This window comes from Pigmentiphaga litoralis (genome assembly GCF_014651835.1).
GTDB lineage: Bacteria > Pseudomonadota > Gammaproteobacteria > Burkholderiales > Burkholderiaceae_B > Pigmentiphaga > Pigmentiphaga litoralis.
Genome location: NZ_BMXQ01000001.1, coordinates 1,144,427 through 1,200,136, shown reverse-complemented (window position 1 = coordinate 1,200,136; position 55,710 = coordinate 1,144,427). Strand labels below are relative to the sequence as shown.

Genomic DNA, 55,710 nt, shown 5'->3' with positions numbered 1-55,710 from the left:
CCACGTCTTCAACCAGCGCCATATTCCGCTGCCGATCGACAAGGTGCGCCATGTGGGCGAGGCCGTCGTGATGGTGGTGGCCGAAACGCAGCGCGAAGCGCGCGATGCCGCCGAAATGGTTGACGTTGACTACGATCCCTTGCCTGCAGTGGTGGATGCCGACAAGGGCATGCTTCCCGATGCGCCGCAGTTGTGGGACGACCTGCCATCGAACCTGTGCTTCCAGGTGCAGATCGGCGATCCGGAAGCCATCGCCCGCATCTTTGCCGGTGCGCATCATGTGGTGCGGCGCGAATTTCGCAACAGCCGCATCGTTAATTGCCAGATGGAACCGCGCTCGGCCCTGGGCAGCTACGACCCCGACACCGGCTATCTGCTGATCTCGGGCAGCCAGGGCGTGACGCGCCAGCAGCTGTGCATTGCGGATGCGCTCAAGGTGCCACGCACGCAGGTGCGGGTGATCAGCCCCGATGTGGGCGGCGGCTTCGGGCCGCGCAGCATGGTCAATCCGGAACAGCTGGCGGTGCTGTGGGCCGCCAGGCGGGTAGGGCGGCCAGTCAAGTGGACCAGCGATCGCAACGAGGCCTTCCTGTCCGACTACCAGGGCCGCGACCAGGTGGCGCGTGCGGCCATGGCGCTGTCGGCCGACGGCCGCATCCTGGCGGTGGACCACGAACTGATCGGCAACGTGGGGGCGCATACGGTGTCGTACGTGCCCCTGTCGAACGGCTCGCGCGTGATGACGACGGTCTATCACGTGCCTGCCGCCGCTGCAAAATTGAGCGCAGTCATGACCAACAGTGCGCCGACCGGCCCGTATCGCGGCGCCGGCCGGCCCGAGTCCACGCATGTGATGGAACGCATGCTGGACATTGCCGCGCGCGAACTCGGGATCGATCGGATCGAGATCCGCCGCCGCAACCTGATCCAGCCGGACCAGATGCCGTACCGCAGTCCGATGGGCCTGAACTACGACAGCGGGGCGTTTGCCGCCAACATGGAACGCGCGTTGACCGTAGCCGAATGGGAAGCCGTCGACGCTCGCCGCGCGGCGGCGCGCGAACGCGGGCGGTGGCTGGGCATCGGCGTGGCGAACTATGTCGAGTCGCCAGTGGGCGCGCCCAAAGAGCGCATCGAACTGATGGTCGAACCCGATGGCACCGTGGATCTGGTGGCCGGCACGCAAACCACCGGGCAGGGCCATGCGACCACGTTCGCGCAGGTACTGGCCGACAAGCTGGGTGTGCCGTTTGACGCCATCAAGCTGCGCACCGGTGACTCCGCCTTTGTAAGCGTGGGCGGCGGTACGCATTCAGACCGGTCCATGCGGCTGGTGGGCACACTGATCGTGCAGGCCGTGTCATCGCTGGTCGATCTGGGCAAGCCCGTGGCCGCGGCGCTGCTGGACACCACCGAAGGACAGGTCAGCTTCATCGATGGCGAGTTTGTCGATGCGACCTCGCAGCGCAAGGTGGGCCTCGCGGACGTGGCCCGGCAGATTGCGGAGTCCGGTCTGCCGGATGCGGATGCCGGCCAGGCCGATACCCACCGCTTCCGGGTCGTTGCGGAATTCAACGGTCGTATCCCGGCCCATCCGACCGGCGCCGCCGTGTGTGAACTGGAGGTCGATCCGGATACCGGCGAGGTGGAACTCACGCGCTACACGTCCATCGACGATGTCGGCACGCCCATCAATCCGCTGATCGTCGAAGGCCAGGTGCACGGCGGACTGGCCCAAGGCATTGGCCAGGCCCTGTACGAAGGCTTCCAGGTCGATCCGGAAAGCGGCCAGGTGCTCAGCGGGTCGTACATGGACTATGGCGTTGCGCGCGCCGGGGCCTTGCCGCCCCTGCGCATCGAACTGACGGAAGACCCGACCAGCGGCAACCCGCTGGGCGTCAAGGGCGGGGGCGAAAGCGGCATTACGCCGGCCACCGCTGCGATCTTCAATGCCCTGGCCGACGCACTGCGCGAGGTCACCACCGACGAGTTGCCGATGCCCGCCACGGCGGCGTCGATCTGGGAAGCCATCCATCAAGGGGACAGAGTGTGAACACCGACAAGGTCACCGTCACGCGCAGCGGCGCGTTGCTCGACATCGCGCTGAATACGCCGGCCAACGGCAACCTGCTCGACGCCGAAATGGGTCGCGCGATCGTTGCTGCCGTCAACCAACTGGATGACGACATCAAGTTGATTCGCCTGTCCGGCAACGGCGCGGATTTCTGCGCGGGGCGTGTGTCGCCCATGCCAGCCAAGGGCGCTGCGCCGTCGGCGGAGCATCTGCGCCGCACAGTGGCCATGCCCGCGCTGGAACTGTATGACGCCCTGAAGGCCACGGCGGTGCCGGTGCTGGGCGTGGTCCGCGGCCGCGCGATCGGCGTGGGCTGCGCGCTGGCCGGGGTGTGCGACGTCACCCTCGCGGCAGACAGCGCCACCTTCCAGATCCCCGAAATGGAACGCGACATCCCGCCCACGCTGGTCATGTCCGCCCTGATCGGCCGCGTGCCCGTCAAGACGGTGGCGCGCATGGTGCTGACACGCGACACCGTGTCGGCGGCCGAAGCCTTGCAGGCCGGGCTGGTCAGCCAGGTCGTCAGCGACGATCAGCTGGACGCGGAAGTCGAACGCATCACCGCGATCATGCTGGGATGCGGCGCGGTCACGATACGCGCGGTCAAGCAGTTCCTGGAACTGGCGCCGGGGCTTCCGCGCGGCACGTCCAGCGGACTGGCAGGGCATCTGGCCGGCACGGCGCTGTCGGCCAAGTTCTAGTGCGCCCCACAGCTTCCGGCACTTCCCCTACCCATACCGGCGCGGCCATGCATCGCGCCATGCTCTGTCCAGGAGACAGCATGACTTCCTTTCTTCCCAAACGGCGGGCGTTCAGCGCCGCGGCCTTGACGGCGACCAGCCTGGCGATATTCGGTACAGCGGCATTGGGCCTGGCCGGTAACGCGCAGGCGCAGGGCTATCCCACCAAACCGATCCGCATGGTGCTGGGGTACCCCGCCGGCAGCGGCATCGATGCCGTAGCGCGCCAGGTGGCCGCGCGGCTCGAGAAGGAGGCCGGACAGCCGGTTGTCGTCGATAACCGGGCCGGCGCACTTGGCAATATCGCCGCCGACATGGTCGCCAAGTCGCCCGCTGACGGCTACACGATTCTGTTCACGCCGAACTCGACGCATGCCGCCAACATCCATCTGTTCAAGAAGCTGCCGTTCGATCCGGTCAAGGATTTCCAGCCGGTGGGCACGGTAGCCTCGCTCGGCTTCGTGCTGCTGACCAATTCCGAGGCGCGGCCCTACAAGACAGTTTCCGAACTGACCGCCACCCTCAAACGGGAGCCGGGCAAGTATTCCTGGGGCAGCGGCAACGCTACCGGGCAGGTGGCCGGTGAACTGTACAAGACCCTGGCCGGCGTAGATGCGGTCAACGTGCCCTACAAGGGCGTGCCGCAGGCCATGACCGACCTGATCGGAGGGCGGATCGACTTTCTGTTTGCCGATGCGACCCTGGCGATTCCGCAACTGAAGGGCGGCCGGGTTCGCGCGCTGGCCGTGACCGGGAAGACCCGTCCAACCTCGCTGCCCGACGTGCCGACCATGGCCGAAGCCGGCGTTGCCGGTTACGACCTGAGCGGCTGGTTCGGCATCTTCCTGCCGGCCAACGCCCCCGCGCCCGTGCTGGCCAGCCTGACAGGGTGGCTCAACGCGGTGACGCGCGACCCGGCCATTGCCGAGTTCATGCGCAGCATTGGCGCCGAGCCCTTGCCCGGCGGCCCGGCCGACCTGGCCACGCTGGTGCGCACCGATACCGAGAAGTGGGGCAAGATCATCCGCGCCGCCGGCATCACTGCCGAATGAGGTCGCGAATGATTGCCAACGTCAACTATCTGGAGCATCCATGAGCGATGATGTGCTGGACCTGAAAATGTTCATCGATGGCGAGTGGCTCGATACCACCGGCCGTCGTTCCGAGCCGGTCATCAACCCGGCCACCGGCGCAAGCCTGGGTGATTTGCCGCATGCCACCACCGACGATCTGCAACGCGCGATCGACACGTCCCAGGCCGCGTTCCAGCGCTGGCGCATCATGTCGCCAATGGCGCGCGGAGAGATCCTGCGCAAGGCGGGGCAACTGTTTCGCGAGCGCAGCGACCGTATCGCCCGCATCATGTCGCTGGAGCAGGGCAAGACGCTGACCGAGTCGCGCATTGAAGTCATGGTGACGGCCGAGATGCTGGACTGGGCGGCCGAAGAAGGCCGCCGCACCTATGGCCGCGTGATCCCGCCGCGCGAGAACGGCTGGCGGCAGATCGTCGTGCAGGAGCCCATCGGGGTGACGGCAGCGTTCACGCCGTGGAATTTCCCGGCCATGATCCCGGCGCGCAAGATCGCGAGTTCCCTTGCGGCCGGCTGCACCTGCATCATCAAACCGTCCGAAGAAACGCCTGCCTGCGCCATTGAAATCGCGCGTGCATTGCAGGACGCCGGGCTGCCCAAGGGCGTGCTGAACGTGGTGTTTGGCGTGCCGGCCGAGGTGTCCGAATTCCTGATCGCATCCCCCGTCGTGCGCAAGGTGTCCTTTACCGGCAGCGTCGCGGTCGGCAAACATATTGCCGGCCTGGCGGCGCGCGGCGTCAAGCCGGTCACGCTGGAACTGGGGGGCCATGCGCCCGTGCTGGTGTTCGACGACGTCAATGTCGAGGCCGTCGCCCGCATGGCGGCGGCGGGCAAGTACCGCAATGCAGGCCAGGTCTGCATTTCGCCCACGCGCTTCTTCGTGCATCGCAAGGTGCATGATGCCTTTGTCGATCTGTTCGGCCGCGCAGCCGGCGCATTGCGTGTCGGCCCCGGCGTGGAAGCTTCGTCGCAGATGGGCGCACTGGCCAACCCGCGCCGCCTGACCGCCATGGACACGCTGGTGGACGACGCCCGGTCGCGGGGCGCTTCGGTGGTGACGGGCGGCGAACGCATGTCGGGCGATGGCTTCTTTTTCCGGCCTACCGTACTGGCAAGCCTGCATGCCGAATCGCGCGTCCTATCCGAAGAACCGTTCGGCCCGCTCGCCATGGTGGTTCCGTTCGACGATGACGAAGAGGCGCTGCACCAGGCCAATCGACTGCCCTTTGGTCTGGCGGCCTATGCGTTCACGTCAAATGCGGATCGGGTCATCAAGGTGTCGTCGGGGATCGAAAGCGGCATGGTCGGCATGAACACCTTTGCGATCGCCTCGGCCGAATCACCGTTCGGTGGCGTAAAGGATAGCGGCTATGGATCCGAAGGCGGCATCGAAGGCGTTGCCGCCTACCTGACGCCCAAGTTCATTTCGCAGTCCCCGTCGCCATGAACGACCTGAAGGGCAAGACGGCCATTGTCACGGGCGCCAGCTCGGGCATCGGCCGTGCGGTCGCGGTGGCGTTGGCGGCCGCGGGCGCCAGCGTGATGGTTGCGGCTCGCAACGAACAGGGCCTGTCCGAGACGGCGTCGCTGATCACGCAGGCCGGCGGCACGGCGTCGGTCTGCGTGACCGACGTGACCGACGAGGCGCAGGTACAGCAACTGTTCGGCAGCACGGTGGCTGCCTTTGGCGGTGTCGACCTGGTGGTGAACAATGCCGGCGTGACGACCAGCCAGCCCATCGAAGACCTGACGCTGGCCGCCTGGCGCCAGGTGCTGGACGTCAATTTGACCGGTGCCTTCCTGTGCAGTCGCGAGGCCTTCCGTGTCATGAAGCCGCGCGGTGGCGGGCGCATCATCAACATGGGCAGTGTAGCGGCGTTGGTGCCTCGTCCGAACTCGGTGCCTTACACGACGACCAAACACGGCCTGGACGGCATGACGCACGCGCTGGCGCTGGACGGGCGCGAACATGGCATTGCCGTCAGCGTGCTGCATCCCGGAGTGACCGAGTCGGCCCTGGCCGAAAAGTCCGGGCGCAAGTTTGCACCCGGGGAACTCATGAAGGCGTCGGACGTGGCCAGGGTGGTGCTGCTGATGGCGTCCTTGCCGCCCGAGGTCAATCTGTACGAAAGCGTGATCTTTCCGTTGTCGATGCCGCTGCTCGGGCGGGGCTGACGGCCCCCGGGCCGATCATTTCGCGCGCGGCTTCTTGCCCGACGGAATGGTCGGCACTTCGGCGCCGGTGGGGCCCAGGCCCTGTATTGCCAGCGCCAGCAGCGCGCGCAAGCGGGCCAGGCCTACGGCGGGCTTGGGCGTGCCTTGCGCCAGCCAGCGGCGGACTTCGGTCAGGTAGATCGTCATGATCAGGCCGGCGATCAGTTCGGGCGGCGCGGTGTTGGCGATCTTGCCAGCTTCCTGCTTTTGGCGCGCCAAGTCCGTCAGCATCGACGAAATGTTGGAACGGCGCGCATAGAAGCGGCTGGTTTCCTTGCCCTTGTCGGTTGTCTCGGCCAGGAAGTCGGCGGTCTCTTGCACGGCGGCGCGCGACAGGGGCGGCTCTTTCGCCCAGTAGGTGTAGCGCAGCGTGAAGAACTTCATCAGCTGTTCGAGCAGGGGCAAATCGGACTGCAGGGCCTTTTCACCCTTTTCGTTGACCGCATCCAGATCGTTGTTGATGATCAGCATCAACAGGTCGCGTTTGTCGGCCGCGTAGACAAACACGGTGCCGATGGCGACATCGGCGCGTTGGGCGATCTCGCGCGTGGTCGCGTCGTCGAAGCCCTTTTCAAGGAATACCTCACGCGCCGCCTGCTTGATGCGTCGGAGCTTGTCCTGCTTGCTGCGTTCACGCAGACCGAGCGCAGGGGCGGATGCGGATTTTCCAGTGAGGGTGTCTTTCATGAATTTCTTGTTGTCGGCCCGCGCGAGCGTAGCCAGGGTAGGAGCGGATGCGTCAAACGGTGCCTATTCTAAAAGAAAAGGCCCTTGCGCAGGATGCCGCAACGCGTTGACAAAGTAAGATAGGTTTATATAAAGTTAACTTATTATCAAGGAGACCGCCGTGGCCAACGCTGCCGAATTCGCTGTCAAGGGCGCTGCCCAGGCGCCCGCCGGGCCCCTTGCCGACGCGGTCAGCGCGGTCGGCGGCGACCTGCCGGCCGAGGCGGCGAAGTGGGAAGCCCGGGCGCGCCGCGTGTCGACGCCTCAGGGCGCCAACGTGGTCACGTGGCGCATCTGGGGCAGCGGAACGCCCGTCGTGCTGCTGCACGGGAACAGCGGCTCGTGGACCCACTGGATCCGGAACCTGGAAGCCCTCAGCGCCCACCACACGCTTTACGTGCCGGACCTGCCTGGCCACGGCGACGCCGACCCCTACACCGACACGCCGAGCATGGCCGGCTTCGCCTCCTTGCTGTGGCGCGGGCTGGATGAGTTGCTGCCTGCGTTCGGCATGGCGGTGGATATCCTGGGCTTCTCGCTGGGTTCGGTACTGGCCGAAACCATGGCGGTGGAACGGCCTGCGCAGGTGCGCAAGCTGGTGCTGTTGCGCGGCAGTTTTTCCGATGGTCCGCTGGCCTTGCCCGAGGGCATCCGGCGCTGGCGCGGCGTGACTGATCCTGCCGAGATGGCCGCCATCCAGAAGCACAACCTGGGCGTGCTGATGATCCACGACACGGCGCGCATCGACGCGCTGGCGGTGGCGCTGCAGACACGCAACGTGTTGCGTACGACGCTCGACATGCGGCCCCTGCTGGCCAGCCGGGCGCCAGAAAACTTTCATCGCCTGAATGGCGAGATCCATGGTGTGTCGGGCGAGTTCGATGTGTATGGTGGTGACGTGGCGGCGCAGGGTGGCGTGCTGGTCCAGGTGCACCCCCAGGCGCAATTCCACCTGATCCCTGGCGCCGGACACTGGGCCATCTACGAGGCGGCCGAGGCCATCAACCCTTTGCTGTCAGGCATTTTGAGCAGTACGACCGCCAGGCATCCGGCATCGGGATGAAGGGTTGATCCGTATGCGCCCGGCAGCGCAAGTAAATGACCATGCTCAAATATGAGCGTATTATATTTTTCCTGATATCGGCGTTCAGACCGGTAGGGAATGACAGCCGCGCGACGCAGTGCGCGCGGCCCAACAGGAGACCGCAGTGAAGACATGGACCCTTGCGCTGGTGGCCAGCTGCACGCTGGCTGCTTTGCCGGGCGCGTACGCCCAGGCGCCCGCCGCCTATCCCACCAAGCCGATCCGCATGATCGTGGCGTTCCCGCCAGGCGGCAGCACCGACCTGATCGCGCGGGTGATCGCACCGGTCATGTCCGAGCGTCTGGGCCAGCAGGTGGTGGTCGAAAACCGCGGCGGCGCGGGCGGCAACATTGCGATGGAAGCGGTGGCGCGTTCGGCGCCCGATGGGTATGTGATCGGCTTCAGCGGCGCGGGCGCCCTGGGCATCAATGGCGTGCTGTACCGGAACATGACCTTCGACCCGATCAAGGATCTGACACCGGTGGGCCGCGTTGCGTATTCGCCATTCGTGCTCGTGGGCCCACCGGACGCCAAGGCCAAGACCATTGCCGACGTGCTGGCCGAAGCCAAGGCCATGCCCGACAAGCTGTCGCTGGGGCACGGCGGGCAGGGTACCGTCATGCAACTGGCAAGCGAACTCTTCAATCAGACTGCAGGGGTCAAGACAGTGCTGGTGCCGTACAAGGGCACCGGCCCCGCCACGGTGGACGCCATGAGCGGCCAGATACCCCTGGCCATGAGCGATACGCCCAGCGCGGTCAACTTCATCCAGGCCGGCAAGCTCAAGGCCTACGCCGTGACCACCGCGGAGCGCAGCCCGGCCTTGCCCGACGTGCCCACGCTGGCTGAAGCCGGACTCAAGGGCTATGAAGCCACCGGCTGGTTCGCGATCGCCGCGCCAACCGGCACGCCGCCCGCCATCATCGAACGGCTGAACCGGGCGCTCAATGCCGCGTTGAACAACCCCGAAGTCAAGACGCGCATCGTCGCGGCGGGCGCAACCCCGGGCCCGACCACGCCGGACGAACTGCGGCAACTGATCGCCGTCGATACCGACAAGTGGGGCAAGATCATCAAGCGCCTGAACCTGCGACTGGACTGATCGGCGGCGCATGAATATTTCCCTGCGTCAGCTCAAGGCCTTCCTGGGCGTGGCCGAGTCGGCCAACTTTACGAAGACGGCTCAGCATCTGCACCTGAGCCAGGCGGGTCTGAGCGCCACCATCCGCGAGCTGGAATCGCAGCTCAATACCCGGTTGTTCGAACGGACCACGCGTGCGGTGGTGCTGACCGAAGCTGGCCGGGTGTTCCTGCCCACCGCGGCGCTGATCGCGCGGGAATTGAGCGAGGCCGCGCTGCGGCTGCGTGACATGGAACGGCAGGACATCGCCACGCTGCGGGTGGGCTTCACTCCGTTGATGGCGTCAACCATCGTGCCCGACACGCTGCTGCGCTTTGCAGCCACGCATCCGCAGGTGGACGTGGAAGTGGTGGACGGCAGCCCGGTCGAAATCCAGCAGGCCGTGGAAAACGGCGGGCTGGACGCGGCCTTTGGCGCCTTCTTTGCCAAGGTATCGGGGTTGCGGCGCGAGGCCATCATTCCGTCGCATCTGGCGGCGGTGTATGCCTCGGACCGGCGCATGGGCAAGACGGGGACCCCCTCCAAAGCGGCCCCCGCCGGGGACACCGGCAGTGGCGACATGCCCTGGCAGGCCCTGAACGATCAGGCACTGATCTGCCTGACGCCGGAAAGTCCGGTGCAAAGCCTGACCGAAGAAGCCTTGTTCCGTCATAAGCTGAACATTGCGCGGCGGACCACGGTGCAGCATCTGGAAACGGCGATTGCGATGGCCGAGAAGGGTTTCGGCATCGCCATCATTCCGTCATTCGCACAAAGCGCCTGCCTGCGCTACGCCGTGCACTGCCGGCCGCTGGTCCCCGCCGTCAGCTTCGATTTCTATGCGATCACGCGGGCGGGCGCCGTGCCTTCCCCGACATTGACCGCGTTCGTTTCGACCTTCGAGCAGGTCGTGGCCGAGCTGCCACGACCGTCCGCGGGCTAGCGGCCTAACGGCGCAGCGACCGCGCCGCCCGCTGGCCTTTTATCGCGCCGGTGCAATGCGGCCGCGACACTCCCCAAACCCGATGCTGCGAAAGCCTGCTTTCTCGGCCTTGCCGCGCAGCACGATCTCGTCGCCATCCATCAGCCATTTTCGCGATTCGCCGTTCGCCAGGGTGATGGCTTCGGCGCCCGCACTGGTCATTTCGGTCATGCACGCCATCGAACTGCGCGCTTCGCCCGACACCGTGCCGCTGCCGATCAGGTCACCGGGCAGCAGGTTGCACCCGTTGCTGGTGTGGTGCGCAACCATCTGGCCAAAGGTCCAGTACAGCGTCTTGGCATTGGTCTGGCTGATACGCGCCGGGCCGTCGCCGGTACGGCGCATGGTGTCGCTGGACAGCCAGGCTTCGAGCTGGATGTCGAACGCGCCGGCACGCTGGTCGGCGTCGCTGGATAAATGCGGCAGCGGCGCCGGATCGCCGTCGGGGCGCGCATAGGCGGCGGTACGGAAAGGCGCCAGGGCCTCGGCCGTCACGACCCACGGCGACACGGACGTATGGAAGTTCTTGCCCAGGAACGGGCCCAGCACCTGTTCCCACCACTGGATGCTCTTGGCCGACCAGTCATTGAGCAGGCAGAAGCCGAACAGGTAATCGGCCACGTCGTTGATCCGAATCGGCGACGCCTGCGGATTGCCCTGGCCCACGAACAGGCCCAGTTCCAGTTCAAAGTCCATGGCTTCGATCGCGCCGAACTGCACGCTGCCATCGGCGGCCTTCCATTGCCCGTGCGGACGCACCACGTCCGGACCGCTCACGCGGATCGATGACGTGCGGCCGTGGTAGGCCACGGGCAGATACTTGAAGGCCGGCGGCAGCGGGTCTTTCAGGCCCTTGAGCTTGCCGTGGCGTTCGGTGTGATGGATCGATGTCAGAAAGTCGGTGTAGCCTTCGATCCGGCAGGGCAGGTGCAGGGTCGCGCCAGCGGCCGGGACCAGCACCTTGGCGGCATCCGCGCGCGCCTGGTCGGCATTGGCGCCGTCGGAGCGCAGCATGTCGAACAGCGCGGCTCGCAGCGCATGCGTGTCGGCAGGCGGCAGGGCCATGAAGGCGTTCAGCGTCGGTGCGCTGGCGGCTTCAGCGGCACGGCGCGCGGCGCCTTCGAACCAGCCGGCGTCCAGGGCTGCGCCAAGATCCAGCACCTGGTCGCCAATGGCCACCGCGCCCCCGCGTCGTCCATCGCGCTCCAGAATGCCGTAGGGCAGGTTCTGGATGGGAAAGTCCGTGTCGTCGGTATTGGCGCTGTCGACCCAGCTGCGGACGGACGCGTCATGGGTGGCGTTCAATGACGTGGCATTGAACTGGGTGGCGCTCGATTCGGCCATCGGTCAGTTTCCTTGGGCAGTGGCGGTGGTGGCGGTAGTGGCGGACGCGCGCAGTTGCGCCTTGTCGGTCACCCACTTGGCCAGGTCGGCATGGGCGATACGGGCGTGCGACTTCATGTCTTCATCGGACACGGTCCGCACCGTCAATTCGACGCGAAAGCCGTTCGGATCAAAGAAATAAATGGACTTGACGATGTGATGATCCGTCACGCCCAGCACGTCCACCCCTGCGTCTTCCAGCCGAGCTTTCAGGGCCATGAGCCGGTCCAGGCTGTCGACCTGCAAGGCAATGTGATTGACCCACGCCGGCGTGTTGGGCGAGGGCAGGGCGGACACGTCGTCACCCAGATCGAAAAACGCAATGTACGAGCCATCGCCCATCTCGAAAAAGATGTGGACATACGGGCAGTACTCGCCCGTGCTGGGCACGTGATCGAGCCGGATCACATGGACCAGCGGCAGGCCGATCAGGTCCTCGTAGAAATGGCGCGTTTCTTCGGCATCGCGGCATCGCCATGCGAAGTGGTGCAGCCCTTGCACGGTGGGCGCGGACAGCTCGTTGGATACAGAGGTTGGGGTGTTCATGGTGCTTCCTTTCAGCGGCAGGTTCACGACAGGGTCAGGGCGCGGGCCTTACAGCGGCGCCGTCTCGACGTCGTACGTGAACAGCCATTCGTAGCGTTCCTTCACACGGTCTTCCTGCCATTCGCGATTCACATAGGCGGCAGCCCCTTCGGGGTGTGCCAGTTCCTTGTTGTGGAAACGCTTGGCATTGGCGTTGGATCCTTCCACGACGCGCGCCGTGCGGTCCTTGCGGGCCTCTTCATAGTGCGACAGCGCAACCACGGGATCGTCCCGGTATTCGTCCAGCGCACGTGCCAGCATATAGCCGTCTTCGATCGCCATGGCGGCGCCCTGGGCCAGGAAGGGCAGCGTCGGATGGCAGGCGTCGCCCAGCAAGGTAATGTTGCCATGGCTCCACTTTGCCATCGGGTCGCGGACCATCAGCGCCCACTTGTACGGCACGTCGATCGCGCGGATCAGGGAGTGCACGTCTTCGTTCCAGCCGGCCAGATCGGCCAGGCATTCTTCGGTCGACCCCCGTTCGGTCCAGGACTCGACCTGCCAGTCCGTCCGCTCGACCGCCGCCACGAAGTTGACCAGCTTGTTGGCCCGCAGCGGATAGTGAATGACGTGCGCACCGGGGCCGACCCAGTTCACGCCCAAGGGACGTTGCAGCTGCGTCGGCAAGGTGGCGGCCTCGATCACGCCGCGCCACGCCACGATGCCTGAAAATCTTGGCTTGTCGGCGCCGAACAGGGTTTCGCGTACCAGCGAATGCACGCCGTCGGCGCCCACCAGCACGTCGCCCTGGAAGCTGCGGCCGTCCTCGGTCCGTACCGTCACACCGTCAGCATGCTGATCGAACGCGATCATCTTTGCGCCCAGCACGATGGCGTCCGGATCTTCGCGGCGCACGGCGTTGGCCAGGGTCTGGTGCAGGTCGGCCCGGTGCGCCGTCAGGTAGGGATAGCCATACAGCTTGCGCGACACGCTGCCCAGGTCGAACAGGTTCCAGGTCTGCCCCGTGTTCCAGAGCCGCACGATCTTGCCCTGCGGTTCGGACGCCAGCTTCATGAACTCGGGTTCGAGACCCAGCTTGAACAGCACGTGATTGCAATTCGGGCTCAGCTGGATGCCGGCGCCGACTTCCTTGAGCTGCGCGGCCTGTTCCAGGATCCGGACATTGAAGCCCTTCTTGAGCAAGGCCAGTCCGGCAGTGAGGCCGCCCAGGCCACCCCCTGCGATAAGTATGCGCATGATCAGTCCACGACAGGTTTGGTTTTGGCGACCAGCGCAGTCCACTTCTTGGACTCGCCGGCAAGGAAGGTGCGGAATTCGTCAGGCGTCGTCTGGATCACTTCCAGGCCGCCGGTTTCCATCTGCTTGCGCAGTTCGGGATCGTTCTGCGCGCCGCGCAGCGCATCGTTCAGCTTCTGCAAGACGGCAGGCGGTGTCTTGGCCGGGGCGACCAGCGCCAGCCAGGAATACACCTCGAAGTCATTGCCGTAGATTTCCTGCACCGTCGGCACGTCCGGCATGGCGGGCGAGCGTTTCGCACTGGTGGTGGCCAGGACCTTGATGCGGCCATTGGCCATGTACGGCTGGGCCAGCGTGATGGTCTCCAGCGACATGTCCACCTGGCCGCTGACCATGTCCGCAAAGGCTGGCGCGCCGCCCTTGTAGGGCACGTGCAACATGTCGAACTTGGCGACTTCCTTGAGCCATTCGCCGGTCAGGTGATTGATCGATCCGTTGCCGGCCGATCCGTAGGACGACTTGTGCGTCTTGGCGTAGGCCACGAACTCTTGCAGCGTCTTGGGCGGCAGCGCGCTGCGCGTCACCAGCAGGATGGGCGTGCGGCCCACCATGCCGATCGGCGCAAACGACGTCATGGGTGCATAGCCAGGGTTCGGATAGAGCGAGGGCGCCACGCCCAGGCTGCTGGTGCTGCCCCACAGCAGGGTATAGCCATCGGCCGGTGCACGGGCCACGAAGGCCGAGCCCACCGTGCCGCCTGCGCCCGGGCGATTCTCGACGATAACCGGCTTGCCGAGCAGCGTGCCCAGCGACTTGCCGACCAGCCGTGCGCTGACGTCAGTTGGGCCACCCGGCGGGAAGGGCACGATCAGCGTGATGGGGCCCGTGGGGTAGTCCTGGGCGGCTGCCTGGCCCAGCGGCGCCAGCGTGGCCGCTGCGCCCAAGGCAAGCGCGGCAAAGGTGGTAAGCGCGCTGAAAACGAAAACGCGCCGCGTAGGGGCGGCGCGCAAGGTGGTATCGGTCATCGGTGTCCCCTGGTCGATGCAGGCTGCGCGATCCGTGTCGCAAGGCGCGGCCGGTCGCTGTCTGGGTGTGGGCTTGCGCCACGTACCAGGGGAAATATAAGTGAAGCCTCAAGCGAAATGAATCACATAAAAATTATGGAGTCACAAAGGAATTCGATGGGCCCAAGGGTGAGCCCTCAGCGAGGCGCTCCGCGCCACCCCAACGGGCGGGGGAAGTAAGCCCCCCTAGGCGCTGCGCGCCACCCCCAGGGGCGGCACTGGTGGACTGGCGAAGCCAGATCCACTGTGCCCCGTGGTGGTGGCGTGCCAGCTTGCAGGGTGGTGCTTGATGGTGCCAGGGGCTGCATTGCTGCGGGCCGCCTCACGCTCCCTGGTTTTCTTCGCTCTGCGAGCCTCTTAGTTCGCCGACCAGGGTGCGCAGGTTGGCGCGCATGGTCTTGAGGTCGCGCGGGTCGAGGCAGGAGAAGGCGTCGGTTTCGACGGCTTCGATGTCTTTGGCGCCGGCGTCGACCAGTTTGCGGCCTTCGGGGGTCAGGCTGACGCGCAGGATGCGGCGGTTGGCGGCGTCTTCGCGGCGCACGAGCAGGCCGCGTTCTTCCAGGGTGCTGAGCAACTGGCCCATGGATTGAGGCGTGACGTAGAAACGGCGGGACAGATCAGCGGACGACAGACCGTCTCGATGCCCGAGCACGGACAGGACCGTGTACTGGATGCCGGTGACGGCGTATTTCTTGAGGGCGGCTTCGGTGCGGTTGCGCAGCGCGAAGTGGACTTGCGACACGAGATACGTGGTGCTTGCGCCAAGGCTGGGCTCGGCGGTAGCGGGTGCGGTCTTCGGCAAAAAAGGCTCCCCGGGGGTGTCGTTTTTTCTTGCCAGTTTAACGCGGACCGACCGGAAGGGGCCGACTAGCGAGGCACGCCAGGCGTGCACTCGCTGGCGAGCAGCGCGGTTTGCACCGGCCGCTCAGGCACGTGGCGCTTACTTGGCGTCCACGGCATCCTTCAGCACCTTGGCGGCGCTGAATGCGGGCGCTTTGCGCGCGGCGATCTGGATGGCTTCACCCGTGCGTGGGTTGCGGCCAGTCTTGGCAGCCTTGGCCTTGACAGAGAACTTGCCGACACCTGGCAGCACGACTTCATCACCGCCCGCCAGCGAGGCGCGCAGTGCGTCGCCCAGGGCGTCGATGAACGCTTCCGACACGTTCTTCGGTTGCTGGGTCCGTTCGGCGAGGGCGTCGATCAGTTCTTTCTTGGTGCGCATGCGTACTCCTTAAAAAAGTTGGCAGGTCGCCGACAGTGGCGGGTCGCCAACAGCACTAGGGCGGCATTCAAACAATCTTGGCGCATAAATGCAAGTCGGTTTTGGCTTCGCGCCCGACGCTTGCGCTGCCCGCGCGCCCTGTAGCGACGCCATATTCTGCCCATCCGATACAAAAAAAATCGGGGCAGGTCGGTGTTTCATGACGACGGCGATAACTGAACGTTAAGGGTCATGTCGCGCAACTTCGCGAAAATCACTGCAAAATCGGACAACTCTCACCGATACTGCGGCGATCGAGCGTTTGCACCGCATGCGTCGATTGCCTACCATGCGAGCTGGCCGCGCGGCGCTGTCCTGCACTCAAACGCGGCCCAGGAGTCCCCATGCACGCAGATATGCACACCACAAAAGTTTCGCCTGTCGTTACAACTCGTCGTAATTCGGCCGCCTGGACGGTCGCGGGAATCGTCGAATTGTTCGAGCTGCCGTTTTCGGATCTGATCTTCCGTGCGCAGCAGACGCACCGCGAACACTTCGATCCCAACGCCGTCCAGCTCTCGACGCTGCTGTCGATCAAGACCGGCGGATGCCCCGAAGACTGTTCCTACTGCCCGCAGTCGTCGCGCTACGACACCGGCCTGGAAGCCGAAAAGCTGCTGCCGCTGGCCGAGGTGCTGGATGCCGCGCAGGCCGCCAAGGCCAACGGCGCCACGCGCTTCTGCATGGGCGCGGCATGGCGCAGTCCCAAGCCGCATCAGGTCGATGCCGTCGCCGAGATGGTGTCGGCGGTCAAGGACCTGGGTCTCGAAACCTGCGTGACGCTGGGCATGTTGCGAGACGGTCAGGCGCAGCAGCTGCGGGACGCGGGCCTTGACTACTACAACCACAACCTGGATACGTCTCCCGAGTTCTACGGTCAGGTGATCACGACCCGCACCTACCAGGATCGTCTCGACACCATCGCCCGCGTGCGCGATGCGGGCGTGAAGGTCTGCTGCGGCGGGATCGTGGGCCTGGGGGAATCGCGGCGTGAACGCGCGGGCCTGATCGCGCAACTGGCCAATATGGATCCGTATCCGGAGTCGGTGCCGATCAACAATCTGGTCCGGGTCGAAGGCACGCCATTGGCCGAGAACGACGCGGTCGATCCGTTCGAATTCGTGCGCACGATCGCAGTGGCGCGCATCACCATGCCGCAAGCCATGGTGCGCCTGTCGGCCGGGCGCGAGACGATGGACGACGCCTTGCAGGCCCTGTGTTTCCTGGCCGGCGCGAACTCGATGTTCTATGGCGACCGCCTGCTCACGACCGACAACCCGCAATCGGTGGCCGACCGCGCGTTGATGGGCCGCCTTGGCCTGCACGCATCGTCAGGGCACTGATCATCGGTATGCTGCATATCTATGGCGATGCCTGGCTGAACGAGGACGACGTCGAGTTCACCATGATCCGCGCGCAGGGATCCGGTGGGCAGAACGTCAACAAGGTGTCGAGCGCGATCCACTTGCGTTTCGACATTCCACGCTCGTCGCTGCCCGACGAACTGAAGGCCGCGCTGCTGGCGGCGAACGATCAGCGCATCACCAAAGAAGGCGTGGTGGTGATCAAGGCGCAGGCCTATCGCAGCCAGGAAAAGAATCGCGACGATGCGCTGCAGCGGCTGGTGGCGCTGATCGCGTCGCACGCCGTGCCAACCAAACCGCGCAAGCCGACCAAGCCCACACGCGGGTCGCAGCAGCGGCGCCTGCAGCGCAAGGTATTGCGCGGCGAGATCAAGCGCAATCGCGGCAGGGTGACGGACTAGGCCTCAGGCATCACCCGTCATCTGTCTTCAAGCGCCGGACCTAGGTCCGATAGGCGCCGTGCAGCTTCAACGCGGCCCAGCCTTCCTGCCCGATCTTGCGCAGCATCTCAATGTTTTTTTCGTAGATGGCATCGGCTTCCGGGAAGCTTTCCACCGCCTTGTCGACGCTGTCTTCGCGCAGCAGATGCAGCGTGGGGTAGGGCGCGCGGTTGCTGTAGTTGTCGATGTCGTCGGGCCCCGTGTCCGCGAACTGGTAGTCCGGGTGAAAGCTCGCTACCTGGATGATGCCGCCCAGGTCGAGCTCCTCGACGGCCGCATCGGCGATGTCCAGAAAGTCGTTGTAATCCGCAAACTCATTCAGCACCCACGGGTGGATCAACAGCGTCGTGTCGATCGTTTCCGGGGATGCCTGCGCGATCTCTTCCAGCGCCATGGCCAGGTCGGCCAGCAGGGCTTCTTCGTTGCGCGCATCGCTGACGATGTAGCGGATCTGGTCCTTCACATGCACAGCCTTGGCGAACGGACAGAGGTTCAGGCCGATGACGGCCTTTTCGATCCATGCGCGGGTGTCTGCAATCGCAATGTCGTGGGACGGACCGTTGCCGGTTTCAGGGAGAGAGGACATGAAGGATTCCATTCGATAATTTGAGTGAAGCGATGCGATGCATCGGGCATCAAGGCATCAAGGCGTCAGGCCACGTTAACCGCGCCATGCGACACCGCGTGCTGTTCGGGCTCGATGTGAATCGTCACGGAACTGTCAACGACCGCGTGACTGAGCGCGTCTTCAAGCCGGTCGCAAATGTCATGGGCGTCGGCCACCGTCATGTCGCCCGGGGTGACCAGGTTGAATTCAATGAAGGTGATGTTGCCCGAGCGCCGCGTGCGCACGGCATTGGCCTGGATGGCGCCAGTGGCGTGGGTGGCGATGACCGATGCAATGGTGGCCTGCACGTCAGGCGCGACGGCCTCGTCCATCAGCCCGCCCACCGACTCGCGCATCAGCCTCCATCCTGACCACAAAATGTTGACGGCCACCAGTGCCGCGATGACGGCATCGAGCACCGCCCAGCCGGTCCACGCGACCAGCGCCACGCCGATCACCACACCGATCGACGACACGACGTCGGTCCACAGATGGTGGGCATCCGCCACCAGGGCGGGCGACCGCCACCGGCGGCCAAAGCGGAACAGCACGAAGCTCCAGATGCCGTTGAGGACGCCCGCGCCTGCGTTGATGGCCAGGCCCAGCGCGGGCGCTTCAAGTGGCTTGGGCGCCAGAAAACCGTGCCACGCTTCGCGCAGGATCAGCATCGCGGCCACCAGGATCAGGGCGGCTTCAAGCACGGCCGACAGGTACTCGGCCTTCTGGTGCCCGTAAGGATGGTTGGCGTCGGCGGGCATCGCGCTGACCGACACGGCGGCCAGGGTGGCGACGGCGGTGGCCACATTGATGATGCTTTCCAGGGCATCGGAATACAGCGCGACGCTGCCGGTCAGCACGTAGGCCAGGTACTTGAGGCCCAGCACGGCCACACCGACAACGATCGTGCCTGCCGCCAGGCGCGAGGCGGGCGTCATGACCGCAGGTCCATCGATGAGCCCGGCAGGGGGCGGCGCACGGTCAACGCGCGTGACGCCGAAGGACAGGAGGTGGGCATAAAAGGTTACAGGGCGGCCGGAATAACCGCGATTCTAGCCCGTAGAATCGGCGGACCGCCCGCGACGGGCGTCCTTTGTGGATGATGCATGAGCCCCTCCCGTCAGGACCTGACGACCGGTCCGATCGGCAGTACGCTGCTGAAATTCTCGCTGCCCGTGCTGGGCGGCAACGTGTTGCAGTCACTGAACGCATCCGTCAATGCCGTGTGGGTCGGCCACTATCTGGGCGAAGCGGCGCTGACCGCCACGTCCAACGCCAACATCATTCTGTTTTTCCTGCTGGGCGTGGTGTTTGGCGTCGGCATGGCCACGACCATCCTGGTCGGACAGGCGGTCGGCCGCAAGGACATTGCCCAGGCGCGCTGCGTCGTGGGCACTGGGTCTGTCTTCTTCATCGTGCTGTCGGTGATCGCTGCCGTGCTTGGCTATGTATTCACCCCTGCCATCTTCGTGGCCATGGGCACGCCGATCGAAGCGCAGCCACTGGCCATCAGCTACCTGCGCGTCATCTTCATTGCGCTGCCCTTCATGTTCTTCTTCAGCTTCGTGATGATGGCGCTGCGCGGCGCGGGGGACTCGCGCACGCCGTTCTATTTCATGGCGCTGTCGGTGCTGCTGGATATCGTGCTCAACCCGGTCTTCATCTTTGGCGTGGGGCCCTTGCCGCCGCTGGGCATTGCAGGGTCGGCGCTGGCCACCTTGATTTCACAGCTGGTCAGCCTTGCGGCCATGCTGATGTTCCTGGTCAGGCGCGGCCACTTCCTGCTGCCCACCCGCAAGGAATTGAGCGTGTTCAAACCCAAGCCGGCCCTGTTGCGCACTCTGGTTGCCAAGGGGTTGCCGATGGGCCTGCAGATGGTCGTGATCTCGTCCTCGGCCATCGTCATGATCAGTCTGGTGAACACGTACGGCACCGACACCACCGCGGCCTATGGCGTGGCGTCGCAGCTCTGGACCTACGTGCAGATGCCGGCGCTGGCGCTGGGGGCAGGGGTGTCGTCCATGGCCGCGCAGAACGTGGGTGCGGGTCTGTGGAACAGGGTGGATCGGATCGCCACGGTGGGCGTCGGCCTGAACCTGGTGCTGACCGGCGCATTGGCCGTGGTGCTCTATGCGTTCAATCGCCATTCGCTTGGCATTTTCCTGCCGGACGGCACGCAGGCCATCGCGATCGCGCAGCACATCAACATGATCGTGGTGTGGTCCTTTGTGGCGTTCGGCGTGACGATCGTACTGTTCGGCGTCGTGCGCGCCACGGGCGCCGTGTACGCGCCGCTGATCATCCTGTTCATCTCGATCTGGCTGATCCGCCTGCCGGTTGCCAGTCTGCTGCAGGAACGCTTTGGCGCCGATGCGATCTGGTGGAGTTTCCCGCTGGGTGCGATGGTGTCGCTGATGCTGGCGGCAGCGTACTACCGGTATGGCGGATGGCGCGACTCGCGCATGGCGGCGGGAACGCCGGCGGACGACACGGCGACGCCGGTGGCGCATGCGCCGGAGACCGGGATGGGCATGCCTGCCGCTGCGCCCTCGGTGCCTCGGCAGAGCTGAGCCAATACCAGTGGCCGTCTCCAGGTCCCCGTGGCGGCCGCCCTCGTTGGCAGGCGCTTAACGCGCGCCGCCCAGGCCCGGGAACAGGCCCCCCAGATCGGGCATCTGGAACGATCCGGCGGGCAGGTCGAAGCGGGTCGCCGCAGGCGTCGTACCGTTCAAGGAATTGATCTCGATCCGGTTGCCAAAACGCAGCAGGCCCAGCCCATCCCGCTGGATACGCGCCACCAGGTCGTCAGCGCCCGGGGGAATGATCGTGCCCGACGCGGCCGCCAGCGTCTTGCCAAAGTGAACCGCCGCCGACGTGAATTCGGTGGCGCGCGCATCTTTCGCCAGGACCAGGTCTTCAGTGCGGGTGCGACGTTGGCCGTCTTCATACGTCAGCTTGTACACCGTGCCGGTAATGCCGGCCACGGTTTCCCTGGCCGACGTCGGCGTCAGCGACACGACGCTGTTGACCTGTTCAATGGCGGCCGTCGGGCTGGGCATCATGTTGCCGGCCATGCGCATCAGGTCCTTGGCTTCCATCACCACCGTGCGGCCCTGAACCTTGGCGATGTTGTAGACCTTGCCATCGCGCGCAATCATGTAGGCGCCGGGCTGGTTGGGCGACGTCACCCGCAGCCGCGACGTGCCCACGAATTCGACCGTGGCGGTCAGTTGCTTACCCTGTTCGTCGCGCGCGGTCAGGTTGGCCGTGCCGCCGGCATACACGCAGGCGGGCGCCAGTAATGCGGCAAGAATCCAGGTACGACCAATCATGCAAGCTTCCTTCGCCACAGTGCGGCAAGAACGGCCGCGGGCTAGGCGCCCGCAGCGTGAGGGGGAGACGACGCCGGGTGGAATTCGCCGGTCGCCGGGTTGCGCACCAGCAAGAGGCCGGTCGCGACACCGAAGTACGCGCCGTGCAGTTGCAGCTGGCCGCGTTCGACCAGGATGCGCACGCAAGGAAACGTCATCAGGTTATTGAGGCTGTGCTCGACCACCGCAAGTTCCATCTGCATCAGATATTTGCCGGGGTTGTCGCCCATCGGGCCCAGCCGCTCGGCCACCGGCGCGATCTGGCTCATCCACTTTCCGATGAAATCGCCCGGCGACAGCGCGGCGGAATGCTTGGCCACGGCCTGGATGCCGCCGCAATGCGCGTGGCCCAGCACCACGATGTGCTTCACGCGCAGGGACTGCACGGCAAATTCCAGCGCGGCGCTGGTCCCGTGGTAGGTCTCGCGGTCGTCTTCGTAAGGAGGCACCAGATTGGCCACGTTGCGAACCACGAACAGTTCGCCGGGCGAGGCATCGAAGATCACTTCGGGCGCGACACGGGAGTCGCAACAGCCGATCACCATGACTTCGGGTGTCTGGCCGCGTTCGGCCAGTGTGCGGTAACGGGCGCTTTCATCACTGAAGCGGCCATCAAGAAAATTCCGGTATCCGTCGGAGAGTCGTGTAGGGAACATGGGGCACCTGTCTTCGCGCCGTTCCAGAGCCGGAACGGGTAGCGAATGATATCAGCCACCCTCCGCGCAGAAAGGCGAGGGACCGTCAGCGCTGCGCACGCAGATCGACCAACGCCTGGGAAAGCAGATGCAGGGGGTCTTCCGACGCGGCCACAGCCGTACCGTTGACCGTGAGCACCAGAACGGCGCCCGGCAATTCGATCAGATCGACCGAATTCGGTGCGATCGCGACGCCAGCCTTCGGGGCAATCATCTTCAACGTGCGCATCAGCGCGTCAAGATCGTCATGATCGTAAATGGGATGGAAACTTCGGAAGCGATCAAGCAGTTCGTCTTTGAGCCGGTCCACGGACCGCTGCAACGCCACTTCCACACCATACACCTGTGCACTGAGCAGGCCATGTTCATCGGCCGTGACGAGCAGCGCGGTGGAGGGAAGGTCGGGGCGGACGCCGAACAGGGCGGTCTGCAGATGGGCTTCGGCGACGAGGCGCCTGTCGCCGGTCGACTGGGGTATGGGCATGGCAAGACTTCCAGTTCGAAGGGACGAGTCCAGAATAGTCGGATGCCCCCGCATGAGGGGTTACAGCAGGGTTGCGGGCATTTCCGGGTATGACAGGCCAGTGTCAGCCGGCAACCCCGTTGTTGCCATGGGCTTTGTCCAGCATCCATGCGGGTTTGTGCTAAGGTGTCGCGCACCGTCGGGCCCTCGCCCGGCGGCCAACGTTCTCGGGGCGGGGTGCGATTCCCCACCGGCGGTAATGGTGCGGCATCCCCATGCGCACCTAGCCCGCGAGCGCCCGCCACCCGGCGGGGTCAGCAGATTTCGGTGCGATTCCGAAGCCGACGGTACAGTCCGGATGAAAGAGAGCGGGACCTGTGCACCCAACCGCGCGCTTGTGCGCCCGGCCGCTGCATGGGCCATCCCGTCTTGCCTCGACTTTTTCCTTTCTGGAGAGTCGGAAGTGGGTCTTGCCAACATCAAAGTTTCCCCCAGCGCCACGGCGCCGGGCCGTATCGCGTTCGTCCAGGCCTGCTGGCACCGCGAGATCGTCGACCAGAGCCGCGACGCCTTCATCGAAGAGATGGGCCGCCTTGGTTATGAACGCGACGCCATCGACTGTTTCGAGGTGCCGGGCGCCTTCGAGATTCCCTTGCACGCCAAGCGGCTGGCCGAAACGGGCGCCTACGCCGGCATCGTGGCAGCCGGGCTGGTCGTTGACGGTGGCATCTATCGGCACGAGTTCGTGGCGCATGCCGTCATCGACGGGCTGATGCGGGTGCAACTGGATACAGGCGTCCCGGTGTTTTCAGCCGTGCTGACGCCTCACCATTTCCATTCGCACGGTGAACACCACGACTTCTTCCGCACCCATTTCCTGACGAAGGGCAGGGAAGTGGCGCAGGCCTGCGCCGCCACGGTGGCAGCTTTGGCGGCATTACCTTCGTAACGGAACTGACATTTGCGGGACGTTGGCGTATGCTCACGCCTTCGTTCCAGTCGTGTCTTTTTGTTACCCGCCTTGTCATGAATCGGTTCTTGGGTATGTTGGCGCTGGGGTCCGTCCTCGGCGCATTGCCGCCGGCGAGCGCCGATGTGGTCGGCGAAGCGCGCGAAGCCTGCGCCACCACACGCGACGTCAGTCTTGTCATCGTCAATCTTCGCGACCAGGGCTGGGCGGCGCAACGGGTGGTGGACGCCGTCCTGGATGTTTCCAAGGTCGACGACCCGGATACCCGGGGCTGGTTCCTGAACCTGGTCAAGGATGCTTACGACAACCGCGTCAGCACGCAGGATGTCGAGACGGACTACCAGGCCTGCCTGAAAGTGCCGCCTGCGACATCGCGTCTGCAGATCTGACGAGCCGGGCAGTACCTGCGCATGCGGTTATCGCCTGCGGACCCTCCGCCACCTGGGCGTGGCGGCACTGAACGATGATTTCGTGCAGCAGATCGACCTGAACGCATCGCGCGACGGGCTGGCCAAGGAAGATCCGCGCGGGCGCTATGCCAACCTGATTGCAGTGCGCACGCAGGACCTGGACAAGCCGTGGCAGATGCATCCGCCTCAACACTCGCCGTCCGTCAGACACGCAAGCGGCGGAAAAACTGCCCGCACCCAGACGCCCAAAACCCAGGGCACAGCGGATCTGGCTCCGCCAGTCCGCCAGTGCCGCCCCCTGGGGGGAGGCGCGAAGCGCCTAGGGGGGTTACTCCTTCTCTACACCCGCCGCAGCTGCGACCTTTTGCCACCGCACGCCTTCCGAACGGACGAACTCGGCAAATTCCGCCGGCGTCCCCGGGGCGGCGGCCACATTGCCGGCCTTCTCGATCCGGTCCATGTAGTCGGGCTGCTTCGAGATCTTTTGCAGTTCAGTGTTCAGGCGCGTAAGGATCGCGGGGGGCAGGTTCGCGGGCGCGAACAGGCCGGTCCAGGCGTTCACGGTCAGCTTGGGCAGGCCCTGTTCCGCAAAGGTCGGCACCTCGGGCAAGGACGCGGAGCGCTTCTCGCCCGTCGTCGACAGCGCGATCAGCTTCGCGCCCTTGACCGCGCCCAGCGTGTTGGGAATGGTCTCGACCATCATCTGGACCTGTCCGCCCAGCAGGTCGGGCATGGCCGCGCCGCCGCCCTTGTAGGGCACGTGCGTGATGTCCAGGCGGCTTTCCGACTTGAACAGTTCGCCCGCTAGATGCGAGATCGAGCCAATGCCGGCCGACGCGTAGGCCAGCTTGTTCGGGTTGGCCTTGGCATACGCTTCCAGCTCGCGCATGTTCTTGGCCGGCACCGACGGATTGATCACCAGCACGAGCGGACCGTCCTGCAGGCGGCCGATGGCGGTGAAGTCCTTGTTCAGGTCGAACGGCAGCGTTTTCTTCAGCGCCAGGTTGATGGCGTGGGTACCGATGGTGCCGAACAGCAGGGTATAGCCGTCGGCCGGGGCGCGCGCCACTTGTTCGGACGCGATGATGCCGCCTGCGCCAGGCTTGTTTTCGACAACGATGGGTTGGCCCAGTTGCTGGGACAACGATTGGGCCATGCTGCGGGCCAGGATGTCGGACGAGCCGCCGGCCGCAAAGGGCACGACCAGCCGTACCGGCCGGTTGGGATAGTCCTGGGCGGATGCGGCAGGCACCACGGCGATGGTGAGCAGCAGGCCGGCAAGCGGCGCCAATGCGGCAGCGAAGGAGGTCGAGGTCAAGCGGTTAGGTAATCCCATGGTGGCTCACTCTGGCGAAGGGTAGGGCGACTGCGGCGGGCGCAACGGCGGGTGCAGCGTGCATCGGACCAAAGTGTTTCGTATACGGTCCAGCGGTTTGCAGGCCACACATTATTGGTCGTCGTAACAGAGTGTCAAGGCATTTCGAGGCAGGGGGTGTCGAGGACTTGCTGTGTCGGAGCTATGCCGATATTGCATCGATGAAGGCGGGCGGTTAAGGTGGCGCCTTGTTGTCGGAGTGACGAAACATGGATTTCAAGCAGCTCGAATACTTCGTCCGTGTCGCGGAGCATGGCAGCTTCAGCCGCGCGGCGGCGGCGCTCGATACGGGACAGCCTTTCCTCAGCCGTCAGGTGCGACAGCTTGAAGTCGAACTGCGCAAGAACCTGTTCCACCGGCACGGCCGCGGCATCGTCCTCACCGATGCCGGCGAGCAGTTCCTGGCCTTTGCCAAAAGCGTGCTGCAGCAATACGAGGCGGCCAGCCAGGCCTTGAGCAAGGCCGAGGCCGACATTACCGGCCGCGTCGTGGTCGGCCTGCCGCCGTCGCTGGGCCGGGTGCTGACCGTGCCCCTGGTGCGTGCTTTCAGCGCGCGCTTTCCGCAGGCGCGGCTGACCATTGTCGAAGCGCTGAGCACATCGCTGCACGAACGGCTGGTGGCCGACAAGATCGACGCGACGCTGGTGTACGACCCGGTTGCATCCTCACTTACGCAGGTGGAGCGCCTGGTGACCGAGCCTATGTGCCTGATCCTGCGCAAGTCGCCCGAAAACGCCGGCCTGAGCACCGTGTCGTTCTCGCAACTGGCGGATCATTCCCTGATCTTTCCGTGCGAGCCGCACCCATTGCGGTCCCGGGTCGATGCCGAGGCAAGCCGTCAGGGTTTCGAGCTTGACGTCGCGTTCGAGATCGATGGCGTGGCGTCGATCGAGGCCTTGGTGGGCAATGGCCTGGGCGCCGCCGTCGTGCCCTACAACGTGCTGCGCGCCGGGTTGCACGCCTCGCAGCACGCCGATGAATTGCTGATCTGCCCGCTGGTCGATCCCATCATGAGTTCCTCCATCTGCCTGGTCACGGCAAGCCGCCGGCCGCCCACGTTGCTGGCCACGAAGATGGTGGACATGCTCCGTCAGGTGGCCCTGGACACGCTGGTGCTGCCCGACGACGCGCGCGAGGCCTGGCTGAACGAGGCGAAACGGTCTTAGGACCTGCGGCAAGTCGCGCCGTGCGTGTCGTTATGCACCTTCTGCATATCAACTAGTGGTCTGCGACCTCTGGCGAAGCGCCCGCCCGGCGGGCATGATGTCGTCATTGAACGGTCATCTCGGGCTGCCTGTTACAGGCGGTCAACGCCGGCCGTTTGCCCTGCAGAGGAAACCATGTCCTATACCTCCATTACCGCCACGCCGATTTCCCCGCATATCGGCGCCGAGATCGGCAATATCGATCTCACCCAGCCGCTGTCCGAGATTCAGCAGAAAGAACTGCACGATGCCTTCATCAAGTATCAGGTGGTGTTCTTTCGCGAACAGCAAATCAGCTTCGAAGACCAGATCCGCGTCGCCAGCTATTTCGGCCCGCTCGGCAAGCATGTCGGCGTCAACACGATCAGCAAGACAACCGATAACCCGCTGGTGCGCAAGTTCCATTACGACGAGACCTCCAAGCAGATTTCGGGCGAGAACTTCCATAGCGACCAGTCGTGTGCCGCGATTCCGCCGCTTGGCAGCATGCTGTACAACCACACGGTTCCGCCCGATGGCGGCGGCGACACGATGTTCGCCAGCATGTACTCGGCGTATGACGCACTGTCGCCGCGCATGAAGGTGTACCTAGAAGGCCTGACCGCTACCCATGACGGCACCCGCGTGTTCGGCCCGGGCACGCCGGTCAATTCGCATCCTGTCATCACGCGCCACCCTGTCAGCGGCAAGAAGCTGATCTACGTGAACACCGATTTCACGTCGAAGATCAATGAACTGTCGCCCAAGGAGAGCGATGCGATCCTGAAGTTCCTGATCGATCATTGCAACCGCCCGGAATGGACCTGCCGGTTCCGCTGGCGCAATCATTCGATCGCGTTCTGGGATAACCGCTGCACGCACCACAAGGCGATCTGGGATTACTGGCCCAACGTGCGCTCGGGCTTCCGGGTGCAGGTGGAAGGGACGGAGCCGCCGTTGGCGGGCTGAGGCCCTGCACCGGCACTGTCTGTCCGCTTCGCCTGTGCGAAGGGTCAGGCAAACAAGACGGCGATGTCGCGCAATGCGTGGCATCGCCGTTTTTCATTTGCCATGGCCGGTTACGTCCGGCGCGTGTTTGTGACGCGTCATCGTACTGACATGTCGTAAGCTTCGCGTGACAGTATGACGACGCGGGCGACCCGATGTGGGCGCCTGCCAGGGAGCGGCAAGGCATGTGGAATCAAATCTGGGGGACGGTCGTCGCGGAATTTTCGGACCTGCACGACGTGGCCGAGATCACGCGGGTATGCGTCAGGTTGCTGGTGGCCATGGTGTTGGGCGGCCTGCTGGGGTATGAACGGGAACTGCGCGGGACGGCGGCCGGGCTGCGCACCCACATGCTGGTGGCGGTGGGCGCCGCGCTGTTCGTGCTGGTGCCGCTTCAGGCCGGCACCCAGTTGGCGGACATGAGCCGCGTGTTGCAGGGCGTGATCGCCGGCATCGGCTTTCTGGGCGCAGGCGCCATCATCAAACTGGGTGAGCAGCAAGTGCGCGGGGTGACCACCGCGGCCAGCATCTGGGCGACCGCGGCGATCGGCATTGCCGCCGGCATGGGGCGTGAAGCCACTGCCATCTTGAGCACGGTCTTTGCGTTGGTCATCCTGGCCGCCATCCGGAGGGTGGCGCCCGACAAACGTTCGCCGCCGTTGGTGGAAGTGCCCCACGGCGCGCTGCACGAAGACCGGTCCAAGTTGATGCCATGACGGGCTCGGGACGGCACCGTGCCCATCCAGCCTAATGAAAATTCCGGCTTTCGGTGTTGAGCTTGCCCAGCAGCCCCGACAGGTCGACCAGCCGTTTCGCCACCAGGCTGCGAACACCCTGGTGGCTTTGCCAGATTCCGTACACCCCCAGCAAGGATGACCCCAGCAGTTCCTTGCGCTGGGTGTCGACCAGGCTGGGCCAGACGATCACATTGACGGGTCCCGTTTCGTCTTCCAGGGTGACGAAGATGGTGCCATGTGCCGTGCCGGGCCGCTGGCGGACGGTCACGATGCCAGCGGCACGCGCCAGTCTGCCATCGGGAAACTGGTTCAACCGGTCGGCCGCCATGAAACCGCGCGTGCCCAGGTAGCCGCGCAGCAAGGCCAGCGGATGGCGGTTCAGCGTCATCCGCAAGGACTGGTAGTCGGCCACGATTTCTTCGGACTCGGTGGGCGCGGGCAGATCCGGCGCCGGTTCATGCACGCCTGCGTCGCGCAGCAGGCCGCGTTCGGGCACGCTGTCGACCGCTTCCCACAAGGCCGTGCGCCGGTGGCCAGACAGCGCCTGCAGCGCGTTGGCCGCGGCCAGCGCCTGCAGGCTGTGCCGGTCCAGTCTGGCCCGGCGGCCGAGGTCGGTGGTGTCGGTGAACATGCGCTGCCGGCGCACGTCGACGATGCGTCGGCCCACGGCTTCGGCCAGCCCCTGGATCTGATTGAGCCCGATGCGCACCGACGGCGGCTTGGTCGCGTTGTCGAGTTTGGCATCCCAGTCGCTGATGCAGACATCGACCGGCAGCACCTTGACCCCATGCCGCTTGGCGTCCTGCACCAGCTGGTAGGGGGAATAAAAGCCCATCGGCTGGCTGTTCAACAGCGCGGTCAGGAAGGCTTCGGGTTCATGGCATTTGAGCCACGAGCTGACATACGCCAGTTGCGCGAAGCTGGACGCATGCGATTCCGGAAAACCGTATTCGCCAAAGCCTTCGATCTGCCGGAAGATCGCCTCGGCAAAGTCCACGTCATAGCCGTTGCCCAGCATGCCCGCCATGAGTTTGGTGCGATGCTTTTCAAGGCCGCCCTTGCGCTTCCAGGCCGCCATCGACCGGCGCAGCTGATCGGCCTCACCGGCTGTATAGCCGCCGGCCAGGATCGCGATCTGCATCACCTGTTCCTGGAAGATGGGAACGCCCAGGGTCCGGGCCAGCGCCTGTTCCACCTGCGGGCTGGGGTATTCGATCGGTTCAAGCCCCTGCCGGCGTTTGAGGTAGGGATGGACCATGCCGCCCTGGATCGGACCCGGCCGCACGATGGCGACTTCGACCACCAGGTCGTACAGCCGCCGCGGCCGCAGCCGGGGCAGCATGGTCATCTGCGCCCGGGATTCGATCTGGAACACGCCCATGGTGTCGGCGGCACAGATCATGTCGTAGGTGGCGGTGTCGTCGATGGGGATCTGGTACATCTCGAGCACGCGACCGCGCTGCTGCGACACCAGATCGAGCGCCCGCCGGATGACGGTCAGCATGCCCAGCGCCAGCACGTCGACCTTGAGCAGCCCCACGGCGTCCAGGTCGTCCTTGTCCCACTGCACCACGCTGCGGTCGGCCATGGTGGCGTTTTCGATCGGCACCAGCCGCGACAGCTTGCCGCGCGACATGACAAAGCCGCCCGGGTGCTGGGACAGATGGCGCGGAAATCCCATCAGCCGTTCGGCCAGCGCGCCCCAGCGCTGCGCGTGCAGCGATTCGGGATCGAAGCCGCATTCGACGAATCGTTTGTTCAGGCCGGCCTTGCCGTCCCACCACTGGTGGGTCTTGGCGACCTGATCGACCACGGCCAGGTCGATGCCCAGCGCCTTGCCGACATCCCGCAGCACACTGCGCGGCCGGTAGCTGATGACGACTGCCGTCAGCGCTGCCCGGTCGCGTCCGTACTTGCCATAGATGTACTGGATCACTTCTTCGCGCCGCTGGTGTTCGAAGTCGACATCGATGTCGGGCGGCTCGGAACGTTCGCGGCTGATGAAGCGTTCGAACAGCAGTTCGCTTTCCATGGGCGAGACGGCCGTGATGCCCAGGCAATAGCAGACCGCCGAATTGGCGGCCGACCCCCGGCCCTGGCACAGGATGCGGTGGTTGCGGGCGAACTTGACGATGTCATACACCGTCAGGAAATAGGCTTCGTAATTGAGTTCGACGATGAGGTCGAGTTCGCGCGTGAGCTGCGCCACCAGCTTGGCGGGCAAGGTCGGCCCGAAGCGTTCGTGCGCGCCGGCCCAGGTTTCGCGGCGCAGATAGCTGCCGGGTGTTTCGCCGGAAGGCACCACTTCTTCAGGGTATTCGTACTTGAGTTCGTCCAGCGAAAACGTGCAGCTGTCGGCCACCTTCAGGGTTTCGGCCAGCACGTCCGGCTTGTACAGGTTGGCCAGATGCAGACGGGACCGCACGTGCTGCTCGGCGTTCTGCGACAGGGCAAAGCCGCAGTCGGCCACGGACGTGCCGAGCCGGATGGCGCACATGGTGTCATGCAGGGGCTTGCGGGACCGCACATGCATTTCGACCTGGCCGGTGGCCACGATGGGCAGGGCATGCAGGGCGGCGACCTGTTCCACCACGGCGCGATGGCGGGTATCTTGCGCCCGGTTCAACAGGCACAGGCCCAGGCGGCAGCGTCCGGGAAAGGCGGCGGCCACCCAGGCTGCCTGGGCCGACAGGGTGTCCGGGTCGATGCCGTAGTCCGCCGACAGTATGATCTGGCAATCGGGCAGGCCCCGCAGGTGCGCCAGAGCCGGTGGCGGCGACGTGAAGTCGTTGGCAATGACCAGGTAGCTGCCCTTGTCGGCCCGGGTGCGGGCCAGGGTGATGAGCTCGCACAGATTGCCGTAGCCATTGCGGTTCTGGGCCAGGGCCACCAGCGAGAACGCCGGCGTGCCGTCGGGCGCGGTCAGGGTGAACTGGCTGCCGACGATCAGCTTGATCGGGGTTTCAGGATCCTTGGCCTGCACATGGGCGCGCACGACGCCGGCAAGCGAACATTCGTCGGTCAAGGCCAGTGCCGAATAGCCCAGGGCGGCGGCGCGCATGACCAGTTCTTCGGGGTGCGAAGCGCCGCGCAGGAACGAGAAATTGGACAGGCTCTGCAGCTCGGCATAGGCCGGCAGCATGGGCGTGAACAGGGATGCCTGGGCGCTCATGCGAACAAGCCGTGCAGGAACCAGCGGATGTCGTCATCAACCCGTTCACGGTAGATCCAGTAGCGCACCTGGTGATCGGATTCGGCAATGAAATAGTCGCGCGAGGCCGGGGCGTCGTCCCACCAGCCGGTTTCGAGCCGGTCGGGGCCGCGCAGCATCTTCAGCCGTGACCCGTACACCGGGCGATGCTGCTGCATGACAAGCGCAATCGGTTGTTCGAGCAACCAGAAGGGTCGGTCGGCCGCGGGTGCGACGGGCGCCGGTCTGGATTTGGGTTGCGGCGCAGGCTGCCAGCCGTTGGCGACTTCGGGCCGGTAATCGGCCTTGGGCAGGGGCTGCAGCACCTTGTCGGCGCCCAGGCGCGCGGTCAGCAATTCCAGCAGCCGGTTGTGATCGGCAGGCGTGCCGCCCGGCTCGGGAAACAACGATTCGGAGGGCAGGGTGCGCGCCGCGACGTCGGGCGCCGACAGGGTGACGGCAATGACCGGCGCGGTCAGCACCAGCTGGGCCAGCTTTTCTTTGAGCAGCCGCACCAGGTGTTCGGGATGCCAGGCGGGTTCGGCCAGCGAGATCTGCAGCAGGGTCGGGGGGATGGCATGCCGGCCCCGTTCGTGATCGAGCGCAAGTTCGATTCGCGCCACCGCCAGATGCTGCGCGACCAGCCATCCGGTCATCTGCTGGATCAGGCGATGGGCAACGAACAGCACGGCATCGGCATGGTCGATCCGTTCGATCAGTTCCAGCCTGGCCTGGAAGGTGGACGGCGCCACGACCCAGTCAAACAATTCAGGCGCCACGCCATTGGCGCGATCCAGCGCCACGCTGATGTCCTTGCCGCAGCGGCGCTGCAGGCCGGCCCGCGGCAGCCTGGCCAGGGCGCCCAAGGTGCGGCAACCGATACCTTCAAGCCAGTCCAGATGCTGCCGGGCCGGTGGCAGAAGCTGGCAGGACAGGCCGTCCATGCGTCTGGCCAGGGTGCGTTGGCGCAGCATGCGGCGGTGGCCGCGGCGTGGCGCGCGCGCCATGAGCCAGGCCCCTTGCGCGGTGGGCGCCATGCCCAGCTGCGCATGGAAACCCAGCAGCGCCATGGATTGCCGGATGCGCCGGCAGATGCCCCGTGGCCCGCCGAATGCCAGCAGGCTGGCGCTGACATCGAGCAGCAGGCTGTCGTCGGCGGCCATGGCCACTTCGGGGGTGTATTGCAGCAGGCACAACGCGATGTCGTTCAGGGCCGAGGCCTCGCGCACCGGGTCCCGATCGAGCAGGGTGGCTTCGGGCGCGATCGTGGACACGCCGCCCCGGCGCATGCCGGGCCGCACCCCCATGGCGAAGGCGGACGGCGTCATGGCGCGTACCTTGTCGTGGTCGAGGATCACCTGCCCGTGGGCAGGTGACTCAGACCAGCTCGGGCACAACACGTCGAGGCTGAGGCGCGTCAAATACACGCTGATCCACAAGCGCATCGTCGGACTCGGTAGAGGAAGTGAGCGGCAGGCCGGTAAGCGGCGCGGCTGCCGGGGCAAGGGCCGGCGACGTGGCGGGATGGGAGGCCGGTGGCGCCGAAGGTATCGTGGCAGGCGCCTTGACGCCGAAGCTGGGCGCGCCAAGGGTCACGAACAGCGGCCGGTCGTGGCTGGGACCGCGGCGCTTGACGATGTCGATCCGTACCTGATCGCCCGCGGGTTGCAGCAGCAGGCGCAGGGGGGAGGGCGACGCGTCCTGGGCCACCTTGGCCGGCCGGAACAGAAAGAAGAGGGTGTCGGCCGACTGGGCGGCCAGGTGCAGGCGGCGCAGGGATTCGGGACGGATCTGCGGCTGCCAATAGAGCAGGGCGCCGCAACTGCCGTTCTTGAGCACCTGTTCGGCGGCCCACAGGGCATCGGCCGTGCGGTCGGGCTTGAGCCAGAGCAGTTGCGACGACGACAGCCCCCATGCGCTCCAGCTGGCGACCTGGGGAATGAAGGGCGGTTGCAGCAGCACGATGCGCCGCTGCGGTGGCAAGGCGTTCAGCACCGGCTGAAGCAGCCGCAGTTCACCGATGCCGGGCTGCGACACGAGCAGGTCGACCAGCGTACCCGTGGGCCAGCCGCCGCCGGGCAATTCGGCAGACAGCGCATCATGCCCGGTGGGCAGGCAGGGCTGCCCGGACCGCGCCAGTTGCGAGCCGCGCCACAAGGACGGATGCAGGCTTTCCGGTGAAGGCAAGGGCAATGAAGCCCCCCGGCTGGAGGCACCCGGGCGGACGGACGGCGGGTGTGCAAGAATCTGCATGACGGGCTCCAACCAAGAAAAGACTGTACAAATATACAGTGTTTCGCCGTAACCCGGCAATGCGGTTCTGTAAGAGATGCTCAAGCCTGAGTCCGTTTGTCAGGGATACTGCCCCTTCTTTCAAGCGCCTGCCTCTGGTTGCTAAGATGCATCGCACTGCTTAACTTTCGTCTGGAGATCTCCCCATGACCCTCAATGTCGCCGTTCTTGTGGGCAGCCTGCGCAAAGGCTCTTACACCCGCATGCTGGCCCATGCCCTGGCCGAAGTGGCTCCGGACACGCTCAAGCTGTCCATCGTCGAGATCGGCGACCTGCCGCTCTATGACGAAGACCTGGACGGCGACGCGGCGCCCGCGTCCTGGACCCGCTTTCGCAAGGAAGTGCAGGCCGCCGACGCCGTCATGTTCGTGACGCCGGAATACAACCGCTCGGTTCCGGGGGCGCTCAAGAACGCGATCGACGTCGGCTCGCGGCCTTATGGCGGCAGTTCCTGGAGCGGTCGTCCGGGCGCCGTGATCAGCTGCTCGCCGGGCGGCATCGGCGGCTTCGGCGCGAATCACCATCTGCGCCAGTCCCTGGTCTTTCTCGATGTGCCGCTGATGCAGCAGCCCGAGGCCTACCTGGGCGGCGTCAACAAGTTCTTCGACGACCAGGGCAAGGTCACCAACGAAGACACCCGCAAATTCCTGACGACGATCATGACGACCTTTGCCAAGTGGGCCGAGACCAATCGCAAGCGTTGAGTCGTCAGCACCGACAGGGGAGACCGCATGATTCGATCCGAGACCGTGCATGGCAGGCTGGGCGCAAGCCTGGCCGGCATTGCGCTCAGCGTGGGCCTGGCCGATGCGTCGGCACAGTCAGCGCCTGCGCCAGCCGTTCCCCTGTACCAGGAATCCAAGGACTGGATCCTGGCGTGCGACAACACCCGGTTCTGCGAAGCCAAGGGCTTCAGCGACGCCGAATCGGCGGCCATGCGGATTTCGCGCGCCGCCGGTCCCACGGGCGCCCTGACGGTCGAGATCGATGTTCCCGATACGGCCGAATCGCCCGACGTCACGGCCTTCCGGCTCGATGGCCGGAGGCTCGACCTCAAGACCATTGCCTGGGCGCCCGATGACGCCACCGGCCTGGGGCAAGCCACCCTGGTCACCGCCGACGACGATTCCGCCTACCGCCTGCTGCGCCGTATTCGCGACGGCCGGGTGCTCAGCCTGGGCGACACGCGCAGCGCGCCGGCCGTGCCCCTGCATGGCCTGGCAACCGTGCTCAAGGTGATGGACGATGTCCAGTCCCGCACCGGCAACGAAACGGCATTGACCCAGCCGGGCCACGGTGGCGCCAGGGCCCTTGCCGCCGCGCCTGCCGCGCCCGCCCTGCGGGGCGCGCCACCTCCGCCGCCCCTGCCGGCGGCCGAGGCACGCGCCCTGGCGGCCGGCGTGCGCCAGGCCATGCGCGGCGGCGATGCACTGGCTGCCTGCGATGCACGCACGCCCAGCGACATTGCCGTAGCCCTGACCGCTTCCGAAGCCCTGGTCATGGTCGAGTGCTCCCGCGCCGCCTACCAGAGCAGCTACGTCGTCTTTCGCGCGCCACGCGCCGACCCGGCGGCAGCGCAGGTGGTGACGCTGGCCTTGCCGCCGGGCCTGGAAGCCGGCGCACCGGCGCGCTCGCCCGCGCCGTCCGCTGCGGCGTCTCCGGCGGCGTCTCCCAACATTACCCTCCAGCTGGCCAAAGCCACCGCCGAACCGGTGCGGGCCGAGGCCGTCGCCATGGCGCCCACGGCCTCGGCCGACCCGACCGGCCGCATGACCGAGCCCACCTACAACCCCCGCACGGCCACCCTGGCATCCGTATCGAAAGGGCGCGGCCTGGCCGATTGCGGCATCCGCGCCGAATGGCGGTTCGATGGGCAGGAGTTCGTGCCGTCGGCGTATCGCCAGCAGCTCCGCTGCGGGGGCGGCGCGCCCGGAGACTGGCCCACGCTGTGGCGCACGCGGTGACCTGAACGCACGTGTCCTCTCCGGCCCCCTGATGCTCCTGTTGCCCCCGCCCGTCCGGCAGCGCGTCGAAGCCCTGGCTGCACATCTGCTCCAGCCGTCCGACGGCCCGCAGGTGGATTTTTCCGCGCCCGCCGGCGAACCGGCGCTGGTCGCCCCCGACTCCATCTCGTGGCAGGTCTTCAAGAACCCGGCCACGCTGTTCATAGGCGGTGTCGCGGCGGTGATCCTGGAACTGGCGGAACCCCGGGTGCGTACCGGCGTGTGGGAACACACGTCTTTCCGCCAGCAGCCGATGGCTCGCCTGCAGCGCACCGGACTGGCCGCAATGCTGACGGTGTATGGCCCGCGTGCCCAGACAGAAACGATGATTGCCCATGTGGTGCGACTGCACGGGGCGGTGCAGGGCCTGACCCCCGACGGCGTGCCCTACCGCGCGACCGACACCGACCTGCTCGATTGGGTGCAGGCCACGGCCAGTTTCGGGTTCCTGAACGCGTATCACGTCTACGCACATGCCCTGACGGCCGACGAGCGCGATCGTTTCTACGCAGAAGGCGCCGGGGCAGCGCGGCGGTATGGGGCAGTCGGGGCGCCCGTATGCGAAGCCGACCAGCAGGCGCAATTTGCCGCCATGAGGCCGCGCCTGGAAGCTTCCCCCATCGTGCACGAATTCCTGACCATCATCGCCGGTGTCCCCGTGCTGCCAAGACCCTTGCGCAGCCTGCAGTCCGTCATGGTACGCGCCGCGATCGACCTGGTCCCGGCGCAAATCAGGGATACCCTGCAGCTGGGGTCCCGCGATGGCCTCAAGCCGGGGCAACGATGGCTGGTGGCGCAGATGGCAAGGGCGGCGGATCGCCTGCCGCTACGATCGGGCCCGGCCGTACAGGCATGCCGGCGCCTTGGACTGCCCGATGATTACCTGTACCGGCGTCAACCGGAAAGCCGAGCCGACCCGGCTGCCTGAGCCGTCAGACCCCCAAGCAGTCCGACCACCGGGCCGCCAGACCACCCGGCCGCAAAGCACCGCGCAGCCTCGGACCTTGCCACCATGCACTACACCCGCAGCGCGCCGTACGCCGGTCCGAACCGGTACTGGCTGGTGCCGCTGCGTTTGGCTTCGTACATGGCAATGTCCGCGGTGCGCAGCAGGCTGGATGGCGACGCTTCGCTCCCCGCTTCATAGAAGGCAATGCCCGCGCTGGCGCTCATGCTGACCTGATGCGCGCCCAGCACGATAGGCACGTTGATGGCAGCCAGCAGCGTGCTGGCCAGGGCGCTCATGGCTTCCCTGTCGACGATGCCTTCGACCACCAGCACGAACTCATCGCCCGCCAGCCGATAGACCTGGTTGCCGGCGCCGGCCCGCTCACGCAGGCGGCGGGCGACTTCCTTGAGCACCTGGTCGCCCTGTTCGTGGCCCAGGGTGTCATTGACGGCCTTGAAGCCGTCCAGATCCAGGAATACGACCGCCACCGACTCGCCGGACGCGTCGGCACGCGCCAGGGCCTGCGGCAGGTGTTCCTGGAAGGCGCGGCGGTTGGGCACGCCGGTCAACACGTCTTCGCGGGCCTCGACTTCGCGCGCCAGTTCGCGCACGTGCCGCTCGGTCACGTCGTGCGCCATGCAGTAATAGCCGGCCAGTCGGTTGTCGACCGCGTTCGGAATCAGCGTCACGGCGGTGTACGAGGTCGACCCGTCGGCCAGGGGCTGTGCGATTTCCAGCGACACGCGCTGGTCGGCGCCCGCGGCAGCCAGCGCCTGGCGGATCTGCCGGGTGGCGGCGGCATCCATGACGTCTTCAATCGGATGCCCGATCAGCCGCTGCGGATCCTTGCCCAGCACCGCCCGGTGTTTTTCGTTGGCGTATTGATAGCGCAGGTCGGCATCGAAATACGCGACCAGCGCCGGCACGTTGTCGCTCACCATGCGCAGCTGATCGTTGGCATGCTGCAGTTCGCGGGTGCGCGCTTCAATGCGCGTTTCCAGTGTCTGTTGCAAGGAGAGCAGGGCAGCCTGCGCTTCGACGCGTTGCTGGATGTCGTCGACGATCGAGATGAAATACAGCGCCGTCCCGTCGACCGACCGGCGGGCCGCCACGGTCAGGTTGACCCAGATCACTTCACCGGTCTTGCGGATATACCGCTTGTCGATCGTGTAGCGATCCACGTCGCCGCGCACCAGTTCCTGCAGGCGTTCCATGTCGATGTCGAGATCGCCCGGATGCGTGATGTCCTGGAAGGTCAGATGCGCCAGTTCCTCGTGGGCATAGCCGACGATACGGCACAGCGAATCGTTGACCTCGATCCACCGACCGTCCAGGCCGATCAGCGCAATGCCCACGGCCGCGCCTTCGAACACCGAACGGAAACGCGCCTCGCCATCCAGGTCCCGCAAGGCGGAGATGTCGGAGCGACGGCTGTCGATCAGGGCTTCGCGTTGATGCAGTTCGTGGCTGACCAGCAAGGCCGCCTGGCTCAGGCAGCCGATGTCGGCTTCGTTGAATTCGCGCGGTTCCCAGCCGACTGCGCACACGGTGCCCAGCGGCAGGCCGTGCAGGCTGCGGATCGCCACCCCGGCATAACTGCGGATGCCGGGCGTGCCGGTCACCAGCGGATTGTCGAAGAAGCGTTCGTCGGTCAACGTGTCGGGAACGACCAGGGGCGGGTCCTGCACGATGCAGTGCGCACAGAAGGCGCTTTGCCGGTCGAACTGGCGGATGTCGAAGCCATGGCTGGACTTGAACCACTGGCGATCCCGGTCCACCAGCGACACCAGCACGACCGGCACGCGCAGCGCCTGCGCGGTCAGGCTGGTGACCAGGTCAAAGACCGGTTCACGCGGCGTATCGAGAATGTCCAGCGCGTGCAGCAGCGCCAACCGGTCTTCTTCATTCGGCGCAAGGGGCGCAATCAGCATGGTTCTGGAGCCTGGTGCTACGGGAATACCGGCATCGTACGCCGATGCCCCGCGCCGCGCAGCCCCGGCCTCACCCCTAGAGATCTGTCCCGCAGAAGCGTTCGGTGGCGGCCGGCTGGCTCACGAACGGGTTGCCCGACCCCTGGATTTTCCAGATGCGCTGTTCGCGCTCGCGCTCCCAGGCATCCACCGGATAGGCCTTGGCCCAGGTACAGAACAGGCGGCGTTCCTGGTCGCTCATGCGCAGCCGGTACGTGGTGTGCATGTACATCTGGATGCGGGCAATGCGGCCCCGAACCACTTGCCGCGGCTGCACCCGCCGTTGCTTGAAGTCGACGACGGTGCGGCACTGTCCGTACATGGGCGTGGGGTTGTTGTCCCACGCGTTGAAGCGGAAGTTGGACCGGTCGCCATTGACCTCGCCGATGGCAGGGACGAGGTTGACCAGGTCCCCCTCGGCCTTGCCGTACACCGGATCGCTGGCGGCGCAATGCTTGCGGCCGCCTTGCTGCCAGCATTGCCGCTGATGGCCGATGTTCCATGCAGGCACCACATGTTCCCATTCAAGCCGCGCGGCGCGCGAGGCGTTCTTGCGGGGGCGAAAGCCGCAGGACTTCTGGTCGATGGTCTTGCCCTTGTAGTTGCACCCGCAATAGAAGTCCTGCTCCAGGTTGGCGTACAGCCTGGGCAGAACCTGCTTGGCATGCTTGAAGTCGCGAGGACCGACGGCGTTGGGGCGGGTGACGAGGGGAGCGGCGTGAGCGGGGAGAGCGGTCAGCACCGAAAGCAGAAAAAGGAAAGACAGTCGCATGGGGCGGCATTGTATCGGGCTGGTCATACTACGTAGGCGATAATGGGAGGCTGACCCAGACATTTTTTAAAGGAAGGCATGTTCCAGGCATTACAGCTCCGTCTCTCGCCCTTTTTCTCTGAACCGTGGGCGCGCATCAGCGCCGCCATGGTGGCCCTGGTCCTGGTGGCCGCATTGGCCTACGTCGTCGTCCATCGCGTGGTTCAGCGCGTGATGCGCGAGCTTCTGACCCGCTTGTCACTGGCCAATTGGGATGAGGCCCTGACGCGTCACGGCTTCTACCGGCGGCTTGCCCAGATGGCGCCGCCCGTGGTCTTCCAGTTCGGCATTCTGACCGTGCCCGACCTGACGGTCGCGGCTACGGAGGTGCTGCGCAACCTGGCGCTGGCCGCCACGCTGCTGTTCGGCATGCTGATGCTGTCGGCCGCCATGAGCGCCGCGAACGATGCCTTTGCCACGTCGACCCGTGCGCATACGCGTTCGATCAAGGGCTATCTGCAGCTTGGCAAGATCGTTTTGTGGGCCTTCGGCACCATCGTGATCGTTGCCACCATCATCGATCGTTCGCCCTTGCTGCTGCTGTCGGGCCTGGGCGCCATGTCGGCCGTGCTGTTGCTGGTGTTCAAGGACACCTTGCTGTCCTTCGTGGCCAGCGTGCAATTGACATCGAACGACATGCTGCGGGTGGGCGACTGGATCGAGATGCCGCAAGTGGGCGCCGATGGTTTCGTGATCGACATCGCGCTGCATACGGTCAAGGTGGAAAACTGGGACAAGACCATCACCACCATCCCGACCTATCGCCTGTTCTCGGACAGCTTTCGCAACTGGCGGACCATGTTCACGTCGGGCGGCCGGCGCATCAAACGCACCATGCGGCTCGATGCGGGCAGCGTGCGATTCCTGCGCGATGGCGAGATGGAACAGCTGCGGCGCTTTCGTCTGCTGGGCGACTACCTGGACCAGAAGCAGAAGGCCATCACCGAAGCCAATCAGGAACTGGGCGACCCCGGCCACGATCCGGTGAACCAGCGGCGGCTGACGAATCTGGGTACGTTTCGCGCCTATACCGAGGCCTATCTGAAGCAGCACCCCGGCATCAACACCAGCATGACGCTGATGGTGCGCATGCTGGAACCCGGCGACAAGGGCATTCCGATCGAGCTGTACTGCTTTACGGCCAGCACGGCATGGGTCAGCTACGAGCAGGTGCAGGGCGACATTTTCGACCACCTGCTCGCGATCCTGCCCGAGCTGGGTCTGCGGTTGTATCAATCGCCTGCGGGCAACGATCTGGTGACGGCGTTTGCGGATCGGTCGGCATCGCCGGCCTTTCATGCGCGGATCGAAGACCGGCAGGACCGGCAGAGCCCGGACGATGCGCGCCACGGAGAATACCGGGGCCCGCAAGGCCAGCTGGGCGGCTGAACCGCTGCCATCGGCGGCTGGCCTCAGCCGCCCAGGGGCCGATCAGCCTGCCGCGGCCAGCACCTCGCGCGCGGCGGGCAGGGGCAATTCGCGGATCACTCCCGTGATTGCACCGGTGCGCTTGGCATGTTCGAGCCCTTCATTGGCCAGCGCGTCGGCCCGTTCGTTGCCGGCATGACCGTTGTGGCCGCGCACCCAGCGAAAGCTCACCTTGTGGCGCTGCGCGGCATCGATCAGCGTTTTCCAGAGCTCCGGATTCTTGACGTCTTTCCAGTTCTTCTTGACCCAGCCGTGGCGCCATTCGGTCATGCCCTTCACCACGTACTGCGAGTCGGTATAGACGACGATGTCGGTGGGCTCTACCACCCAGCGCAGGGCTTCGATCGCGGCCGTCAGTTCCATGCGGTTGTTGGTGGTGTCAGGCGCGCCGCCGTAGATTTCCACGGCCTTGTCGGGCGTCTGGATCCACGCGCCCCATCCGCCCGGACCGCCCGGGTTCCCGCGGCATGCACCGTCGCAATAGATCGCCACGCCCGACGTGGGCGTATCGGTCGAGGGCGGGGGCGCATCGGGCACGGCTGCCGGCTGCTCCGTCATCCAGGCTTCGAACGGCGACAGGTCGGCGACGTCCTTGACGTACCACTTTTTCTGCGCGGGATTCCAGCGCGCGCCGAGCGCCTTGGCTTGGTCTTTCTCGGCAAACGGGACTTTCAACCAGACGATCATGGCAATTGGCTTTGGAGCAGGGGAGGGACCTCAGGGGTCGGAACCTTAAGGGCCGGGGCAGGGCGGTGTCAAGCCGGCAATCAGGGATTGCGCCGGGGCACATCGCCGCATTTTGTGCTAGGCCTGTTACGCAGTATCCACAGTGCCCTTTTTTTGTTCGATGTGTTTTGAACGCCCATTTCATGCGGCTTGCGCGAGCGGATGAGCCGAATGTCCCCAAGCTTGTCCACAGGATATGGGGATAACTTTGTCACAGTTTCAAGCGGTGGCAGGCGTCGCCGTCGGACCCGGGCCGGGTAGGGCAAAGCGCAATGCCTGGCCGACGGCGCTGGCGCAGAACATGACGCGCTCGCCAAACGTGATGCGTTCATCGTCGGACAGGTGGGGCCGCGCAATCGTCAGGCTCAGGCTGCCCAGACAATTGCCCGCGCCGTCCAGAATCGGAGCGGCAACACCCGTGACGCCGGGCGTGACCTGGCCGCTGGATATGGTGCACCGCGCGCGGCGCAGGCGGGCCAGCAGTGTCTTGACCTCGGCCAGCGTGTGGCCCAGGCCGGCGTCCACGAACGCCTCGGGCTGCTCGGCGTACAGCCGCGCGACCGTGCGCGCCGGCGTGTAGGCCAGGATGATGCGCGACGCCGCGCCCTTGAGCAGCGGCCGCGCGTAGCCGCGTTCGTAGTGGCTGTGGAACGCGTCGGTGCCGGCTTCCTGGTGCACGCACAACACCTTGTCCTGATAGCGCCGGCAGAGCAAGGCAATGCCGGGCACGGCGCGCACCAGGTCCTGCATGACCGGACGGCTGGCGGCGATGAGCGGATCGCGCAGGCGCATGGCGTGATCGAGCTCGGCCACGCGCGGGCCCAGCGTATAGCCCAGTTCAGGCAGCGAGGTGATCAGGCCCGCTTCGGCCAGCACTTTCAGATAGCGGTACAAGGTGCTGCGCGGCAAGCCTGACCGCGCCAACAGCCCGTCGGCGTCCAGCCCGCCAGCGGCTTCGACGATGTCGATCAACGACAGCATCTTTTCCAGGCTGTTCATTGCGAACGATGCCACAGGAGGCGATGCGCAAGCGGAGGGTGTGGAAGGGGGCGGTGCGGAAGCGGGCGAGGCCATGAAGTCGGAAGCATGCGGTTCAGATCGGCGTGCGCAGCGGCCGCCCTGCGGCCTGCCGTTCGGCGTTGTCGAGAAAGGATGCCACCGTGGCCGCGATGGCTTCAGGCGACGCGCCCGCCACATGCGGCGTCAGCACGACGTTGTCCAGCGTGATGAGCTCGGCCGGCGCGTCGGGCTCGCTTTCGTACACGTCAAGCCCGGCGCCCGCAATCACGCCATCACGCAGGGCCTGCGCCAAAGCGGCCGTGTCGACCACGCTGCCGCGTGCGATGTTGATCAGATAGCCCCGCGGTCCCAAAGCCTGCAGTACTTGGGCATTGACGATGTGTCGTGTGTCGGCGCCGCCGGGCGTGGCCACCACCAGGATGTCGGCCCACTGTGCCAGCGCCGTTGGCGTATCGAAGTAGCGATGGTCAATGTCGGGCAGCTGGCGCCGATTGTGATAACCGATGGCCAGATCGAAGCCGGCCGCGCGCCGGGCAATCTGCCGGCCAATCGTGCCCAGCCCGATGATGCCCAGGCGCTTGCCATACACACTGGCGGGCGGCTGCAGGCCTTCGCGCCAGCCGCCTTGGCGCACGCGCTGATCCAGCCGCGGAATCTCCCGGGTCACCGCCAGCAGCAGTCCCATGGCGTGATCGGCGACGCAGGCGTCGTTGGCGCCGGCACCGTTCACCGTCGCGATTCCCCGTGCGCGCGCCGCGTCGACATCCAGCCGTTCATAGCCCGCGCCCAATGCGCATATCAAGGCCAGCTTGGGCATGGCATCCATCTCGTCCGCCATCAGCCCGCGCGCGCCGATAGTCAGCACAATGTCGATGTCGCCGCCATGCGTGGCAATGGCCTCGGCCTGCTGCCCGGTATCGGGCGCGTAGACAACGTCAAGGCGTGCTTCGATCTCGGCAAGGTGCTCGGCCGAGAATCGGTGAAGGACAAGGCAGCGGCGGCGCGAGGTTGTCATGGGATTCCAATGAAAAAAGCACTTGGCCCGCTAGGACACAAGTGCTTTTTCTTCGGCTGCGGTGGGTGAGGTGATTGCAAGCGCTTTGCAGCTTTGCCAAACGGCCCCAGGCCCAACACACTGCCTGTCATTCTGGCTCCCCGACCTGGACTCGAACCAGGGACCTGCGGATTAACAGTCCGTCGCTCTACCGACTGAGCTATCAGGGAATTGAGACCGCAACTATAGCAGAATTTTTTGATGTGTCAAAATGACGGCATGCATTTTTAGCAGGCGCTGCATGCCCGTTTACACCCTGGCCGACATCGCCACCCACCGCGAAGAAGTCCGCAAAAGCCGGTTCATCGCGATGGCCGCGCCGGTCACCACGCCCGAGGCCGCCATGGCCTTTATCGCCGCACATTCCGACGCCGCGGCCAGCCATAACTGCTGGGCCTGGCGCATCGGATCGGTGTACCGGTTTCATGATGCAGGCGAACCCGGCGGCACCGCGGGCCGCCCCATTCTGGCCGCCATCGACGGGCAGGACTGCGATCGCGTGGCGGTTGTCGTCACGCGGTGGTTCGGCGGCATCCTGCTTGGCGCAGGCGGACTGATGCGAGCCTATGGCGGGTGCGCCGCCAGCTGCCTGCGGCTGGCACATCGCATTCCCATCGTCGAAGCCATCGTGTTGACGATGCCCTGCACCTTCGCCGACATGCCCGTGCTGCGCGCCCGCTTGCGTGACTACGCGGCCGACCTGGAAGCCGAGGAATTTACTGCTGACGGGGCGGTATGGCGGGTGCGTATGCCGCGCGAACGCGCGATGGCCTGGGCAGCGATGGTGAGCGACCTGACACGCGGCCGTGTGCAACTGGCGGAGCAGATCAAGCCCTAGCCTGCAGTATCAGCGGGACCGGCATCCCTTGCGCTTCATTCCGCGCGCGGCTTGCCGGCCAGGTCACGATGCGTCAGGTACAGCCGCAAATCGAATTCAAGCTGCGCATAGCCCGGCTGCATGCTGTCGCACAGCCGGTAGAACGCCTTGTTGTGATCGTGTTCTTTCAGGTGCGCCAGTTCGTGCACCGCGATCATTCGAAGAAATTCAGGCGGCCCTTCCTTGAAGACCGACGCGACCCGGATTTCCTTCTTCGCCTTGAGCTTGCCACCCTGCACGCGCGAGATCGCAGTGTGCAGTCCCAACGCGCGATGGATCACATCGAGCTTGCTGTCGTACGCCACCTTGTGCACCGGCGGCGCGCTGCGCAGATAGGTCTGCTTCAGGTCCAGCACGTATTCATACAGCGCCTTGTCGGTCTGTATCGCATGCCGTTCCGGATACTTTTTCTGCAGGTAGTCGCCCAGCTTGTTCTGCTCGATCAACTGACGCACCTGGTCCAGCAATTCAGGCGAATACGACGCGAGATATTTCATGGGCAGACTCGGCAACAGGCGTGAGTGGGAAGGGTCAGGCGCATGCCACGGGCCTCAGGCACCTGCAAGTGGCGCAGCGCCCAGCCGCCACAAGGAGGTGACTTCCACCGACCGCGCGGCATGCAGCGGATCGTCCGGATCACTGGCCTTGCCATGCTGCGGGCGCGTATCGATACGACCCAGCACGGTCAACCCGGCATCGGCAATCCAGCCATCCAGCTCCGCACGCGACCGCAAGCCCAGGTGCTCGGCCAGGTCGGACAGAATCAGCCAGCCTTCCCCCTCCGGCGTCAGATGCGCCCGCAGGCCCGCCAGAAAGCCCCGCAACATCCGGCTCTCGGGGTCATAGACGGCATACTCGATCGGCGAACTCGGCCGTGCCGGCACCCAGGGCGGATTGCAGACGATCAACGGCGCCCGCCCCGGCGGAAACAAGTCCGCCTCGACCACCTCCACCTGCGCCGCAAGTCCCAGGCGCGTCAGGTTCTCGGTCGCGCATGCCAACGCCCGCGCATCCTGATCGGTCGCCACCACCCGTTCCACACCGCGCCGCGCCAGCACGGCCGCCAGCACGCCCGTCCCGGTGCCGATATCAAACGCCACGGTCGACGCAGGCAAGGGCGCACCATGGACCAACTGGATGTACTCCCCGCGAACGGGCGCAAACACGCCGTACCAGGGGTGGATCCGATCCCCCAACGCAGCAATCGGCACGCCTTTCTTGCGCCACTCGTGCGCGCCCACCAGGCCCAGCACTTCACGCATCGATACCACCGAAGGGGCCCCATCCGGCGCGCCATAGGCCTCGGTGCACGCCAACCGCACATCCGGTGCACGCCGCAACGGAATCCCGTAGTCGCCGTCCATCGGCAGCAGCAGCATCCCCAACGTGCGCGCCCGATGTCCCTGCGCCTGACGATGTGCATGAAACGCCTCGGCCGGCGACCCGGCGACCTTCTTGCGTGGCTTGCGATCGATCCGCCGCCCCATGGCCAGCAGCAACTGCCGCGCATTCTGGAAATCGCCGCGCCACAACAGCGCCGTGCCTTCACACGCCAGCCGATACGCCGTGTCCGCCGGCGTTGTGTCATCGGCAATGACCACCCGCTTGGGCGGCACATTCCCCGCCTCGGACCGCCACCGCGCGGTATGCGCTTCGTCGGATTCGTGCCAGGTGAGGGTGGGTGGGGGTGAGAGCATGGGGTGTGGGCTTGGGATGGGGCTGTGAGTGTGGGGGGATTTTACGGGATGATGGGGTGGGTATTGGAAGAGGTGCTGGCTTGGAGCCCGGACGCCGTGGGGAGTCGCGTTGGAAGGCCGAGCTCGCTGGGTCCCGGCCTACGCCGGGACTGGGCTTAGCAAAGCCTTGCAATGCGACTCCCCACGACGTCCCAGAGTCAATGTCGGCTGCGGCTGGCTGGGCGGAGGGCACCGCCCTGGTGGAGGGAGGAGAGGGTATTGAGGGGCGGTGGGGAAGTGCGGAAGAGTTGCTGGCAAGGAGCCCCGGCCGTACCGGGTGCGCAGTGCCGCCCCAAGAAAGCGCACATCGCAAAGAGGCTTTCACCACCCGAGGACGGCGTGGGTAGTTGGGTTGGGGGGAATTGCTTGCGCCGGGTCGGGAAGCTGAATCGGGGAGGTAAGGGCGCGCCTGTTTGAGCGGCACGCTTATCGACTGTCCGGGGGACAGTCGATGCCGCGAGTTTGCGCGTCCGCCCCGATTCGGCTTTCCGGCCCGGGGGACCGGCGAAGGCCGGGCCCCAGCAAGCTCTGACCCCCAACCCAACTACCCACGGCGGCCGCGCAAGAACCCCCCACCGCAGGCAAGTACCCAAAAGCCAGCACCAAGACACCACCACCGCAAGCAAAACCTAAATCAACGCCGCCAGCTTCCGAACCTTCCGCGTCAACGCCCCGGTAGGACTCACGAACTCATCCAGAATCGTGAAATGGTTCAACCCCGGCAAACACGCAATATGCCCCGGAAGATGCGCCCGCGCCGCCTCGAACACCTCCGACTGCCGCTGCAACTCCGGCAGCTCCGCCCCGCCATACGCCAACACCAGCGGCTTCGAACTCAATGGCAAATGCAAGGGGCTCAGCGACCTTTCATCCGCTGGCGTCAACCGCAACTTGTCATTCAGATAATTCATCCGCACCGGCTCAAGATCATAGATCCCGCTGATCGCCAGTCCACTATGCACCCCCGGCTCATCCAGACACATCGCCGCCAGATGCCCGCCCGCTGACCAGCCCGACACGATCATATGTTCCGCATCGCCGCCAAACGTCGGTGCATGCTCGCCCAGCCACGCCACCGCCCGCCGGCACTCCGCCACGATCTGCGCCAGCGTCGCCTCGGGCGCCAGGGTATAGCCCACCATCGCTACATGGATCCCATGCGCCAGGGGCCCCGCCGCCAAGGCGCTGAACGTATCCTTGTGCCGCATCTGCCAATAGCCGCCATGAATGAAAATCAGCAGCGGACCCGGCCGGCCCGACGAAAAATAATCGATCCGGTTGCGCGGCGCCGGGCCATACGCCAGGTTCAGGTAATCCGGATACGCCGCCCGCAACTCCGCACTGCGCCGATCCAGGTCCGCCATCAGCACACTGCTGTTCGCCACGCCCTTGCTGTTGTCGTACGCCGCGTCCAGCTGCGCGCGGGTCATGCCGCGATAGATGGCGCTCATGACGGCACTCCCGCCGGCGCCGCCACCTCAATCGGCGCCCGGGTCGCCACATGGCTGCTCAGCCGCTGCGTAATGCTCCGCCGAACCTCATTGAAGCCGGGCTCCGATACCTCGCGCGGCCGCGGCAACAGCAAAGGAATATCTTCTTCGATCCGGCCCGGTCCGGCCGTCATCACCACCACCCGGTCCGACATCAGCACCGCTTCTTCCACGGCGTGCGTCACGAACACCACCGTCACCTTCGTGCGCGCCCAGATCTCCAGCAGGTCCTGCTGCAGCTTCTCGCGCGTCAACGCATCCAGCGCGCCGAACGGCTCGTCCATCAACAACACTTCGCAATCATTGGCCAGCACGCGGGCGATCGCCACCCGCTGCTTCATCCCGCCCGACAACTGCCCCGGGTAGTAATCGGCAAAAGCCGACAGGCCCACCATGTCGGTGTAGTGCGCAGCGATCTCGTCCAGCTTCGCCTTGGGAAGATGCCGCTGCTTCGGTCCGAAGCCGATGTTCTCCTTCACCGTCAGCCACGGAAACAGGCCATAGTCCTGGAAGACCATGCCCCGCTCCGGTCCGGGACCGGTGATCGGCGCGCCATACATGCTGACCTTGCCCGAGGAGGTCGTCTCGAAGCCGGCCATGATGCGCAGCAGCGTGGACTTGCCGCAGCCCGACGCGCCGATCAGGCACACGAACTCGCCCTTGTCGATCCGCAGGTCGACCGAGGCCAGGGCCTGGACGGTCTTGCCGCCTACTGAAAAACGTTTGCTCACACCCTCGATGGAAAGAATGGGCAGGGGCCGTCGGCGGAGGTCGCTGTCAGACATGATGTTGCGGACTCCATTTGAGCAATCGGTTGTTCACCATGACCAGCACGCGGTCGGTCAGGAAGCCGGCCAGGCCGATCACGATCATGCCGGCAATGACCAGGTCGGTCCGCGACAGCATGCGCCCGTCCATGATCACCGCGCCCAGTCCTTCGGGCACGCCGGTCATTTCGCCGACCACGATCAGGATCCACGCAAAGCCGTGGCCCAGACGCAAGCCGTTCAGGATCGACGGCAGCGCGGCCGGCAGCACCACCTGCCGGAACATGGCCGGGCCACTGCAGCCGAGCATGGCCGACGCCTCGAACAAGCGATGGTCCACGGCGCGCACACCGAATGTCGTGTTGAACACGATCGGATAGAACGCCCCCAGGAACACCAGGAAGATCGCGGCATTCGGGCCCAGGCCGAAAAAGATCATCGACAAGGGCAGCCACGCCGTGACCGGCACCGGCCGCAGCAACTGCAGCGTCGGGTCGACCACGTCGCGGACCAGCTTGATGCGGCCGATCAGCAGTCCCAGCGGAATGCCCACGATCGCCGCCGCAACAAAGCCGCCATAGACCCGCGTGACCGACTTCCATACATGCAGCGGCAGCGTTTCGCTGAACGCATCGTCGTACACCCCGCCTACCGTAAAGTCGACCAGCATGCGGGCGACGTCATAGGGCAGGGGGATCAACTGCGTGCGCGTCAACCGGACCGCCAGGTCCCAGGCAATCAACAGGCCGAGCGGCAGCAGCCACGGCGTCACGACGCGCCGCAGGGTGGCAGCCGCCGTCCGCCGCGTACCCGTCTCGACCACCGCGGCCTCGTCGCTATCGGGCAGGGGCAAGGCGCCTGCGGGAGGGGTCGGAAGGCTGGCCATTATTTCGTCGCCGCGACCTGCTGGATAAAGGTCGTATCAATGAACGTCGCGTAATTGGGCAACTGGCGAATCTGCTTCTTGTCCAGCATTTGCGCACCGTAGTACTTGGCTCGCGTCGTCCAGTCCTCGTCGATCTTCCAGGTCAGCTCCACGTTGGGCGCAGCCACTTCCACGACCTTGGCAGGAATGCCCAGCTTGGCGGACGACATCTCGATGAAGGCGGCGCGATTCGACATGGCATATTCCGTCGCCTTGCGATGGATCTCCAGGAACACCTTGATCAGTTCCGGCTTGGCCTTGACGGTCTCGGCATGCGTCGTCATGACCATGTTCACCGACCCGGTCGGCGTGTTGTACGGGAACTCGATGACCTTGCCGACCCCGCGTCCCACGCTGATCGACGGACCCGGCTCGGCGCCCACATAGGCATCGATGTCGCCGCGTTCCATGGCGGTGGGCATTTCGCTGAACGACAGGCGCACCGACTGTACGTCCTTGATCGTCATGCCTTCCTGCTTCAGGCGGTCCAGGAACACGACTTCCTGCGTCGAGCCCGGCAGGATGCCGATCTTCTTGCCCTTGAGCGTCTTGACAGAGTTGGCCGGCGCGTCGGCGCGGCCGACGATGGCCATGCCGCGGTTGCACTGCGCGCCAATGATGACGACGGGCTCGCCCGCCGCGCCGCCCAGGGTTGCGGCAGCCAGGCCGAACGCGCCAAAGTCCACGGAGCGCGTGACCACGGCATTCTTGCCGTCGGTGGGCGTCTCGAACGGGACGACCTCGATCTTGTAGCCGGGAGGCGTGAACTTCGCCCGAGATTCTGAAGGCCTATACCGAAGCCTTCGATCCGACCTTTCTGGGCTTGCGCGGCGACCTGGCCGAAACCAAGGCCACCGCCGATGCGTTCAAGGTGTTCTACCAGAAGGTGCCCACGGGCAGTTCCTACACCATGGACCACACGTCCTTGTCCTACGTGTTCGACCAGAAGGGCAAGCTGCGCCTCGCGCTGCGCCACGACCAGAGCGCGCAGGAATGCGCGTCGGACATCAAGACGCTGATGGCGACGGCGTAAGCGTTCAGCCCCGTCCCACCATCCGTTTGAGGCCCAGCCACTGCTGCGCAAAGAAGCCCTCGCCATAATCGCGGCCACCTTGCTCGGGCAACTGATCGCGAATGCCGGTGGCTTCGTAATTGCCGCCAAAGTGCGCCGTGCCGAACAGGATGTCCCAGATCGGGAAAAGGACCGCAAAGTTGTGCCCACCCAGGCGGCGGCCGCGTGACTCGTGGCCCAGTCCAATGGCGTGATGCAGGCGATGAAAGCGCGGACCCACGATCAGCTTTTCGCCGATCCTGCCAAAGCTGATCCGCACATTGGCATGCGAAAAGCTTTCGATCAGGTTGCTGATGGCAACGATCGCGATGAACTGGCCGGGCGCAACGCCAATCAGTTGCGACGCAATCACCAGCATCGTGTCATGCAGCAGGTCTTCCAGCAGATGGTTGCGATCGTCGCTCCACATCGTCATCTGGCGCTGGCTGTGATGCACGGAATGGAGCGCCCACAGCCACCGGTAGCTGTGCACGGCGCGGTGGAACAGGTAGCCCAGCAGGTCAAACAGCAGCAGGTACAGCAGCAGGCTGGCAATTGGCCCGTCGGTCACGCCGGGCCAGAGCTGATCCAGCTGGAACGACGACAGTCCCATCACGTGAAGACTGCCGAACATGGCGTTCCACAGCGGGTCGATCGCAAAGAACAAGGCGACCCGGAAGATGCCCAGCCGGTGGATGACCGTGTAGATCATGTCGAGCCGGATGCCGCGGTGGTCGGTCACCTGTTCGACCGGCTTCCAGCGCTGCATGGGCGCGATCACTGCGACCAGCACCACGATCTGGATCACGCCCACCAGCAGCCACATGGTGGCGTCGAAGGCGTCTTCGACAAGATTGCCCATGCCCATCGCGAACAGCAGGGGCTGGATGGCCGCTTCGAACAGCCATTGCTGGGCGGCGGCAAAAAGGTCAGTGATCGTGTCCATCGTCAACCGTTCGTCTTGAGCCACTCCCGATAGGCGGGATGGGTTTTCAGCGTGGCAAAACAAAAGCCCTTGTTCTTCAGGCCGACGATCAGGGGCTCGAGCACCGCAGGCGCCCAGGGGTCCTGACGCGACCAGATGCCCAGGTGCGCCAACAGAATATCGCCGGGCCGGATGCGTTGCAGGGCGCGGTCCAGCAAGGCTTGGTTCGGGTAGGCCTTGCTGGGCAACTCGTCGCCCAGAAAGCCCGCTTCGGCCCAGCCCACATGGCTGTAGCCGCAGGTCTTGGCCGCCGCCAGCAGCGCAGGCGACTGCTTGCCGCCCGGGGCGCGGAACAGCGGACTCAAAGTCTGGCCCGTCATCGCCTTGAAGCGGGTAGCGACCTTGTCCAGCTCGGCGCAATACTCGGCCGACGTCCACTGCCGGATCCGACCCGCGTTCGGCCCCGCGCTCGGCTTCATGCGAAACGTGCCGCCGGCCTGGTCGGCCAGCCAGTACACGTGATCATAGGTGTGCGAACCGAACATATGGCCTTCGGCCGCGCGCGCCTTCCACCACGGCGCCCACTGGTCATCCAGGCTGCCGCCCTCGGTCTTTGTGCGTTCGTTGGCCAGAAAAAACGTCACCTTCACGTCATTCCGTTTCAACACATCGGCGATCAGGGGCGCGACGCCCATGTGGCCGGTGTCGAAGGTCAGGTAGACCGACTTGTCGCAGTCGGCGGCGAACGCCGTGCTGGCCACCAGGCCGGTTGCGGCCAGCGCCAGGCTGACGCGCCTAACGCAGCGGTACATGGTCCAGCGTCCAGACGCCGTGCGGCGAACGGCCCACATTGACCTGGCGCACCACTTTCTTGGTTTCCAGGTCGATCACGGTCAGCTTCTTGGCCCAGCGCGACGTGACCAGCAGCGTCTTGCCATCGGCCAGCACGTCCATGCAATCGGGGCCGCCCGGCGCCGCGAAGGTATCCACCACCGTCTGGGTCTGCATGTCGATGCGGCTGATGCTGTTGGCCACCCGGTTGCTGACGAAAACGTGACGCTTGTCGCCCTGCGCGCGGAACGCATGCGCGCCGGCCGCCGTCTTGATCCTCTTGACCAGCTTGGCGGGGGACACCGTCAGGTCATAGACCTCGACGAAGCTGTCGCCCGTCAGGGCCAGGAACAGGAACTTGTCATCGGGCGACAGGAACAGATCCGCAGGCATCTTGCCCACCGGGATCGTCCACTTGGGCGTCTGCGTGGCCAGGTCGATCGCGATCATCTGGTCGCTGTCCTGCAGCGACACATACGCCGTCGTGCTCTTGCTGTCGGTGTTGATGTGGCTCGGTGTCTTGCCGGCGGGCACGCGCTTGGCCAGCTTCAGGTCGAAGCCGCCGGTCGGCAACGGCTGCCAGCGGTAGATATCGATATGGTCCAGACGGTTCGCCGCGGTAATGAACCACTTCATGTCCGGCGAAAAGCGAAGATGGTAGGGGTCCACGATACCGGTAATGGTGCGCTGGAACTTGCCGGTGCGCGGATCCACCAGCGTCAGCGAATCGCTCGACGCGTTCGCGACGATCACCGATTTTTCATCCGGTGTCAGATACAGGTGATGCGGTTCCTTGCCCGTCGGGATGCGGCCGGTCTCCTGGTAGGTCACCGGGTCGATCAGGCTCAGGTTCGCGTCAAGCGAATTCAGCACGATGATCGGGGCGGTGGGAGCGGGTTTGGTGGCAGGCGCGGCGGCCGGGGCGGGGACTGCGGCAGGGGCGGCGGCAAACGCGTTCAACGCGAAGGCGACACTGCTGAGCAGGGCAAAACGGGCAAGGTGCAGGCGTATCAACGTAACTCTCGAAGAACAGGGAATCTGACTGTCGCCGCGATTGTTGCACAGCCGACTGACGAAAACCTTGCACCTTTCCAACACTCGCGCGTAGAAACCGCGAAACCCGCATGGTAGCTGGGTTTCGCCGCTATCGGGCGTTACAAAATACCTGCCGTTCAGTGGTGCTGATGACCCCCGGCGGCCGGTTTGCCCTGGCTGTTGAAGTTGATGGCTTCGACCTTGAAATCGACCTTCACTTCGCCCGCTTTTTCAAACACCAGCGTCGCCGGAAAACTCGTGCCCTGTTTCAGCGGCGCCTTCAGCTGCATGAACATGATGTGATAGCCGCCCGGCGCAAACTCGACCGTCTTGCCGGCCGGCACCGCCACGCCTTCCACCTGGCGCATGCGCATGATGTTGTCTTTCATTTCCATGGTGTGAATCTCGGCCGTGGCCGACACGTCGGACCGCACGGCCAGCAATCTGTCGTCCTTGCCGCGATTGTCCAGCTTCAGAAAACCGCCGCCGGCCGGCTGGCCAGGTACGGTCGCGCGGGCCCACGGATGGCCGATGTCGATCTCGCCGGCCTTGTAGCCATGGGCGAAAGCGGAGGTGCTCAGGGTGCCCAGAAGAAGGGCAGTCAGGGTAAGGATACGCAGCGTCATGATCATCCTGGATGTCGAGAGGAGGGGGCAGGCGGCGGGGCCTGCGGGGGCTCGCAAAGGGAAGGGGACTCACGAGGAGTCGTTTCACCCTTGGGCTGGCGGGCCTCTGGACAGGAAGGACAGCAGGACGATGCCGGGCGTCGGCACATCGACGGCACGGCGTGCCAGCACGCAGGACAGGATGCGGGACGTGGCCGTCATTTCAGGCGCCGGCGGCAGAACGGCAGCCATGGCGCCTGCGATACAAAGCGGGCATAGCGCGGCTGTTGTGTCGTGCGACGGTGCGGGATTTCCGTCGGTCGACGCACTCGGCCCAACACCGCCAGGCACTGCCGAGCCTCGCAGCACGCTTTCCAACGGTGACCCGGGCGACAGGCAGAACGCGGCAGGCACGGTCGCCGAACCCGACGTTCGGGCGCCCGCCAGAGCGCCGTCGGCCAGTCTCCCGCCCGCCATCGCATGCGCGGCCGGCAGCAGCACGTGCATCAGCGCAGCCAGCAGTGCCAGCCATGCGACGCGGCGGACGTATGAAAGTGTCATGGGGCCGGCGTGTCGGAAGCTCTCGGGCGGACCGTTGCCGGGGTCAGAAGCTTTCGGTCGACGTGAAGAGGCCGACGCGCAGGCCTTCGGCGGTATAGATCTCGCGGCCATCGACGCTCATCGACCCGTCGGCGATGCCGAGCACCAGCGAACGATTGATCGTGCGTTTGATGTCGATGCGGTACGTGACCTTCTTGGCGGTGGGCAGCACCTGGCCAACAAACTTGACTTCGCCGGAGCCCAGCGCGCGGCCGCGCCCTGGATTGCCCTGCCAGCCCAAGTAGAAGCCCAGCAATTGCCACATCGCGTCCAGGCCCAGGCAGCCCGGCATGACCGGGTCGCCTTCGAAATGGCAGGCAAAGAACCACAGGTCCGGCGTGATATCGAGTTCGGCGACGATCTCGCCCTTGCCGTGCTTGCCGCCCTGGTCCGAAATCTGGACGATGCGGTCGATCATCAGCATATTGCCGGCGGGCAGTTGCGCATTGCCCGGCCCGAACAATTCGCCGCGGCTGCAGCTCAACAGTTCTTCGTGGGAATACGCGTTTTGTTTGAGATGAGGCATGAAGAAGTCTGGTAGTGGAAAAAGGTGGCCGCTCGAGCGGTCGCAGGCAAGGATGATAACCGCAAGGGCAGGGCACCCGCCTCGGGGCTGACCCGCGGACCCGCGTGGCGCCAAGGCAATCGCGGCATTGGAAACAAAAACAGGAGCTCGCTAGAGCTCCTGTTTCGGTACTGCCTGCAGTTTACCCCGGACTCGACCCAGGGGCCGAGCGGGGCGGTGACTGCATTAATCTTTCAGGTCAGCCGGCACCTTGCCGCCATTGGCGGCCAGCTTGTTCATGACCTGCTTGTGCAGCCAGATATTCATGGCAGCCGAATCCGATGTGTCGCCCGAATACTGCAGCTCCTGCGCCAGTTCCTTGCGCGATTGCAGGCTGCTGTCCAACTGCAGCAGCTTGAGCAGATCGACGATCGACGTGCGCCAGTTCAGCTTTTCGCCGGCCTGCTGCGCCTTGCCGTCCAGGATGGCTTCCACGTCGACCTGCGACATGGCGGCGGGGGCGGCCGCCGTGCCCGGTGCGGGCGATCCTACGGGTGCCGAACCGACCGGGGGCGCGCCAGCAGGCGCTGCGCCATCGGCGGGTTTGTCAGCTGCGTGCGACGAAGGAAAGATCTTGCTAAAGATGTTGCTCAGAATACCCATGGCTTGCCTCTTTGTTCTGGATGGAAAAGTCGGGAAAAAGTCGGCGACCCACAATTTGGATGAGTCGACTTGCGCTTCACCGAAACAGTAGGGCAAGGAACCTGACATAGGTGTG

Annotated in this window: 54 protein-coding genes, 1 tRNA gene, 2 pseudogenes and 1 riboswitch (1 of these 58 running past the window's edge); of the genes and pseudogenes, 22 read left to right on the top strand and 35 right to left on the bottom strand. The window is 65.3% G+C overall.

The genetic code is table 11. The features are described 5' to 3' along the window. The 5 genes from IE116_RS05305 to IE116_RS05285 all read left to right on the top strand — a co-directional run. A protein-coding gene (locus IE116_RS05305) for a xanthine dehydrogenase family protein molybdopterin-binding subunit (protein WP_229828008.1) crosses the window boundary here: on the top strand, window positions 1-2,053 show its 3' portion. Its footprint begins 305 nt before the window's first position; the window shows 2,053 of its 2,358 coding nt (coding positions 306-2,358); its start codon lies off the left edge, out of view; it ends in the stop codon at window positions 2,051-2,053. Continuing rightward, window positions 2,050-2,775 (top strand): enoyl-CoA hydratase/isomerase family protein, encoded by a 726-nt coding sequence (locus tag IE116_RS05300; protein ID WP_189610425.1) that lies wholly within the window; start codon window positions 2,050-2,052, stop codon window positions 2,773-2,775. Before IE116_RS05305 ends, IE116_RS05300 begins: the two co-directional genes overlap by 4 nt. Window positions 2,776-2,855: 80 nt before the next feature. Beyond that, the gene (locus IE116_RS05295; protein ID WP_189610423.1) at window positions 2,856-3,866 is read left to right on the top strand and encodes a Bug family tripartite tricarboxylate transporter substrate binding protein; all 1,011 of its coding nucleotides are present in this window, start codon (window positions 2,856-2,858) and stop codon (window positions 3,864-3,866) included. A 40-nt stretch (window positions 3,867-3,906) separates the two neighbouring features. After that, on the top strand, window positions 3,907-5,352 hold the full coding sequence (locus IE116_RS05290) for an NAD-dependent succinate-semialdehyde dehydrogenase (RefSeq protein WP_189610421.1): 1,446 nt from the start codon (window positions 3,907-3,909) through the stop codon (window positions 5,350-5,352). Then, entirely contained in the window at window positions 5,349-6,080 is a 732-nt protein-coding gene (locus IE116_RS05285; RefSeq protein WP_189610419.1) for an SDR family oxidoreductase, read from the top strand. Before IE116_RS05290 ends, IE116_RS05285 begins: the two co-directional genes overlap by 4 nt. Window positions 6,081-6,095: 15 nt before the next feature. Here the strand turns inward: IE116_RS05285 and IE116_RS05280 are convergent, their stop codons facing one another. After that, window positions 6,096-6,806: a TetR/AcrR family transcriptional regulator gene (locus IE116_RS05280; protein ID WP_189610418.1), complete on the bottom strand. Its 711-nt coding sequence runs from the start codon at window positions 6,804-6,806 to the stop codon at window positions 6,096-6,098. A 160-nt stretch (window positions 6,807-6,966) separates the two neighbouring features. Between IE116_RS05280 and IE116_RS05275 the strand changes: the two genes are divergently transcribed. The 3 genes from IE116_RS05275 to IE116_RS05265 all read left to right on the top strand — a co-directional run bounded on the left by IE116_RS05275 (window position 6,967) and on the right by IE116_RS05265 (window position 9,992). Further along, window positions 6,967-7,908, top strand: a complete 942-nt coding sequence (locus tag IE116_RS05275; protein WP_189610415.1) for an alpha/beta fold hydrolase — start codon at window positions 6,967-6,969, stop codon at window positions 7,906-7,908. Window positions 7,909-8,053: 145 nt separating this feature from the next. Beyond that, entirely contained in the window at window positions 8,054-9,031 is a 978-nt protein-coding gene (locus IE116_RS05270) for a Bug family tripartite tricarboxylate transporter substrate binding protein (protein WP_229828007.1), read from the top strand. 10 nt (window positions 9,032-9,041) lie between these two features. Continuing rightward, window positions 9,042-9,992 carry a LysR family transcriptional regulator gene (locus IE116_RS05265; protein WP_189610412.1) on the top strand — a complete coding sequence of 317 codons (951 nt, stop codon included), beginning with the start codon at window positions 9,042-9,044 and terminating at the stop codon, window positions 9,990-9,992. A gap of 39 nt (window positions 9,993-10,031) precedes the next feature. Here IE116_RS05265 and fahA read toward each other — a convergent pair whose 3' ends face one another. From fahA to IE116_RS05235, 6 genes are all read right to left on the bottom strand, one after another. Then, a complete protein-coding gene (gene fahA, locus IE116_RS05260) occupies window positions 10,032-11,375 on the bottom strand; it encodes a fumarylacetoacetase (RefSeq protein WP_189610410.1) in 1,344 nt (447 codons plus the stop codon). 3 nt (window positions 11,376-11,378) lie between these two features. Next, window positions 11,379-11,960 (bottom strand): VOC family protein, encoded by a 582-nt coding sequence (locus IE116_RS05255; RefSeq protein WP_189610408.1) that lies wholly within the window; start codon window positions 11,958-11,960, stop codon window positions 11,379-11,381. 48 nt (window positions 11,961-12,008) lie between these two features. Further along, on the bottom strand, window positions 12,009-13,196 hold the full coding sequence (locus tag IE116_RS05250) for an FAD-dependent monooxygenase (RefSeq protein WP_189610406.1): 1,188 nt from the start codon (window positions 13,194-13,196) through the stop codon (window positions 12,009-12,011). 2 nt (window positions 13,197-13,198) lie between these two features. After that, complete coding sequence (locus tag IE116_RS05245) at window positions 13,199-14,221, bottom strand: Bug family tripartite tricarboxylate transporter substrate binding protein (RefSeq protein WP_189610405.1); 1,023 nt, start codon at window positions 14,219-14,221, stop codon at window positions 13,199-13,201. Window positions 14,222-14,582: 361 nt separating this feature from the next. Continuing rightward, complete coding sequence (locus IE116_RS05240) at window positions 14,583-15,062, bottom strand: MarR family winged helix-turn-helix transcriptional regulator (protein WP_189610403.1); 480 nt, start codon at window positions 15,060-15,062, stop codon at window positions 14,583-14,585. A gap of 138 nt (window positions 15,063-15,200) precedes the next feature. Beyond that, window positions 15,201-15,482, bottom strand: coding sequence for an HU family DNA-binding protein (locus IE116_RS05235; protein ID WP_179587422.1), 282 nt, complete (start codon window positions 15,480-15,482; stop codon window positions 15,201-15,203). Window positions 15,483-15,865: 383 nt separating this feature from the next. Here IE116_RS05235 and bioB point away from each other — a divergent pair, with 383 nt between their 5' ends. Continuing rightward, window positions 15,866-16,864, top strand: a complete 999-nt coding sequence (gene bioB / locus IE116_RS05230) for a biotin synthase BioB (RefSeq protein WP_373302949.1) — start codon at window positions 15,866-15,868, stop codon at window positions 16,862-16,864. An 8-nt stretch (window positions 16,865-16,872) separates the two neighbouring features. Then, a complete protein-coding gene (gene arfB / locus IE116_RS05225) occupies window positions 16,873-17,286 on the top strand; it encodes an alternative ribosome rescue aminoacyl-tRNA hydrolase ArfB (RefSeq protein WP_189610401.1) in 414 nt (137 codons plus the stop codon). A 40-nt stretch (window positions 17,287-17,326) separates the two neighbouring features. On the opposite strand, the gene IE116_RS05220 is transcribed toward arfB, so the two are convergent. After that, complete coding sequence (locus tag IE116_RS05220; RefSeq protein WP_189610400.1) at window positions 17,327-17,911, bottom strand: DUF1415 domain-containing protein; 585 nt, start codon at window positions 17,909-17,911, stop codon at window positions 17,327-17,329. A 65-nt stretch (window positions 17,912-17,976) separates the two neighbouring features. Next, the gene (locus tag IE116_RS05215; protein ID WP_189610398.1) at window positions 17,977-18,867 is read right to left on the bottom strand and encodes a cation diffusion facilitator family transporter; all 891 of its coding nucleotides are present in this window, start codon (window positions 18,865-18,867) and stop codon (window positions 17,977-17,979) included. 168 nt (window positions 18,868-19,035) lie between these two features. On the opposite strand from IE116_RS05215, the gene IE116_RS05210 reads away from it, so the two are divergent. Beyond that, complete coding sequence (locus IE116_RS05210; RefSeq protein WP_189610395.1) at window positions 19,036-20,499, top strand: MATE family efflux transporter; 1,464 nt, start codon at window positions 19,036-19,038, stop codon at window positions 20,497-20,499. 57 nt (window positions 20,500-20,556) lie between these two features. Here IE116_RS05210 and IE116_RS05205 read toward each other — a convergent pair whose 3' ends face one another. The 3 genes from IE116_RS05205 to IE116_RS05195 form a co-directional block, all read right to left on the bottom strand. Beyond that, window positions 20,557-21,261 carry a hypothetical protein gene (locus IE116_RS05205; RefSeq protein ID WP_189610393.1) on the bottom strand — a complete coding sequence of 235 codons (705 nt, stop codon included), beginning with the start codon at window positions 21,259-21,261 and terminating at the stop codon, window positions 20,557-20,559. Between the two features lie 41 nt (window positions 21,262-21,302). After that, window positions 21,303-21,956 carry a carbonic anhydrase gene (locus IE116_RS05200; RefSeq protein ID WP_189610391.1) on the bottom strand — a complete coding sequence of 218 codons (654 nt, stop codon included), beginning with the start codon at window positions 21,954-21,956 and terminating at the stop codon, window positions 21,303-21,305. A gap of 85 nt (window positions 21,957-22,041) precedes the next feature. After that, window positions 22,042-22,479 carry a hypothetical protein gene (locus tag IE116_RS05195; protein WP_189610389.1) on the bottom strand — a complete coding sequence of 146 codons (438 nt, stop codon included), beginning with the start codon at window positions 22,477-22,479 and terminating at the stop codon, window positions 22,042-22,044. Between the two features lie 198 nt (window positions 22,480-22,677). After that, a riboswitch (FMN riboswitch) is annotated at window positions 22,678-22,832 on the top strand. A gap of 89 nt (window positions 22,833-22,921) precedes the next feature. On the opposite strand from IE116_RS05195, the gene IE116_RS05190 reads away from it, so the two are divergent. Together IE116_RS05190 and IE116_RS05185 are read left to right on the top strand one after the other, a co-directional pair. Then, window positions 22,922-23,407, top strand: a complete 486-nt coding sequence (locus tag IE116_RS05190) for a 6,7-dimethyl-8-ribityllumazine synthase (protein ID WP_229828006.1) — start codon at window positions 22,922-22,924, stop codon at window positions 23,405-23,407. Between the two features lie 77 nt (window positions 23,408-23,484). Beyond that, window positions 23,485-23,817: a hypothetical protein gene (locus tag IE116_RS05185; RefSeq protein WP_189610386.1), complete on the top strand. Its 333-nt coding sequence runs from the start codon at window positions 23,485-23,487 to the stop codon at window positions 23,815-23,817. A gap of 349 nt (window positions 23,818-24,166) precedes the next feature. Here IE116_RS05185 and IE116_RS05180 read toward each other — a convergent pair whose 3' ends face one another. Further along, a complete protein-coding gene (locus IE116_RS05180) occupies window positions 24,167-25,156 on the bottom strand; it encodes a Bug family tripartite tricarboxylate transporter substrate binding protein (protein WP_189610385.1) in 990 nt (329 codons plus the stop codon). A gap of 266 nt (window positions 25,157-25,422) precedes the next feature. Here IE116_RS05180 and IE116_RS05175 point away from each other — a divergent pair, with 266 nt between their 5' ends. From IE116_RS05175 to IE116_RS05165, 3 genes are all read left to right on the top strand, one after another. Then, window positions 25,423-26,379: a LysR family transcriptional regulator gene (locus tag IE116_RS05175; protein WP_189610383.1), complete on the top strand. Its 957-nt coding sequence runs from the start codon at window positions 25,423-25,425 to the stop codon at window positions 26,377-26,379. A 174-nt stretch (window positions 26,380-26,553) separates the two neighbouring features. After that, the gene (locus IE116_RS05170; RefSeq protein WP_189610381.1) at window positions 26,554-27,366 is read left to right on the top strand and encodes a TauD/TfdA dioxygenase family protein; all 813 of its coding nucleotides are present in this window, start codon (window positions 26,554-26,556) and stop codon (window positions 27,364-27,366) included. 224 nt (window positions 27,367-27,590) lie between these two features. Continuing rightward, window positions 27,591-28,121: an MgtC/SapB family protein gene (locus IE116_RS05165; RefSeq protein ID WP_189610379.1), complete on the top strand. Its 531-nt coding sequence runs from the start codon at window positions 27,591-27,593 to the stop codon at window positions 28,119-28,121. Between the two features lie 31 nt (window positions 28,122-28,152). Here the strand turns inward: IE116_RS05165 and IE116_RS05160 are convergent, their stop codons facing one another. Genes IE116_RS05160 through imuA form a run of 3 tightly spaced genes read right to left on the bottom strand, consistent with a single transcriptional unit; the run spans window position 28,153 to window position 33,585 of the window. Further along, window positions 28,153-31,314 (bottom strand): error-prone DNA polymerase, encoded by a 3,162-nt coding sequence (locus IE116_RS05160; protein ID WP_189610377.1) that lies wholly within the window; start codon window positions 31,312-31,314, stop codon window positions 28,153-28,155. Continuing rightward, window positions 31,311-32,777 (bottom strand): Y-family DNA polymerase, encoded by a 1,467-nt coding sequence (locus tag IE116_RS05155; protein ID WP_189610375.1) that lies wholly within the window; start codon window positions 32,775-32,777, stop codon window positions 31,311-31,313. The genes IE116_RS05160 and IE116_RS05155 overlap by 4 nt, the downstream gene beginning before the upstream one ends. Beyond that, complete coding sequence (gene imuA, locus IE116_RS05150) at window positions 32,710-33,585, bottom strand: translesion DNA synthesis-associated protein ImuA (RefSeq protein ID WP_189610373.1); 876 nt, start codon at window positions 33,583-33,585, stop codon at window positions 32,710-32,712. Before imuA ends, IE116_RS05155 begins: the two co-directional genes overlap by 68 nt. A 185-nt stretch (window positions 33,586-33,770) precedes the next feature. Here imuA and IE116_RS05145 point away from each other — a divergent pair, with 185 nt between their 5' ends. Genes IE116_RS05145 through IE116_RS05135 form a run of 3 tightly spaced genes read left to right on the top strand, consistent with a single transcriptional unit; the run spans window position 33,771 to window position 36,555 of the window. Beyond that, a complete protein-coding gene (locus IE116_RS05145) occupies window positions 33,771-34,328 on the top strand; it encodes an NADPH-dependent FMN reductase (protein WP_189610371.1) in 558 nt (185 codons plus the stop codon). Between the two features lie 27 nt (window positions 34,329-34,355). Then, window positions 34,356-35,588: a DUF1176 domain-containing protein gene (locus IE116_RS05140; RefSeq protein WP_189610369.1), complete on the top strand. Its 1,233-nt coding sequence runs from the start codon at window positions 34,356-34,358 to the stop codon at window positions 35,586-35,588. A 31-nt stretch (window positions 35,589-35,619) separates the two neighbouring features. Then, window positions 35,620-36,555 (top strand): oxygenase MpaB family protein, encoded by a 936-nt coding sequence (locus IE116_RS05135; protein WP_189610367.1) that lies wholly within the window; start codon window positions 35,620-35,622, stop codon window positions 36,553-36,555. A gap of 89 nt (window positions 36,556-36,644) precedes the next feature. Here the strand turns inward: IE116_RS05135 and IE116_RS05130 are convergent, their stop codons facing one another. Both IE116_RS05130 and IE116_RS05125 read right to left on the bottom strand, forming a co-directional pair. After that, a complete protein-coding gene (locus IE116_RS05130) occupies window positions 36,645-38,507 on the bottom strand; it encodes a diguanylate cyclase domain-containing protein (RefSeq protein ID WP_189610365.1) in 1,863 nt (620 codons plus the stop codon). Window positions 38,508-38,583: 76 nt separating this feature from the next. Beyond that, a complete protein-coding gene (locus IE116_RS05125) occupies window positions 38,584-39,318 on the bottom strand; it encodes an endonuclease (protein ID WP_189610360.1) in 735 nt (244 codons plus the stop codon). A gap of 78 nt (window positions 39,319-39,396) precedes the next feature. On the opposite strand from IE116_RS05125, the gene IE116_RS05120 reads away from it, so the two are divergent. Beyond that, a complete protein-coding gene (locus tag IE116_RS05120) occupies window positions 39,397-40,746 on the top strand; it encodes a mechanosensitive ion channel family protein (RefSeq protein WP_189610358.1) in 1,350 nt (449 codons plus the stop codon). 42 nt (window positions 40,747-40,788) lie between these two features. Here the strand turns inward: IE116_RS05120 and rnhA are convergent, their stop codons facing one another. The 4 genes from rnhA to IE116_RS05100 form a co-directional block, all read right to left on the bottom strand. Continuing rightward, window positions 40,789-41,472, bottom strand: coding sequence for a ribonuclease HI (rnhA, locus tag IE116_RS05115; RefSeq protein WP_308428212.1), 684 nt, complete (start codon window positions 41,470-41,472; stop codon window positions 40,789-40,791). A 258-nt stretch (window positions 41,473-41,730) separates the two neighbouring features. Continuing rightward, window positions 41,731-42,510: an IclR family transcriptional regulator gene (locus IE116_RS05110; protein WP_189610357.1), complete on the bottom strand. Its 780-nt coding sequence runs from the start codon at window positions 42,508-42,510 to the stop codon at window positions 41,731-41,733. Between the two features lie 94 nt (window positions 42,511-42,604). Beyond that, entirely contained in the window at window positions 42,605-43,546 is a 942-nt protein-coding gene (locus IE116_RS05105) for a 2-hydroxyacid dehydrogenase (protein WP_189610355.1), read from the bottom strand. 133 nt (window positions 43,547-43,679) lie between these two features. Further along, a tRNA-Asn gene (locus tag IE116_RS05100) sits at window positions 43,680-43,755 on the bottom strand. 71 nt (window positions 43,756-43,826) lie between these two features. Here IE116_RS05100 and IE116_RS05095 point away from each other — a divergent pair. Continuing rightward, window positions 43,827-44,423: an IMPACT family protein gene (locus IE116_RS05095; protein ID WP_189610353.1), complete on the top strand. Its 597-nt coding sequence runs from the start codon at window positions 43,827-43,829 to the stop codon at window positions 44,421-44,423. A gap of 35 nt (window positions 44,424-44,458) precedes the next feature. On the opposite strand, the gene IE116_RS05090 is transcribed toward IE116_RS05095, so the two are convergent. From IE116_RS05090 to IE116_RS05065, 6 genes and pseudogenes are all read right to left on the bottom strand, one after another. Beyond that, window positions 44,459-44,959 carry a YgjP-like metallopeptidase domain-containing protein gene (locus IE116_RS05090; RefSeq protein ID WP_189610351.1) on the bottom strand — a complete coding sequence of 167 codons (501 nt, stop codon included), beginning with the start codon at window positions 44,957-44,959 and terminating at the stop codon, window positions 44,459-44,461. Between the two features lie 54 nt (window positions 44,960-45,013). Further along, window positions 45,014-46,159, bottom strand: coding sequence for a methyltransferase (locus tag IE116_RS05085; RefSeq protein ID WP_189610349.1), 1,146 nt, complete (start codon window positions 46,157-46,159; stop codon window positions 45,014-45,016). A gap of 668 nt (window positions 46,160-46,827) precedes the next feature. Continuing rightward, window positions 46,828-47,649, bottom strand: coding sequence for an alpha/beta hydrolase (locus IE116_RS05080; protein WP_189610347.1), 822 nt, complete (start codon window positions 47,647-47,649; stop codon window positions 46,828-46,830). Next, window positions 47,646-48,473: an ABC transporter ATP-binding protein gene (locus IE116_RS05075; RefSeq protein ID WP_189610345.1), complete on the bottom strand. Its 828-nt coding sequence runs from the start codon at window positions 48,471-48,473 to the stop codon at window positions 47,646-47,648. The genes IE116_RS05080 and IE116_RS05075 overlap by 4 nt, the downstream gene beginning before the upstream one ends. Continuing rightward, window positions 48,466-49,341: an ABC transporter permease gene (locus IE116_RS05070; protein ID WP_189610343.1), complete on the bottom strand. Its 876-nt coding sequence runs from the start codon at window positions 49,339-49,341 to the stop codon at window positions 48,466-48,468. The genes IE116_RS05075 and IE116_RS05070 overlap by 8 nt, the downstream gene beginning before the upstream one ends. Further along, a pseudogene (locus IE116_RS05065) lies at window positions 49,341-50,132 on the bottom strand (ABC transporter substrate-binding protein); the annotation flags it as partial. The pseudogene IE116_RS05065 and the gene IE116_RS05070, both read right to left, overlap by 1 nt. Window positions 50,133-50,149: 17 nt before the next feature. On the opposite strand from IE116_RS05065, the pseudogene IE116_RS05060 reads away from it, so the two are divergent. Further along, window positions 50,150-50,413: pseudogene (locus IE116_RS05060) on the top strand (SCO family protein); the annotation flags it as partial. Window positions 50,414-50,417: 4 nt separating this feature from the next. Here the strand turns inward: IE116_RS05060 and IE116_RS05055 are convergent. The 7 genes from IE116_RS05055 to IE116_RS05025 all read right to left on the bottom strand — a co-directional run bounded on the left by IE116_RS05055 (window position 50,418) and on the right by IE116_RS05025 (window position 55,595). Next, complete coding sequence (locus IE116_RS05055) at window positions 50,418-51,377, bottom strand: sterol desaturase family protein (protein ID WP_189610341.1); 960 nt, start codon at window positions 51,375-51,377, stop codon at window positions 50,418-50,420. Window positions 51,378-51,379: 2 nt separating this feature from the next. Next, window positions 51,380-52,168: a polysaccharide deacetylase family protein gene (locus tag IE116_RS05050; protein WP_189610340.1), complete on the bottom strand. Its 789-nt coding sequence runs from the start codon at window positions 52,166-52,168 to the stop codon at window positions 51,380-51,382. Further along, on the bottom strand, window positions 52,152-53,192 hold the full coding sequence (locus tag IE116_RS05045; RefSeq protein WP_373303035.1) for a YncE family protein: 1,041 nt from the start codon (window positions 53,190-53,192) through the stop codon (window positions 52,152-52,154). The genes IE116_RS05050 and IE116_RS05045 overlap by 17 nt, the downstream gene beginning before the upstream one ends. Window positions 53,193-53,359: 167 nt before the next feature. After that, entirely contained in the window at window positions 53,360-53,848 is a 489-nt protein-coding gene (locus IE116_RS05040; protein WP_229828004.1) for a copper chaperone PCu(A)C, read from the bottom strand. A gap of 84 nt (window positions 53,849-53,932) precedes the next feature. Then, on the bottom strand, window positions 53,933-54,388 hold the full coding sequence (locus IE116_RS05035) for a DUF2946 family protein (protein ID WP_189610334.1): 456 nt from the start codon (window positions 54,386-54,388) through the stop codon (window positions 53,933-53,935). A 43-nt stretch (window positions 54,389-54,431) separates the two neighbouring features. Further along, window positions 54,432-54,953 carry a 3-hydroxyacyl-[acyl-carrier-protein] dehydratase FabA gene (gene fabA, locus IE116_RS05030; RefSeq protein WP_189610332.1) on the bottom strand — a complete coding sequence of 174 codons (522 nt, stop codon included), beginning with the start codon at window positions 54,951-54,953 and terminating at the stop codon, window positions 54,432-54,434. Window positions 54,954-55,178: 225 nt separating this feature from the next. Beyond that, window positions 55,179-55,595 carry a DUF3597 domain-containing protein gene (locus IE116_RS05025; RefSeq protein ID WP_189610330.1) on the bottom strand — a complete coding sequence of 139 codons (417 nt, stop codon included), beginning with the start codon at window positions 55,593-55,595 and terminating at the stop codon, window positions 55,179-55,181. Window positions 55,596-55,710: the final 115 nt, after the last annotated feature.

Bases quoted from the DNA above. Each gene is read 5' to 3' on its own strand.
- IE116_RS05175 (WP_189610383.1), top strand. From the start codon at position 25,423: ATGGATTTCAAGCAGCTCGAATACTTCGTCCGTGTCGCGGAGCATGGC.
- IE116_RS05095 (WP_189610353.1), top strand. From the start codon at position 43,827: ATGCCCGTTTACACCCTGGCCGACATCGCCACCCACCGCGAAGAAGTC.
- IE116_RS05170 (WP_189610381.1), top strand. From the start codon at position 26,554: ATGTCCTATACCTCCATTACCGCCACGCCGATTTCCCCGCATATCGGC.
- bioB (WP_373302949.1), top strand. From the start codon at position 15,866: ATGCACGCAGATATGCACACCACAAAAGTTTCGCCTGTCGTTACAACT.
- IE116_RS05160 (WP_189610377.1), bottom strand. From the start codon at position 31,314: ATGAGCGCCCAGGCATCCCTGTTCACGCCCATGCTGCCGGCCTATGCC.
- IE116_RS05185 (WP_189610386.1), top strand. From the start codon at position 23,485: ATGAATCGGTTCTTGGGTATGTTGGCGCTGGGGTCCGTCCTCGGCGCA.
- IE116_RS05255 (WP_189610408.1), bottom strand. From the start codon at position 11,960: ATGAACACCCCAACCTCTGTATCCAACGAGCTGTCCGCGCCCACCGTG.
- IE116_RS05145 (WP_189610371.1), top strand. From the start codon at position 33,771: ATGACCCTCAATGTCGCCGTTCTTGTGGGCAGCCTGCGCAAAGGCTCT.
- IE116_RS05265 (WP_189610412.1), top strand. From the start codon at position 9,042: ATGAATATTTCCCTGCGTCAGCTCAAGGCCTTCCTGGGCGTGGCCGAG.
- IE116_RS05130 (WP_189610365.1), bottom strand. From the start codon at position 38,507: ATGCTGATTGCGCCCCTTGCGCCGAATGAAGAAGACCGGTTGGCGCTG.
- IE116_RS05205 (WP_189610393.1), bottom strand. From the start codon at position 21,261: ATGATTGGTCGTACCTGGATTCTTGCCGCATTACTGGCGCCCGCCTGC.
- IE116_RS05290 (WP_189610421.1), top strand. From the start codon at position 3,907: ATGAGCGATGATGTGCTGGACCTGAAAATGTTCATCGATGGCGAGTGG.
- IE116_RS05195 (WP_189610389.1), bottom strand. From the start codon at position 22,479: ATGCCCATACCCCAGTCGACCGGCGACAGGCGCCTCGTCGCCGAAGCC.
- IE116_RS05280 (WP_189610418.1), bottom strand. From the start codon at position 6,806: ATGAAAGACACCCTCACTGGAAAATCCGCATCCGCCCCTGCGCTCGGT.
- IE116_RS05215 (WP_189610398.1), bottom strand. From the start codon at position 18,867: ATGACGCCCGCCTCGCGCCTGGCGGCAGGCACGATCGTTGTCGGTGTG.
- fahA (WP_189610410.1), bottom strand. From the start codon at position 11,375: ATGGCCGAATCGAGCGCCACCCAGTTCAATGCCACGTCATTGAACGCC.
- IE116_RS05200 (WP_189610391.1), bottom strand. From the start codon at position 21,956: ATGTTCCCTACACGACTCTCCGACGGATACCGGAATTTTCTTGATGGC.
- IE116_RS05080 (WP_189610347.1), bottom strand. From the start codon at position 47,649: ATGAGCGCCATCTATCGCGGCATGACCCGCGCGCAGCTGGACGCGGCG.
- IE116_RS05025 (WP_189610330.1), bottom strand. From the start codon at position 55,595: ATGGGTATTCTGAGCAACATCTTTAGCAAGATCTTTCCTTCGTCGCAC.
- IE116_RS05165 (WP_189610379.1), top strand. From the start codon at position 27,591: ATGTGGAATCAAATCTGGGGGACGGTCGTCGCGGAATTTTCGGACCTG.
- IE116_RS05085 (WP_189610349.1), bottom strand. From the start codon at position 46,159: ATGCTCTCACCCCCACCCACCCTCACCTGGCACGAATCCGACGAAGCG.
- IE116_RS05050 (WP_189610340.1), bottom strand. From the start codon at position 52,168: ATGTACCGCTGCGTTAGGCGCGTCAGCCTGGCGCTGGCCGCAACCGGC.
- IE116_RS05250 (WP_189610406.1), bottom strand. From the start codon at position 13,196: ATGCGCATACTTATCGCAGGGGGTGGCCTGGGCGGCCTCACTGCCGGA.
- IE116_RS05120 (WP_189610358.1), top strand. From the start codon at position 39,397: ATGTTCCAGGCATTACAGCTCCGTCTCTCGCCCTTTTTCTCTGAACCG.
- IE116_RS05040 (WP_229828004.1), bottom strand. From the start codon at position 53,848: ATGACGCTGCGTATCCTTACCCTGACTGCCCTTCTTCTGGGCACCCTG.
- IE116_RS05220 (WP_189610400.1), bottom strand. From the start codon at position 17,911: ATGTCCTCTCTCCCTGAAACCGGCAACGGTCCGTCCCACGACATTGCG.
- IE116_RS05210 (WP_189610395.1), top strand. From the start codon at position 19,036: ATGAGCCCCTCCCGTCAGGACCTGACGACCGGTCCGATCGGCAGTACG.
- IE116_RS05070 (WP_189610343.1), bottom strand. From the start codon at position 49,341: ATGGCCAGCCTTCCGACCCCTCCCGCAGGCGCCTTGCCCCTGCCCGAT.
- fabA (WP_189610332.1), bottom strand. From the start codon at position 54,953: ATGCCTCATCTCAAACAAAACGCGTATTCCCACGAAGAACTGTTGAGC.
- IE116_RS05105 (WP_189610355.1), bottom strand. From the start codon at position 43,546: ATGACAACCTCGCGCCGCCGCTGCCTTGTCCTTCACCGATTCTCGGCC.
- IE116_RS05110 (WP_189610357.1), bottom strand. From the start codon at position 42,510: ATGAACAGCCTGGAAAAGATGCTGTCGTTGATCGACATCGTCGAAGCC.
- IE116_RS05155 (WP_189610375.1), bottom strand. From the start codon at position 32,777: ATGCGCTTGTGGATCAGCGTGTATTTGACGCGCCTCAGCCTCGACGTG.
- IE116_RS05055 (WP_189610341.1), bottom strand. From the start codon at position 51,377: ATGGACACGATCACTGACCTTTTTGCCGCCGCCCAGCAATGGCTGTTC.
- IE116_RS05135 (WP_189610367.1), top strand. From the start codon at position 35,620: ATGCTCCTGTTGCCCCCGCCCGTCCGGCAGCGCGTCGAAGCCCTGGCT.
- rnhA (WP_308428212.1), bottom strand. From the start codon at position 41,472: ATGATCGTCTGGTTGAAAGTCCCGTTTGCCGAGAAAGACCAAGCCAAG.
- IE116_RS05285 (WP_189610419.1), top strand. From the start codon at position 5,349: ATGAACGACCTGAAGGGCAAGACGGCCATTGTCACGGGCGCCAGCTCG.
- IE116_RS05075 (WP_189610345.1), bottom strand. From the start codon at position 48,473: ATGTCTGACAGCGACCTCCGCCGACGGCCCCTGCCCATTCTTTCCATC.
- IE116_RS05245 (WP_189610405.1), bottom strand. From the start codon at position 14,221: ATGACCGATACCACCTTGCGCGCCGCCCCTACGCGGCGCGTTTTCGTT.
- IE116_RS05125 (WP_189610360.1), bottom strand. From the start codon at position 39,318: ATGCGACTGTCTTTCCTTTTTCTGCTTTCGGTGCTGACCGCTCTCCCC.
- IE116_RS05235 (WP_179587422.1), bottom strand. From the start codon at position 15,482: ATGCGCACCAAGAAAGAACTGATCGACGCCCTCGCCGAACGGACCCAG.
- IE116_RS05090 (WP_189610351.1), bottom strand. From the start codon at position 44,959: ATGAAATATCTCGCGTCGTATTCGCCTGAATTGCTGGACCAGGTGCGT.
- IE116_RS05140 (WP_189610369.1), top strand. From the start codon at position 34,356: ATGATTCGATCCGAGACCGTGCATGGCAGGCTGGGCGCAAGCCTGGCC.
- IE116_RS05295 (WP_189610423.1), top strand. From the start codon at position 2,856: ATGACTTCCTTTCTTCCCAAACGGCGGGCGTTCAGCGCCGCGGCCTTG.
- arfB (WP_189610401.1), top strand. From the start codon at position 16,873: ATGCTGCATATCTATGGCGATGCCTGGCTGAACGAGGACGACGTCGAG.
- imuA (WP_189610373.1), bottom strand. From the start codon at position 33,585: ATGCAGATTCTTGCACACCCGCCGTCCGTCCGCCCGGGTGCCTCCAGC.
- IE116_RS05035 (WP_189610334.1), bottom strand. From the start codon at position 54,388: ATGACACTTTCATACGTCCGCCGCGTCGCATGGCTGGCACTGCTGGCT.